Here is a 57,671-nt window from a genome sequence, read left to right as displayed (position 1 = left end):
TTGTGGCTGTAGTGACCAGTTATTCTCAAGCATTGCGTTATTCTTCCTTTGTATTAATAAAGTTCATCGATGGCATTAGTACAACGCGCACCAGTTTCTGGACTACTTAGATTTGAACGTAGCGCACTAAATAACTCGCGGCCCATGCCATAACGTGAGCGATGTAAATCCACTATTCCCGCTGCTCTGGTGGCAAGTTCAGCTTCAGATACAAGCAGGCTCAGTTCGCCTGTTAACGCATCGACACGGATCAAGTCGCCATCTTGGACTTTGGCAATTAAACCGCCATCTAAGGCTTCTGGCGTCAAGTGAATGGCCGCAGGGACTTTACCCGACGCGCCAGACATACGACCGTCGGTCAGCAGCGCGACTTTAAAGCCTTTGTCCTGAAGCGTTCCCAATAGTGGGGTTAACTTGTGCAGTTCTGGCATACCGTTGGCTTTCGGGCCTTGACCTTTAACCACCACAACACAATCTCTATCCAGAGCACCAGCTTGGAACAAGGCATCGAGTTTGTTTTGATCGTCAATCACCACTGCGGGCGCTTCAACGACACGATGTTGTTCTTGTACTGCTGACACTTTGATCACAGCGCGGCCTAAGTTACCTTTGAGTAATTTTAAGCCACCGTTGCCTTGGAAAGGTGATGCGACTGACGTTAACACTTCAGTATCTAAGCTAGTCGTTGGACCATCGACCCAGCGCAGTTCACCGTCGAGCAGCCTTGGCTCTTGGGTATAACGGCGTAAACCAAAACCCGCAACGGTATTCACATCTTCATGCAATAGACCCGCATCGAGCAATTCTTTGATTAAGTACGCCATGCCACCGGCTGCATGGAAATGATTAATATCGGCATGACCGTTTGGATACACGCGCGCCACTAATGGTACAGCATCGGATAATTCAGAAAAATCATCCCAGTTCACAATAATACCGGCAGCACGAGCCGCGGCGACAATGTGCATCGTCAAGTTAGTAGAACCGCCAGTAGCCAAAAGTGCCACAATGCCGTTAACCACAGACTTTTCGCTGACCACTTCACCGATTGGGGTATATTGGGTGCCCATTTCAGTTAAACGGCACACTTGCTTAGCCGCCATCTTATTTAACGCTTCGCGCAGTGGATCATCAGGATTCACAAAAGATGAGCCAGGTAACTGCAGACCCATCACTTCAAGCATCAACTGATTCGAGTTTGCCGTGCCGTAGAAAGTACAGGTTCCTGCACTGTGGTAAGACTGGGCTTCAGCTTCTAATAGCTGTGCACGGTCTACTTTACCTTGGGCAAATTGTTGACGAATACGGGCTTTTTCTTTGTTCGGGATACCTGATTTCATCGGCCCTGCCGGCACGAATAACATAGGTAAGTGACCAAAACTTAAGGCGCCGATAAGTAAACCTGGAACGATTTTATCGCAAATGCCGAGCAGTAAAGCGCCATCGAACATGTTGTGAGACAAACCCACAGCCGTTGCCATCGCAATCACTTCACGACTCAGTAAGCTCAATTCCATACCGGGTTGACCTTGAGTCACACCATCACACATGGCCGGAACACCGCCTGCCACTTGTGCAACACTGCCGACTTCCTGACAGGCTTTTTTCAGCAATTCAGGATAGCTTTCATAGGGTTGGTGCGCAGATAACATATCGTTAAATGCCGTCACTATGCCGATGTTCGCCTTATTCAATTGACGCAATGCATTTTTGTCGTCTGGATTACAGGCGGCAAAACCATGGGCTAAGTTGCCACAGCTCAATGAGCTACGGTGTACACCATGGTTACGAGCATCATTCAATGCGGCGAGATAACCTTCACGTGACGCTTTGCTACGGGCAATAATTCTGTCGGTAACAGCTTGAACTACTGAGTGTATTTCTACTGAGTGCATAGTGACTCCTTAAGCGCTCCAGAACACATCAACGGGCGTTTTACGCTGCGCTAATACGGCTCTGATAGGCATAGCATGGACATCATCACTTTCTAACGCTTGACGATATACGGATAATTTCTGTTCCCCGACCAAGTGCAGATAAATTTGTCTGCTGTTCAGAATCGCACTCTTAGAGAGCGTAATTCTACCATGGGGCGCTGTGGTGGGGTTCGTCGCCACACACAGGGCTTGGGTTGTGAGCGCATTTTCAAGCTCAGCACTGCAGGGAAACCAAGAGCAGGTATGACCATCGTTACCCATGCCTAACACCACCACATCAAAAGGACGTGGGAAGTTAGACAAGGACTCGGCGGCCATATCGGCGCCCGCTTCTGCAGTCGAAAACATGTTTTTTAAACCGCGGAATTTGGCATTCGCCGCACGGTTTTGTAATAAATGTTCACGCACGAGACGCTCATTAGAAGCATCGGCGTCGGCTTCAACCCAGCGCTCATCGGCAAGCGTGATATAAACATCACTCCAATCGATGGATTTCATGCTCAATAGTTGAAATAACTTAAGCGGCGTCGAACCACCGGAAACGACTAAGCTCGCTTTTCCGCGGGCATCGACGGCTTCCTGCAACTGGCTCGCAATTCTATTCGCAAGCTGTTGTTCTAACGCACTTTGCGTATCGAAAGATTTGAATACGGTTTCTTTAATCATCAAAGTCTCCTACTCGTCCCACGAACGGCCATCTTTGGTGATCAAAGCAACTGACGCAACTGGACCCCAAGTACCCGCAGGATAAGGTTTTGGTTTTTCGTTGCTTTGTTCCCACGATTGGATAATGCCATCCACCCAAGTCCATGCCTGCTCGACTTCGTCGCGGCGCACGAACAGCGCTTGATTACCGAGCATAGCTTCGAGTAATAGACGCTCGTAGGCATCGGCGATACGTTCATTTTTAAAGGTATCAGAGAAGCTCAAATCGAGTTTAGTGGTTTGTAGACGTTGTTTTTGCTCCAAACCTGGCACTTTGTTCATCATCTGGATTTCAACCCCTTCATGGGGCTGCAGACGGATCGTCAGCTTGTTCGGTGGCAGATTACGGTAGCTTGAGCGATATAAGTTATGCGGTGGGTTTTTGAAATACACCACAATTTCAGAGCTCTTAAACGGCATACGTTTACCGCTACGTAAATAGAAAGGCACGCCCGCCCAACGCCAGTTGTCGATATCCACACGAATAGCCACGAAGGTTTCTGTGTGTGATTGAAGGTTGGCGCCTTCTTCTTCTAAATAACCCGGGACTGGGCTGCCCTTTAAGAAGCCTGCGCTGTACTGACCGCGTACGGTATTTTCATACACATTGTCTGAATTAATCGGACGCAGTGATTTAAGCACTTTAACTTTTTCATCACGGATGCTGTCAGCGTCTAAGTTAACAGGTGGGTCCATGGCAACGAGCGTTAACACTTGCAGCAAATGGTTCTGGATCATGTCACGCATCTGACCCGCTTTGTCGAAGTAACCCCAACGGCCTTCGATACCCACTTCTTCTGCGACTGTGATCTGGACGTGGTCAATCGTACGGTTGTCCCACTTAGAGGCAAATAAAGAGTTCGCAAAACGCAGGGCAATCAAGTTCTGTACGGTTTCTTTACCTAAGTAATGGTCGATACGGTAAACCTGACGTTCTTTGAAGTAAGCGGAAACTTGGTCATTGATGACGCGAGAAGAGTCTAAATCTGAGCCGATGGGCTTTTCGAGCACCACTCGTGAATCTGGGTGGATAAGATCTTGTTCATGCAAACAACGGCAAATGTCGCCGAATATTGCAGGTGGCGTAGCAAAGTAACTGACCATAACGCGCTCTTCTGGTTTGAGCAGATCATGGAAGGCACTGTAGCCCGCTGAATCGGTAAAGTTAGTGCCTATATAGTGGCAGCGGGACAGGAAACGTTGGAGAGTCTCTTCGCACAAAGGCTCTTTCACGAAGGTGTTTAATGCAAGCGTGACTAATTCGATAAACTCATCTTGAGTAAACTCGTCTTTCGCGACACCGATCACTTTCGTATCTTTATCGAGAAGTTCAGCTTTATCTAGCTGGTATAAAGAAGGTAACAACTTGCGTCGTGCCAAATCGCCTTTAGTACCAAAGAGTACGAAGTCACAAGCTTTGGCGCCTGATGTTGTTTTGCCCATTGCGTTACGATCTCCTTTGTATGTCGTGTCCCTTCATGTCGATGAAGAAATCCACACTTTTGTTGTAATATAACAACAGAATTTGTTAAATGCATCTATTTTTATAAATATTAACATTCTTGCTAACTAGTCACTTGCTGCATAAATCTGATATGCTTTTTGTGCTTAAATTACTGAAGGTAGTAAAGTCTTATTTCAAAATTGTACTGAAAAGTTACTACATAGAGTCTATTAGTGGGCTGCCAGTCTTGATCTGCTCCCACGAAATAAAAATAAATAAAATTACATTCTCAATTTAGCGGACATACGCGTATGAATACCCTAGAAAAGGTTCAAAAAAGCCTCACCCATTTTAGTAAATCAGAACGCAAAGTTGCAGAGGTGATCTTAGCATCACCACAGACAGCTATACATTCTAGCATCGCCACACTGGCTAAGATGGCAGATGTCAGTGAACCTACTGTGAATCGTTTCTGCCGCCGCTTAGATACTAAAGGTTTCCCTGATTTTAAGTTACATCTAGCGCAAAGTCTTGCGAACGGTACACCTTATGTGAGCCGCCACGTTGAAGAAGATGATTCAACTGAGTCTTACACGACAAAAATATTCGAATCTTCAATGGCTTCGCTCGATACCGCACGTCAAAGCCTAGACATTTCAGCCATTAATAAAGCCGTTGATATTCTCACTCAAGCTAAGACTATTTCCTTTTTTGGCCTAGGCGCATCCGCTTCAGTTGCCCATGACGCGCAAAATAAATTCTTCCGCTTTAATGTCCCTGTCATCTGTTTTGACGATGTTCTAATGCAACGCATGAGCTGTATCAACAGTAATGAGGGCGATGTGGTGGTATTGATTTCCCACACTGGCCGTACTAAGTCATTGATTGAAATAGCGCGTTTAGCGAGAGAAAATGGTGCAGCTGTGATTGGTATTACCGCCCGCAACTCGCCTTTGTCAATGGAATGTACACTGCCCGTGACAATGGAAGTGCCAGAAGATACTGACATGTATTTACCTATGGCCTCGCGTTTAGCCCAATTAGTCACTATAGATGTATTGGCAACGGGTTTTACCTTACGTAGAGGCCCACGTTTCCGCGATAATTTGAAACGAGTGAAAGAAGTGTTAAAAGAGTCTCGCATCAATAAAGATCCGATACTGTAACTCACTTCCTTTTCTAAAAATGGCTAGTGTTGATCCTTAACCTAGCCATTTATCGTGCAAATATCAGCGATACCTCACAATTTTCATACATAACTTTAGATCAATTTGATTGTAACTTTACTACAAAATTTGGAATTGCATGGTAATATAGTCCCAAGATTTTTTTTAACTTTAACGGAGTATCCTTATGTTCCGCAGAACCAAAATCGTCACCACTCTAGGTCCCGCTACCGATCGTGATGATAATCTACGCCGCATCATCGCGGCAGGTGCAAACGTTGTACGTCTTAATTTCTCCCACGGTTCCCCAGAAGATCACTTAAAACGAGCAACTCAAGCGCGCGAAATCGCTAAAGAGTTAGGCGTTCATGTGGCCATTCTTGGTGACTTACAAGGCCCTAAAATCCGCGTTTCTACTTTCAAAGACAATAAGAAAGTACAACTCGTATTAGGTCAAGCCTATGTACTTGATGCCGAGTTAGCCAAAGGTGAAGGCGACGAGACCCAAGTGGGTATCGATTACAAGCAATTGCCAGACGATGTGACTGTTGGCGATATCCTGATGTTAGATGATGGCCGTGTTCAATTACGCGTTGAGCGTGTTGAAGGCCGTAAAGTGCATACCACAGTGACTGTGGCAGGCCCTTTATCTAACAACAAAGGTATTAACAAACAAGGCGGCGGACTTTCTGCTGCTGCGCTGACCGAAAAAGACAAGGCTGACATTCTCACTGCAGCAATGATCCAAGTGGATTATTTAGCCGTGTCTTTCCCGCGCAGTGGTGCTGACTTGGACTATGCTCGCGATCTTGCTCGTCAAGCAGGTTGTAATGCATTGATCGTTGCTAAAGTTGAACGTGCTGAAGCGGTTGCGACCGATGCCGCTATGGATGATGTTATCTTAGCGTCTGACGTTGTTATGGTTGCCCGTGGTGACTTAGGTGTTGAAATTGGTGATGCTGCACTCGTTGCAGTACAAAAGAAGTTAATCGCCCGTTCACGCCAACTGAATAAAGTCGTCATCACTGCCACTCAGATGATGGAATCGATGATTTCAAGCCCAATGCCAACCCGCGCCGAAGTAATGGACGTGGCGAACGCTGTGCTTGATGGTACCGATGCTGTGATGTTATCTGCTGAAACTGCTGCCGGTGACTTCCCAGAAGAAACCGTTAAGGCAATGGCAAACGTGTGTGTTGGCGCTGAATCTCACCCAAGTGTGATTGTGTCTAAGCATAGATTAGATGTACGTTTCACTTCAGTTGAAGAAACCATTGCACTATCAACTATGTATGCGGCTAACCACCTTGAAGGCGTTAAGGCGATTATCGCTCTGACTGAATCGGGTGCAACACCACAGTTGATGTCTCGTATCAGTTCTTCACTGCCAATCCTGAGTTTATCACGTCACGCAACAACCTTAGCCAAAATGGCCTTGTACCGCGGCGTGTTACCAATCTACTTCGATTCAACTATCCACCCAGCCGATGAGCTAGCGCAAAAAGCGTTAGAAGCATTAACAGCGGCTGGTTATTTGAATAGCGGTGATATGGTATTAATGACCAAAGGCGATGCAATGGAAACCATCGGCGGCACTAACACCTGTAAAGTGTTGATCGTAGCTTAAGCTTCTTCTAACAACTCAAGCTCGTTAGAAAAAAGCCAATAAAAAACCACCTCATGAAGGTGGTTTTTTTATATTGACTGTTATCTGTAAGTGCAGATTTCTGTTGGTGAAAATTTATTGGTCTCTCATTGCAGAGCTAAATCCAAGCGGCGTAGCCATCGAACTTAACACCGCTTAGACCAAACTGCACTAACATTAAACGCTAACATCAAACACTAACAATCACTATAACGCTTCGAAATCATTCACATTAATTGCCGCTAAGCGCAGCTTATCAGCATGCTGTAACTTTTGATCTTCGTCGGCAGTAATAACGCCAGTCTCGAGTGCTTTTGCAAACAAAACTATATTCGGCACTTTTGCAGGCAAATCACCGGCACGCTGCGCTTTCTTCAGTTTTTTATAGATATCTTTACAGGCATATTGCGCGATAAATGCTTGCTCAACTTCAGCAATACCGCCCTTATCCCCTTCAAATTCAGGGCATAAGAAAGTAATACGTTCACGAGCAGGGCCAGGCTTCAACATGCCGCTAACTAAATCGGTCGCCATTTTGTCGCTCGGTGCAGTGAAGTGATTACCCAGCGGGAAAATTAAGCCACGCAGTAACCAGGCCACAGGACGGCTCGGGAAGTTACGAATCGTGTCTTCCAACGCTTTAGCCGCCAAGTGCAAACGATTGGCCATTACATAACGTACCGCAGGCAAATCGTCCTGTTGACGGCCATTATCTTCAAATAACTTCAAGGTCGCTGAGCCTAAATACAACTGGCTGAGCACATCACCCATACGTGCAGACAGCATTTCTTTGCGTTTTAAATCGCCGCCCATGATCAGCATTGATAAATCTGTCATTAAGGCTAATGCAGACGAAATACGCGACATATCTTTATAGTACTGCTTAGTTTCACCGCTCACTGGCGCACTGCCAAAACGGCTACCGCTTAACGCGCTAAACAACGCACTGAAAGCATTACGCGTGGCATAACCCATGTGACCCATTAATAGCGCATCAAAACGCTCTAAGGCTTCATGTTGGTTTTCCATCGCTGCGGCTTCCATTTCGGCAAGTACGTAAGGATGGCAGCGAGTCGCACCTTGACCAAAAATCATCAATGAGCGGGTTAGAATATTCGCGCCTTCCACAGTGATCGAAATTGGATTCGACATATAAGGGTGGCCTAAATAGTTTTTAGGTCCTAATTGAATGCCCTTACCCGATTGAATATCCATGGCATCGTTCATCACAGAACGGCCTAATTCAGTCATGTGGTACTTAGCTATCGCGGTCACGACCGAAGGTTTGACTTTAAGATCGATACCCGTGGTTGTTAAACGGCGTGCGGCTTCTAACTGATAAGTGTTGGCAATAATACGCGCCAGCGCTTCTTGCACCCCTTCAAACTGACCAATTGCCATTCCAAACTGGTGACGCACATAGCTGTAAGCCGTTGTCGTCTTAGTCGCCATGTGACCAGAAGCCGTTGCCAATGCTGGCAATGAAATACCGCGGCCCGCTGACAAACACTCAACCAGCATACGCCAGCCTTTACCAGCAAACTCAGGGCCACCGATAATCCAATCGAGCGGAATAAACACTTCTTTACCTTGAGTAGTACCGTTCATAAACGCCATACTCAGCGGATTATGACGACGACCAATAACCACACCAGGATGATCCGTTGGGATCAACGCACAGGTAATGCCTAAGTTTTTCTTATCGCCAAGCAGACCTTCAGGATCGCGCATTTGGAACGCTAAACCCAGAACTGTTGCTACAGGAGCCAGCGTGATATAACGCTTATCCCATGTAAGTTTAAGCCCAAGCATTTCTTCGCCGTTGAAAATATCACGACACACAATACCTACATCGGGGATAGCGCCGGCATCACTGCCCGCTTCTGGACCAGTTAATGCAAAACAAGGAATTTCATCGCCTTTAGCTAAAGCAGGTAACCAACGTTCTTTCTGCTCGCTCGTACCATAGTGGGTTAGCAACTCACCAGGGCCTAAAGAGTTCGGCACCATCACAGTCACAGCGGCACTGACGCTACGGCTGGCTAATTTGCTGACAATGGTCGAGTTTGCATAGGCAGAGAAAGCTTTACCACCAAATTTCTTCGGAATGATCAGTGCGAAGAAACCTTCTTTCTTAAAGTATTCCCACAGCTCTGGCGGTAAATCCTTGCGGTTATGCACTATGTCGAAATCATCGATCATCGTCAGTGCTGTCATTACTTGATTATCAATAAAGTCTTTTTCTTCTGCAGTTAGCGTGGGTTTGCCATAGCTATGCAAGGTATTCCAGTTAGGATTTCCGCGAAATAACTCCCCTTCCCACCATACATCACCCGCTTCCATCGCTTCACGCTCGGTATCGGAAAGTGGCGGCAAGACCTTCTTGAAAAAACTAAAAACTGGGCGGGTAATAAACTGCATCCGGATATTTTTCACCGCAAACAACACGACAATGGCTATCAGGGCAAGAATTATAATCGTCAACATTATCAAGACCTTTTAATTAAGAAGAAACGGGGACTGATACGCCAGCCGCCATGTAGGGGATCACTTTACGGATCACGGCTTCGATGTCGTTATGCTCACCAAACTCAGCAGCAGCAATGTCATTTAGGGCATCAGCGGACGCCATAGTGAACACGATAGTGCCTAAGGTAAAGTGTAAGCGCCAAAACATTTCAGCGGGTGGAATATGTGGTGCACTGGCCGAAACGGCTTTAACAAAAGCATCGAGATGCTGGCCGTAATGGGTAGTAATAAACCAACGTAAATGCCCTTGGCTTTCGATATAGCCACGGCCTAAAAGCTGCAGGAAGATCGTGGTGCCTTCGGTACGTAGCGCGTTTAAATCCAATAAAGGATCGACCAAAGAAGACAGGATCTCTTCGAGTGTTGCTTGTGCTGGAGCGGCATTTAAACGATGAATTTGGCTTGAAGCGGCAGGCATAAACACGTCTAAATAGCGGGCTAACACTGCACGGATCAGCTCTTTTTTAGAACCAAAGTGATAATTGACCGATGCTAAATTCACCTCAGCTTTGCTGGTAATGAGTCGCAAGGAGGTCTCAGAAAAGCCCCGTTCGGCGAACAGTTTTTCTGCGGCATCAAGTATTCTAGTTTTTGTATCGGATCGACTTGCCATTCCGTGACCTTGAATTAATTTAAAACACTCGTTTAAATTAAACATTGGCACCACGGATGTCAAACTAAAATTGGACAAATTCACCGCTTTCTAGTCTGTGATACAAGCGGTATGTCGTACATGTCCGAATAAGTGTTAAAAACAAGTCAATTAACCCTTGTGCAATAACCCTGTGGTTTAGGTAAACTGTGTAACACAAAAACAACAAGGACAACTAGACATGGTTATTTCATTGAATCGTCGCAGTAAGATCGCGCTCACAGTGGCACTCTCGCTGGGATTAACGGCCTGTAATGATGCTCAAAGTAAAACAGACAAGACAGATACAGCAGAAGCAGCTGTCATCAATACCGCCCCAGATAAAGCACAAGCCATTGCTTTTATTAATGATGCTGAAGCCAAGATGGCCGAATTATCGATTGAATCTAATCGCGCCGAGTGGATTTACAGCAACTTTATTACTGATGATACCGCGGCCCTGTCTGCCGCAGTCGGCGAAAAGGTCAGTGCCGCGTCGGTAAAATTTGCAACCGAGGCGGCTAAGTATGCCAATGTCCAACTCGATCCCGTAAATGCCCGCAAGCTCAATATCCTGCGCAGTGCGTTAGTGTTACCCGCGCCGCTCGATCCTGCGAAGAATACCGAGCTGGCGCAAATTAGTTCAGAATTAAATGGCTTGTACGGCAAAGGAAAATACTGCTTTGCCGACGGCAAGTGTATGACTCAGCCTGAGCTATCGAGCTTAATGGCCGAATCACGTGATCCCGTAAAATTACTGGAAGCGTGGAAAGGCTGGCGTGAAATAGCTAAACCCATGCGTCCCTTGTTTCAACGCGAAGTTGAACTGGCCAATGAAGGCGCAAAGGATCTCGGTTATGCCAACCTGTCGGAACTATGGCGCAGTCAATACGATATGAAGCCCGATGACTTTTCACAGGAACTCGACCGTCTTTGGGGCCAAGTTAAGCCACTTTATGAGTCCTTGCACTGCTACGTACGGGGAGAATTGAATAAAGAGTACGGCGATACCGTCGCACCGACCACTGGACCCATCCCGGCACACTTACTTGGCAACATGTGGGCCCAGCAATGGGGTAATGTGTATGATCTCGTCGCCCCTGACAATGCCGATCCGGGTTACGATGTCACTGAGTTACTCGCAAAGAAAGGCTATGACGAGCATAAAATGGTGAAACAAGCCGAAGGCTTCTTCACATCATTAGGGTTCGCACCATTGCCAGAAAGTTTTTGGGCGCGTTCTCTATTCGTACAACCAAAGGACCGTGATGTGGTTTGTCACGCTTCGGCATGGGATCTCGATAACCTCGACGATATTCGCATTAAAATGTGTATCCAAAAAACTGCCGAAGATTTTAGCGTTATCCACCACGAACTTGGGCATAACTTCTATCAACGCGCTTATAAGCAACAACCCTTCCTGTTTAAAAACAGCGCTAACGATGGTTTCCATGAAGCAATTGGTGACACGATTGCACTGTCGATCACGCCAAGCTATTTAAAGCAAATCGGCTTATTAGAAGAAGTACCTGATGCATCTAAGGATATCGGCCTCTTACTAAAACAAGCCTTAGACAAAATTGCTTTCTTGCCCTTTGGCCTGATGATAGATCAGTGGCGCTGGAAAGTGTTTAGTGGCGAAATCACGCCCGCCCAATATAACCAAGCTTGGTGGGATCTGAGGGAAAAATACCAAGGCGTAAAAGCACCGACTGAACGTAGTGAAGCAGATTTTGATCCGGGTGCTAAATACCATGTACCAGGCAATGTACCCTACACCCGTTACTTCCTAGCGCATATTTTGCAATTCCAATTCCATCAAGCGCTGTGTGAAACTGCAGGCGATAAAGGTCCGGTACACAGATGCAGTATTTATGGCAATCAAGCCGCGGGAGAGAAACTCAATAAGATGCTCGAGTTAGGCTTAAGTAAACCTTGGCCAGAAGCATTGAAAGAAGTCACCGGCAAAGAAACCATGGATGCAAAAGCTGTGCTCGATTACTTCGCCCCACTTAAAACATGGTTAGATGAGCAAAATACCACCGCAAACCGCCAGTGTGGTTGGTAAGGGTTCATAAAATCATCACCCAATAACATAAAACAAAATGCCCAATAAAATTGGGCATTTTTATTCAATCCTTATCTGTTTAATCTAACGCCATCCCATACCTTTACGATTGGCTTCACGGTTTTCAAGCTTGAGCTGTTCTGACTTAGTTAACATCACATAAAGTGCCCCAGCACCGCCCAGCTCGGTTTTCGCCGAATGATAGGCAAGCACCATGTCGAGTTGTGATAACCAATAGCATACAGCTGATTTGAGCAATCCCGCAAAGGGTTGACTCTGATAGCCTTTACCGTGGATCAACATGACACAGCGTTCACCATGTGCCTGCGCTGCCAGTAAATAGTTAAGGACGGCATCACGAGCTTGGTTTAACCGATAAGCATGCACATCAAGCTCCATCTTGATGCTGTATTGCCCCATTCGGAGTCGTTTAAAAACGCCGCCTTGTACCCCCTCACGCTTAAAGCTCACAATGTCATCTGGCGCTTGCTGTGGAAACGCTTTTAAATCCAGTGGCATACACGCTAGGAAGGCTTCCCGTTGTAAAGCATCGCGTCTGTGTATTTGCTCAGCCGTCAACGCTTTCGGTGCTAAATTTACCACTGGCATATCGCCTTTTAGTGGCACGACTCCAGCCATTTCCTCAAAAAACAGTGCTGATTCATCATCCAGCATGGCAAGCTCCTTTACTTCACACTCTTGTACAGAAACACACTTTGTAAACATTCAAGGCTTTAGTTCAGCGGGCGCCTCCATTATAGTGACGCCATGATTGCCAGATTAGAATAAAGTAATGAAATTTTTGCCGCTAGTCCTGATGTGCTTATTGTCACTGCCAAGCTTAGCCAATCCAGCTAAAACTCATACAAAATCCACTGATGATCAATTGATCAATGCTAATTACCCTTTGTTTATTAGCGCTTTTAATCAATTGTCTCCTGAGGTGACCCGTGAGATTTACGCTGATGACGCTAGCTACTTATCTGAGAGTCAAAGTAAAGAAATTTACTATGGACGAGACAATATTGTCGCCATTTACAAAAAGTTTTTCGATAAAATCCGCGCCAAAAAAGCCACTATTGACGTGGATTTCCGCATTACTAAACGCAAAATTATCGGTAATGGTGCCATAGATACTGGCTATTATTTGGTTCGATTTTACCCAGCACAAGAAACCGGCGAACCTGTGAGTGAATTTGCGGGCAAATTTGCTATTGGTACAGAAAAAGTCTCATCCACCCAATGGAAAGTGAGCTTAGATACTAATAACCGCGCAGAACCTAGCTATTATCTGAATGCGAAACCAGTGCCTAACTTGTATTATGGTCGCCAATTTCCGCCTTTACCTGCGGGTAAAAAATTACCCTAATGTTAATGCCGATTACGTTTAAATGGGCTGTCTAACATCTAACGCATTTAGATAGAAATCTAATAAATTTAAACAAATACAATTAAATTAAAGATTTAGCCAATATGACTACAACTAAACAAGCCTGCCCCTGTGGCAGTGGGATAAGCTATCAAGATTGCTGTGGTCCACTGCATACGCATGTAGACTCTGGGCAAGTGATTGCCCGTACACCTGAACAACTTATGCGCTCACGCTACTGCGCATTTGTATTGAAAAATTTTGATTACATTTTAAAAACACATCATCCAAACTATCTAAATGGCCTTACTCTCACGAGCCTCAATGCTGGTCCTCACCCACATTGGTTAGGATTAGATGTACAGAGCAGCACTGAAACACCAATCCACAATGCTCAAGCGGCGATAGCTGAACAACGACATGGCACTGTTACTTTTAAAGCTTGGTATAAGCTCGATGGTGAAATTGATGCTATCTATGAGCGATCCGAATTTATCTACCAAGCAAGTCGCTGGTATTACAGCCAAGGCCAGCAAATGACGGCTAAATTACCCGGTAGAAATGATCTCTGTATTTGCCATAGTGGCAAAAAATTCAAACAATGCTGCTTAAAATCTTAATAGGTATACAGTGCTAAACTGCACTGGAGAATGACGGTGAAGGTTTATAGTGCTGATTGAACAAGCACAGAGATGAATAATAAAGGCAACCTAGATTACAAACCTAGGTTGCCTTTTTTTTTATCGTGAGCAGCACATTTGAAATAATTGTGACTTAGTGGATTATGTGTAACTTTAATGGGTTATGACCGAAGCGCTTTTAGCCGACAAGATAAATTGTGCAAACTCAGGCTCCCGTAATGCAGGGCTATAGAGATAACCCTGTGCCTGATGGCAAAAACTTTTCGCTAAAAATGCTTCTTGCTCAAGGGTTTCAACCCCTTCTGCCGTCAGAGATATATTCAATGCATTCGCCATAGCAATAATGGCTGACACAATTTCGCGACTTTCGCGGCTGACGGTAAGATCTGAAATAAACGAACGATCAATCTTAAGTTTACTTATCGGAAACTGCTTCAAATAACGCATAGAGCAGTAACCCGTCCCAAAATCGTCAATCGCGAGCCCTACGCCTAATTCTGCTAATTCTTGGCATAACAAGGTCGCGTGGCGAATATCACCCATCAATTCAGTCTCAGTGATCTCTAAGATTAAAGTCTTAGGTTTCAAACGATAACGCGTCAACAACTGCCACACTTGCTCAAATAAATTACCACTGAAGAACTGGCGGGCCGACACATTCACATGCATTGTCATATCTGCATTATGATGCTGCCATAGGTTCAACTGTCGACAAGCGGCCTCTAAAACCCAACTGCCGATGGAATTAATCATCCCCGACTGCTCAGCAATATCAATAAAGGAGGCTGGAAATAACACGCCTCTTTTAGGGTGGTGCCAACGGATTAAGGCTTCGGCGCCAATATAGGTATTATGCTCAAGATCCCTCAGTGGCTGATAATAAAGCTCAAACTGACGGCCACGGATCGCACTGTGTAAATCACGTTCTATCTGCGCATCCTCTTTAAATGCGCTCAATAACGTGCTGTTAAATACTTGGATTGCAGTGCCTTTTTTCTTTTTAGCATACTGCACTGCAATATCGGCACAGGTTAATGGGGCAAACAAACTCGCCACAGAGGCAATATCAACCACAGCTAAAGCAGGCTTTGGTTCGACTTGCTCGCGGCCGATTAAAATAGGCATAGCAAGATGTTGATACAGGCGAGTACTAAAATAATCGAGATCGTAAACCGCATTATCATCGGTCAACAGCACGGCAAATTCATCGCTGCCGACGCGGGCAATTTCGGTGGCCTTATTAATCTCAGAAAAATGTTTCAAACGGCGGGCAATTTCTATCAACAAGCTATCGCCATTTTCATGACCATAGGTATCGTTAAAACGCTTAAATCCCACTAAATCAACTAATAACAACAGTCCCTTCGTGGTACGTTCAAGGACTCGATTAAAATGAGTACGGTTATGTAGTCCCGTTAATCCACAACGCCAAGCAAGCCGTTCAAGCTCTGACTTATAGTTATGCTCGTCGGTATTTTCTTCACACGAGACCAAGGCATAATGATTGCCGCGATCGGTAATGAACTGACTCAGCACGTATGTCAGCCAATAATGACTGCCATCGGCACGACTAAACTGCACTTCGCCTTTGGCAATTTCGCCCCTAAAGATTTGCGCTAGGGTTTGCTCGGCTAATTGGGCATGCTGCTTGAAAAAAGCCAACTCACGAATATTCGCGCCGATAATCTGCTCACGGGGCATGCCGGTGATTTCACTGTGCGCCTGATTCACATACTCGACTTTTTCAGTATGCAGATTAATTAACATACTGATTTGTCGCGATTGTTCAGTGGCACAGCGAAATAAACTCAAGCTTTCTTCTTTATCGTAGCTGTGTTTTGTCGCTAAGGTCAGGGCTAATTGGTCAGCCATCTGGCACGCGAGGTGAATTTCACTGTCATGCCAGTGGGGAGTCAATTGTGCCCGCTCGATGCAGAGCACACCTTCGAGATGACCATTGATGCGAATGGCGATGTCGAGACTCGAGTTGATTTGCCGCGGGATAAAATAGCACTCAGCCAATTCACTTAAACGTGGATCGGTCAGGGCATTGCCTGCATCGATATGGCGCAGAGTTTTGAGCTCGTGTACATACCGGGGACAATCTTGTAATAACTTAGGTCTATGAATGTCTTGCAACATCATAGAACCAAATTGTGCGACGAGTGATTGGGTTTGTTGATCAGATGAAAAAGTCCACACTGATACCAAAGAAACCGCTAAATTCTGGCACAACAACTCTGTGGTTAATTCTGCTGTCTTTGTGAAATCGCCCTGCTGTTTTGCAGTTGACTGTACCAAAGACTCCAATAAATGCTGATGCTGACGTCGCTTCACGCTGGTTCCCTACAAAACTTCGTGTTGGGCTAAAGGTCTTTGCTGTTAGCAAACTTACCTTGAAATTTAGAATTAAGCTGATTGAATTATTCTTATTTGGAGGCAGATTACACTAACTGTTGTAAGCACAGCAACATGTGGCACAATTTATTACAATTTGGTTAACAATAGCAGCATTTTTAGGCAATTGGCGCGATTTCCGTGATATCCATAACCAACTAAAAACTAAAGTGCTGCTCTAAAAATTACAGGCCGTTTTCCAATTGAAAAATCATTTTTTCCGCGCTGACATTGAAAGTCAGCAGTAAGTCGACGCCTTCAGTCTTAGTCACAAATTCAGTTTGCACTTCAGCAAATCGAGTTTGAGCGCGTGTTGCCATGCTTTCGGCATCCGCTTGAGCGCTATCGCCAACAAAATTTAACGTCAATAACGTATCGTGTTCATCAATAACGGCGCCGATATCGACAAAGCTGCCGCAATCGGTGCAAGTGTCATTCACTGTCGGGCTCTGTGCTTCTATTATGCCTTTCATCTGTATTCCTTAATGTATAGAGCGACTGATTAACGGCATCACTAAAATATGCTCGGTAAATTTTAACTCGATAGGTTAATACGAATTATAGGTAATTAAGCTTCAAGATAACTGGCTTTAGCTCACGCTTATTTATAGAAATGGATCAGATTGACCCGATGGGTATTGAAGATCACTTGCGGGAAGACTGCCTTAGGCTGAGGCGAGCAAAGGCACAAGATTACGTTGGATTGCCAATTGATCAGCAAAGTGCATGATCTCGACTTTGGGTGCGGTTAATTGGCCCCTTTGTCTCAGCTGAGTGACATGGTCACAGTTACTTAACGCTTCTGCCATTGCGACTGGCTCGCCGCCACGGATGACTAAGGCTTCCGGTCGCAATGCTTGTTGTAATTGAAACGCACGTGGACCTTGAGACATAAAAATACTGCTGTTATCAACCACAGGCTCAGCAGACGATAAATCCGCCATTAAACTTTGCTGCGGTGGCAATTCGAACTGACGTTGTAATTTTTGCGCCATATCAAGTTCATTTTGCCATTGGAATTGTGCCATATCCCGAGCGTCAACCGACAGTAACGACAGCAACAGGGCGAATTCACCCCGTCTGTCGTTTTCTATCGCCGCGTTTAAGCGGGTGCCAATTTGGGCTTCGTTGACTAAAGGAACATCAATTTGCATAAAAAAACATCGTCAAAACAATTCGTTGTTAGTTAATCGACCATTTGATACATAACTTTAGGAATATTTTTAAATTGGGTATTTACATGGAAAAGGTTTCTGACTACTATGGCGGCCGCAATTGAGGAGGGGTTCCCGAGTGGCCAAAGGGATCAGACTGTAAATCTGACGGCTCAGCCTTCGAAGGTTCGAATCCTTCTCCCTCCACCATTTGCACTGCAAGTTTTATCGTGTTGTTCGAAAATGATGTAGAGTTTTACAAAAGCGTTAAAGGTATTCGTGGAGGGGTTCCCGAGTGGCCAAAGGGATCAGACTGTAAATCTGACGGCTCAGCCTTCGAAGGTTCGAATCCTTCTCCCTCCACCATCTTTATCTCTAACGCAGATAATCATTTTCAAAGACTAAACATGGCCAATGTTTAGTTTTGTCTTGATAAACAAGTCCGTTATTGATGATGTTTTGAAAGACAATTTTAAAAGTTAGTTGTAAAGCTAAAATGAAAGTTTGTGGAGGGGTTCCCGAGTGGCCAAAGGGATCAGACTGTAAATCTGACGGCTCAGCCTTCGAAGGTTCGAATCCTTCTCCCTCCACCATTTCTTTCACTCTCGCATATCCTTCTTGTTCCACTTCCGCTTAGTCTGTTCCAACTTAATCTGACTGTTCCAGCTTAAATCTGATTAAATTCTTAGTATTTCTATGTTAAGTAAACCTCTTGGTTAACGACATTTGTTTTTGATTTCAATTACGTCGTGCTCTACTTTAAGCGAATGACTTCAAGCTCATCCAATAAAACCGCTTTGCCCGTCCCTGTGATATGCTCTGAAAATGATCTCTTTCGATGTGACTACTATGATTTCTAACACGATTCAACCACCAGTGGATTCTCACAGCGCTCACAGACTCTGCCCAACATGGGAAGCCCACGCGATAGGCAAGATTGAAGCGGATTTTCAGCGCAGCGCCGATACCCACTTGATTAAGCTTGAATTACCTATGCTCGATGGCATAGATATTTATCTTAAAGATGAAAGTACCCACCCGACAGGGAGTTTGAAGCATCGCCTCGCCCGCTCACTCTTCCTCTATGCCCTGTGTAACGGCTGGATTAAGCAAGGCACGCCAATTATCGAATCCTCATCGGGCAGTACGGCGATTTCTGAAGCCTACTTTGCCCGCTTACTCGGTTTACCTTTTATTGCCGTAATGCCCAAAAGCACAGCTAAAAAGAAGATTGAGCAGATCACTTTCTATGGCGGTCAATGTCATTTTGTCGATCATTCCAGTGAGATTTACGCAGAATCGGCGCGCCTTGCCACAGAGCTTGGCGGCCATTATATGGATCAATTCACCTACGCCGAGCGTGCAACCGACTGGCGCGGTAATAACAATATCGCTAACTCGATTTTCAATCAGATGGAGCGCGAGCCACACACTATCCCGCGGTGGATAGTGATGAGCCCAGGCACTGGCGGCACATCGGCGACCATAGGCCGCTACATTCGCTATCAGAGGTTGGCAACACAACTTTGCGTGGTCGACCCGCAAAACTCCGTTTTTTTTGATTTCTATCAGAGCGGCGATGCCAGCTTAACCTGTTGCAATGGCAGTAAGATTGAAGGCATAGGTCGACCGAGAGTCGAGCCATCGTTTATTCCTGGAGTTGTCGATACTATGCTGCAAATTCCCGACGCCGCATCAGTGGCGACGATTCATTGGTTAGAACAATTGATTGGCCGTAAAACCGGCGCATCCACAGGAACCAACCTGTACGGCGCATTGCAACTTGCAGTACAAATGCAAGCGCGTGGAGAGCAAGGCTCAATAGTGACCCTCATTTGTGACTCAGGTGAGCGTTACCTTGATACTTATTACGATACAGATTGGATTACAGCTAACATCGGCGATATTGCGCCCTATCAGCGCCAACTTGCAGCATTTAATCATTTCGGCCAGTTAAGTGAGCTTGATTAAGCAACTGTATTAAGTCGTTAGGTTTAGAATCCACAAAACATCCACCATAAAAAACGCCCCACAACTGTGAGGCGTTTTTTATGCTTTGCAGATTAGCATTAATCAATATTCAAATACTTATGGGTCTGGATCGATAAGCGCCAATTACGGGCGATACACACTTTCATCGCCAGTTCTGTCGCTCTAGGCTTTTGACTAATCGGCTGCAGGCAAATCGTTTTCGCTGAAATATCGATGTCTTGCAGTAACTCATCAAGTTCATCGATGTGATTTTCAGTGGCGATAGGATGCTTAATCTCATTGGCACGGTTCAGCGCCTGTGCTAATACCTGATAGCCCCCTTTCATGTTCACCTTGGGTGATACTGTCACCCAAGTGTCATCAGCACAGTTGATTTCGAAGGTGCCACTGGTTTCGATTTGAGTCGCAAAGCCTTGACTGTGCAAGGTCTCGGTTAATTCGCGTAAATCGTACATACAAGGCTCACCGCCGGTGATCACGATATGCCGCGCAGTAAAACCTTTAGCGTGAAAGGCAGCGATAAGACTTTGCGCCGAATGATCAGCCCAGCGACCAATGGTGCCGTCTACGGTAATCACTTGCTCTGGCGACACCTTATTGGCTTCAAGCACATCCCATGTCTGTTTCGTATCGCACCAAGCACATCCCACGGGACAACCTTGTAGGCGGACAAATATGGCGGGCACTCCGGTAAAGACACCTTCACCTTGAATGGTTTCAAATACTTCGTTGACAGGGTAATTCATACTGACGTTCCACTTTTCTGGGGCGGCATTTATAGTGGATTTTAGCTTGAGCTGCAAGTCTTTGCGCCGAGAAAGCCTATTTCGGCCCTATAGTCAGAGTTTGCAAGCCCTATGGCCTGAGTTACACTAACGCCCTATTTATACCTGTTCTACGGTGAAGTGAAATCCTTTATGTCAACGAGCTTAGTGTCAAAAACAGTCGCGTCCAAAGCAGTGGTAGTATTCAGTGGCGGACAAGACTCAACAACTTGCCTTATTCAAGCCCTAACCCAGTACGATGAAGTACATGGGATCACTTTTGACTACGGTCAACGCCACCGCGAAGAAATTGAAGTTGCCAAATCCTTAGCAAAACGCTTGAAGATCACCAGTCATAAAGTCATGGATGTCACCTTACTCAATGAGTTAGCTATTTCAGCCCTCACCCGTGATGCGATACCCGTTTCACACGAGTTGATGGAAAATGGCTTACCCAATACCTTCGTGCCCGGCCGTAATATTTTATTTTTAACGCTTGCAGGTATTTATGCCTATCAATTAGGGGCGCAGGCGATTATCACAGGCGTGTGTGAAACCGATTTTTCAGGCTACCCTGATTGTCGTAACGATTTTGTCAAAGCGATGGAATCCGCCTTAGTTCAAGGCATGGATAAGCAACTAAAAATCATCACGCCTTTAATGTGGCTCAATAAGGCACAAACCTGGGCACTGGCGGATAAATATCGGCAACTTGATCTGGTTCGCCACCATACTCTCACCTGCTATAACGGCGTGATTGGCGATGGCTGTGGTGATTGCCCTGCCTGTCATCTTCGCAAACGTGGATTAGATGACTATCTACAGAATAAAGCAGCGATCATGGCTGAGCTTGACGCCAGCGAGCCTAAAGCATGACACGCAGTCCCTATTGGGTCGCGCTGATGGTGAGTCTGATCTGTGCGGGTTTGTATGCAGCAGGCTTAGCAAGCCCCACTGTCGATAACCTACTCGCCTATCGCCGCAGTGCAATTAGTGAGGGTGAATGGTGGCGATTAATCACAGGAAATTTACTGCACACGAATCAATGGCATCTATTGATGAACCTTGCAGGGCTGTGGGTGGTGCTATTTTTGCACCATTTTCATTATCATCTCAAAGGCTTAAGTGCACTATTTTTCGTGTTATGTTTACTTGAAGGTATAGGCTTGTATTTAGGCTATCCGCAATTGCTCGGTTATGTCGGCTTAAGCGGTATGTTGCATGGCTTGTTCGCCTACGGCGCAGTGCAGGATATTGTCCGTAAGCTGCGCTCAGGCTATCTGCTGCTCGTTGGCGTTATCATCAAGGTCGGTTACGAACAGCTTTATGGTGCCAGCAGTGATGTCACCGCCATGATAGGTGCGCGCGTAGCAACTGAGGCGCATTTGGTCGGCTTAATCTGCGGGTTGATTTGCGCTTTAGCGGTGTTTATCAAGCTAAAAATGAGCCCATCAAAAGTCCCAGCTTAACCCAAGTCAAGATATTAAAAAGCCGTCGCAGCATGATTGCTGGACGGCTTTTTTTAATGCAGAGCGCAAGAATAAATCTAGGCTTTGATTAACAGGTCCCGCAGGTGCTTGACTTCATCACGCATTGCCGCCGCTTGTTCAAACTCTAAGTTGCGCGCATGTGCATGCATCTTCTTCTCAAGCTGATCGATTTGATGGCTCAACTCTGCCGCATCGGCTTTATGGTAATGGGACTTAGGCTCAGCCACTTTGCCATACACAGCTTTACTGTCGCGGCCATCATCCACATCCATCACATCGGTGATCCGTTTAACGACGCCCTTAGGCGTGATACCGTGTTTTAAGTTGTGCGCCCGCTGACGTTCACGACGTCGGTCAGTTTCACCTATCGCTTTCTCCATCGAATTGGTGATGCGATCGGCATAGAGAATCACTTTACCATTGACGTTACGCGCCGCGCGGCCAATTGTTTGGATGAGCGAGCGTTCAGAGCGCAAGAAGCCCTCTTTATCGGCATCTAAAATACACACCAATGACACTTCAGGCATATCTAAGCCTTCGCGCAATAAGTTGATCCCAACCAACACATCAAACTTACCTAAACGCAGATCGCGGATGATCTCAACCCGTTCGACAGTGTCAATGTCCGAATGCAGATAACGCACTTTTACGCCATGTTCGTCGAGGTATTCGGTCAAATCCTCTGACATGCGCTTGGTCAGCGTCGTCACTAACACCCGCTCGTTAACAGCGACGCGCTTAGCGATTTCAGACAATAAATCGTCCACTTGAGTCCCAACAGGACGCACTTCTAATTCAGGATCGAGTAATCCCGTTGGCCGCACGACCTGCTCAGCAATCTCGCCTTCGCTCTTTTCCAGCTCGTAGGCACTCGGTGTTGCCGACACATAGATAGTTTGCGGCATCAATTGCTCAAACTCTTCAAACTTGAGCGGCCGGTTATCCAAGGCGGACGGTAAGCGGAAACCATATTCCACAAGTGTGGTTTTACGGGAACGGTCACCTTTGTACATAGCGCCGATTTGCGGCACAGTCACATGGGATTCATCGATAATTAATAAGCCGTCGGCAGGCAAATAGTCGAGCAAGGTTGGTGGCCCTTCCCCCGGTGCGCGGCCAGACAAATAGCGCGAGTAGTTTTCGATGCCAGAGCAATAACCCAACTCCACCATCATTTCCACATCGTATTGCACCCGCTCATGGATACGCTGGGCTTCAATTAACTTGTTGTTATCGAGTAGATATTGCTTACGCTCACGCAGTTCTTCTTTAATAAACTCAGTGGCAGCAATGATTTTTTCCCGCGGCGTGACATAGTGAGTCTTAGGATAAACCGTCGTACGGGCGATACGTTTAATAATATGGCCCGTTAACGGGTCAAACTCACTTAAACGTTCAATCTCATCGTCGAACAACTCGACTCGAATGGCATTACGCTCAGAATCGGCGGGGAAAATATCAATCACTTCACCGCGCACACGATAAGTACCACGTTGTAGCTCAATATCATTGCGCTTGTACTGCAATTCACTGAGACGAATTAAGATGTCACGCTGCCCCATCACATCGCCTTGGCGTAGATGCAGCAACATTTTTAAATAGGAATCGGGATCGCCCAAGCCATAAATGGCCGACACCGAAGCAATCAGCACCACATCTTTACGCTCTAACAGCGCCTTAGTGGCGGATAAACGCATCTGCTCAATGTGAGCATTAACCGAAGCGTCCTTTTCGATAAAGGTATTTGACGCAGGTACATAGGCTTCGGGCTGGTAGTAATCGTAGTAAGAAACGAAATACTCGACCGCATTATGGGGAAAGAACTCTTTCATCTCGCCATAAAGCTGCGCCGCCAAGGTTTTATTAGGCGCCATGATAATCGTGGGCCGACCTAACTTTTGGATCACATTGGCAATCGTGAAGGTTTTACCTGAGCCCGTCACCCCGAGTAAGGTTTGGCTGGCCAGACCCGCTTCGAGTCCATCGACTAATTTGGCAATCGCTGTAGGTTGGTCGCCTGCGGGGGCGAATTGCGATTCAAGCTGAAAAACAGATTCTGACACGCGCACATATCCTTTTAGTGAGTCGCCCCATTCTAATCAAGTCACCGACTAAGCTCCACAGTTATCCTTCCTGTCGTCATATCAATACGATCTAAAACCGCAAGATGACAATTTAAAGAAAGAAACATGAAACTTTTAAACTAAGGCGTTTTCAGCGTTTTTTGCTCACAAAACACCCGCAAACTAAGCAAAAATGCCAATTTAATACACAAGAAATCAATTTCGTTCGATTACAAAATTGCAACCTTGTTTTCACCCTCAACAAAAACCACTTGCTTTTAGTATGCAGTTGATAATGCTTAAATTTATTTTTGAACCCCAAAATAGTGCATTTTAAGTCCGCCGCCCATACCCCAAGGCTTTGGCGGCCATTTTTCAGGACAACTCACAGGGTTATCCACAGATTTTGTTGATAAGTCGAAATAACCTAGAAACCACGCGGGATTGGAGGCTGTCATGTGTCTTAACAACCGTCTCTCGGCATTTAGTAATTTAATTACATTTGATAAATGTTGCTACTTGTATCAATTTCACTAACTGTAATTAACACGCGCTGTAGTAGCGCATCTGGTGCCACAACTTATAGTGAAGTGCATCACTTCATTTGAAAAACAGCTCACGCTAATTCGATAAAGCCTCAATTAACACCTCCATCAACAACAGCAAACTTGTTAAAACAGAAAAACGGACTTTAACGACGAAAAGATAACCCACGTTTTCTATCGGCATAAAGAACTGAGTAAATTCACATTACCCCACCTGAGATCCTTTTTTGAGTGGTTTGAGTCTTAAGTACTCGACCAAGTACCGAAAACGGTGTCGATTATTTAGCGAATGATTTCAATTTCATAGAATCACCGCTTAAAAACGATGGACTCAATTATGGCTATATTGCGAATTGTTAAGTGGTTTTTCACGAAAAATGTCGAATTCTGCACCACGATGCACATTAGATGAGCACTTAACAGCATAATTACACTTTTTTTAGTAACTCGAGTTGACTCATCCAACAGAGCGTTTTACTATGCGCTCCGTTCTCAACGAGTCGCTACGATTGTGTGAAACGATTCCCCTGTAGTTCAGTCGGTAGAACGGCGGACTGTTAATCCGTATGTCACTGGTTCAAGTCCAGTCAGGGGAGCCACTTTAAGCACATGATAAAAATGAGTTAGAACAAGCAGTAAGATAAGTTGTAAACAATTCCCCTGTAGTTCAGTCGGTAGAACGGCGGACTGTTAATCCGTATGTCACTGGTTCAAGTCCAGTCAGGGGAGCCAATTACATTATCAAGCTGAAGCATTAAAATGATTCCCCTGTAGTTCAGTCGGTAGAACGGCGGACTGTTAATCCGTATGTCACTGGTTCAAGTCCAGTCAGGGGAGCCAATTTAAGCAAGCTAAAAAGTCGATAGTAATATCGCATCTAGATTCCCCTGTAGTTCAGTCGGTAGAACGGCGGACTGTTAATCCGTATGTCACTGGTTCAAGTCCAGTCAGGGGAGCCATTTAAAAAGTGTTATTTCTGTAAAGTCGATAGCAATATCGCACCCTCTACTCCCCTGTAGTTCAGTCGGTAGAACGGCGGACTGTTAATCCGTATGTCACTGGTTCAAGTCCAGTCAGGGGAGCCAATTATTCTTCGTTTTGTTCCCGTGTCTTTGCGTCTTCTGGCTTCTAGTTACCCTATTCTTTTCCGTTTTGTTTTTAAGCAAATGCAGTTACACTGTTATCAGCTTATTAATAAAAATTTATGAGTGTCATCACACAGATAGCTGCAGTTAAGTATTCTTGACTTAAACTTATCCTGTTTGAGCTCACCCAAAAAAATAGAGCGGATTTTTATGGCCATGTCAAAATCATATCCAATTTTTTTACTGCTTATTTTCTTAGGTCTTTTTGCTTGGGTTTATCAAAGCGAAAATAGCCAATTACAAATCCAACAACAGCAAGAACTGGATAGCTTTAAAACCAGTTTAACCCGCTACCAACAATGGCAAGGTGATGGCGCCGAACTCTTCAAAAAGCTTTCTGAAAATTACCCATTCCAATTTTTCCAATATATTGATGATACAGATGGCCAACGGAGTCATACAGAAGGTCGTTTAGACAGCCAACATCCTCATCCTTTAGCCCGTTTATTTTCTATTGAGCTCAGTCATACACAAAAATTGGCAACCGGTCGTTTACAAGTCAAACTCAGTGCAAACCAAGCGATTGAAACTTCGATTAGTCATACTCAAAAGCTCGGTGTCATGTTACTGGTGGCTTACCTTATCTTGCTGTTAGTGTTTATTCTGTTAATGTCAAAACATAGGGCGGCGATACGTTATGCTGCTGATTATATTTCAAAAATACCTGAGTTAGGGTTTTCTGCTGTCGCATCATCAAAACTCACAGGTGAGCTCAACCCCATTGGAATATCCCTTGAAGAGTGTCGTCTTCAACTTAAAGCCCAAATCGATAAACTCAATCAAGAGAATGAAAAGCTGCATAAAGCGGCCTATCAAGACACAGTGACGGGTTTTGGTAGTCGCCAGCGCTTTACCCAAAAATTAGAAACCATAAGCAATCCCGATATTCCTCAATTGGGGCTGATGGCAATGGTTAAGGCGACAGAGCTTGCGCAAATCAATCAAAAACAAGGGCGAACTGCGGGGGATGATTATCTTTCAAGGGTGGCAAATTGTATCCGCAAAGCCTGTAGTAAGTATTCAGATGCAGAATGTTTCAGGGTATCGAGCGCTGATTTTGCCATCTTTATTCCTGATGTCATGCTGAAGGATGCGCCAAAATTTTTAGATCAATTAAAAATTTATCTCGATGAATATTTGCAGATGACAAAAGCGGAATCTGTTGCCCATATCGGTTTAGTGCCCTATCACCAAGGTACCGATGCGGTTAATTTACTGACGATTGCGGATACCGCAGTCAGCATAGCGCAGACCCTTGGGCCTAATAGTTATCATATCCAAGAAAAACTCAATGGTGACGAGCAGTTTGGCGATGATCGCTGGAAAATGGCGATCAATGATTTAGTCACTCGCCAAGCATTAAAATTCTACCAACAGCCAATTCAGCCGTGTCGTACCGATGTAGAGGTTTACCGTGAGTTGTTGGCGCGCTTTTACAATAGCGAAGGCAAGTTCTTACCCACCACCACAGTGATCGCTATGGCCGAACGTCACGGTATGAGTTCTGAATTAGATAAACTGGTGGTGATCAGTGCATTAAGAATGCTTAAGGAAAACCCGACCATTTCGGGTAACTTTGGCATCAATATCAGCGCATTTTCTGCGCATCAAGATATGTTTCTCGCTTGGCTAAAGGACATTTTAGGCAAGCAAAAATACATCGCTTCACGCTTAGTATTTGAGATCAATGAGTCCGGTATGCAGTCTAACTTAGGGGCAAGCTATAAGTTCGTTCGCGAAATACATAGCGTTGGATCACGGGTGTCGATAGAGCGTTTTGGCATGAGCTTTACGTCCTTCAAATTCTTCAGTGAAGTGCGCCCAGACTACATAAAGCTTGATGGCAGCTACACATCGAACATTGATGAAGACAGCAATAATAAGTTCTTCGTCCGTATGATAGTGGATGTTGCAAGACGGATAGGCATTCGGGTTATTGCGACCAGCGTCGAACGCCAAGAAGAAAAACTCACCCTCGAAAAACTCTTAGTTGATGGATTGCAAGGCTATTACATAGCACAGCCCCAAGCCATGGCGATTACAGATCAAATTTAATACTTTAACGGGTTAATTCGTCGCCAAAATTTACAGTAAAGATGGTTAACCCTGCATTCTATATGTTGTTTATGCAAACGGAAAAGTCGATAATACGGCCAAGATCCGTTTAGAAAAGTATTGAGATGACTGAATATCTCCTCTTGTTGATCAGTACAGTACTGGTCAACAATTTCGTTTTAGTGAAATTCTTAGGTTTGTGTCCTTTCATGGGGGTCTCCAGTAAACTGGAGTCCGCTATTGGCATGTCTATGGCGACCACTTTTGTACTGACGTTAGCCTCTATTCTCAGTTACCTCGTCAACCAGTATCTACTATTGCCCTTTGATCTGAGCTACCTGCGAACCATGAGCTTCATTTTAGTGATTGCGGTTGTGGTGCAATTTACTGAAATGGTGGTGCAAAAAACCAGTGCTGCACTGCATCGCGCTTTAGGGATTTACCTGCCGCTGATCACAACTAACTGTGCTGTGTTGGGTGTTGCCCTATTGAACGTTAACGAGAAGCACGATTTTATCCAATCGGCTATCTATGGCTTTGGTGCTGCGTTAGGCTTCTCATTAGTGTTAATTCTCTTCTCGGCGATGCGCGAACGTTTAGCAGCCGCAGATGTCCCCTTACCTTTCAAAGGCGGCGCCATAGCGATGATCACCGCAGGTCTTATGTCCCTCGCCTTTATGGGATTCACAGGATTGGTTAAGTAAGATGTCCGGAATTTTAATTGCAGTCATATTGTTGACCCTATTGGCATTAGTCTTTGGACTATTACTCGGTTTTGCCGCCGTTAAATTTAAGGTTGAAGGCAATCCGATTGTCGATGAACTCGAAGCGATTCTGCCACAAACCCAATGTGGTCAATGTGGTTACCCTGGCTGTCGCCCTTACGCTGAAGCGATTGCCAACGGTGATAAAGTCAACAAATGCCCTCCCGGCGGCACTGCCACCATGGAAAAACTGGCGACCCTGATGGGCGTCGAGCCCGAGCCGCTGAATGCCGAGGCACAATCTCAAGTGAAAAAGGTCGCCTACATACGTGAAGACGAATGTATTGGCTGCACTAAGTGTATTCAAGCCTGCCCCGTGGATGCGATTATCGGTGCAGGTAAGCTTATGCATACTGTGCTGACAACCGATTGCACGGGTTGCGATCTCTGTGTTGAGCCTTGTCCCGTCGATTGTATTGATATGATCCCAGTCACCCAGAATCTTAAAAATTGGAACTGGCGCTTAAATGCCATCCCAGTGACTCTCATCAAAGAGATTCAGAACCAAGACCCACAGTTAGAAGAGGAAAAGCGGTGTTAACTTTATTAGATCAATTAGATAAAGGAACCCTTTGGCGCTCACCCGGTGGTATACATCCACCCGAAGTCAAATTCCTCTCGAACGCGACGCCGATTAGCCAACTGCCCTTAGCAGCTACGTATTTAGTGCCCATCCCTCAAGTCGGTGAAAACTGCACACTTGCGGTAAACATCGGCGATAGCGTATTAAAAGGCACACCGTTAACTCAAGGTACCTCCATTTGGCATTTACCTGTGCATGCGCCGACATCAGGCACTATCGTTGCCATTGAGCCAAGGGCAAGTAACCATGCTTCAGCATTGCCAGTTAACACTTGCGTTATCCAAGCCGATGGCAAAGACACTTGGTGTGAGCTGGTGCAAAATGAGCTTGATGACTTAAGCCATCAACAGATGATCGATAAGATCCGTGCTGCTGGCATTGCAGGCATGGGCGGGGCGGCGTTTCCAACTCATATTAAGCTTAATCCGGTCAGTGAAATTGATTTAGTCATCATCAACGGCGTCGAGTGCGAACCTTATATCAGCGCCGATGACAGATTAATGCGCGAATACAGCCAAGATATCCTCGCCGGTATTGGCATTATTCATCGGTTATTAACGCCAAAACGCATTGTTATCGCCATTGAAGATAATAAGCCAGAAGCGGCCAAAGCCATGCAAGCTGCAGTCGTCCAATGTGGGCTCCCAGCGGATAGTATTCGGGTAACGGTCATTCCGACAAAATATCCTTCTGGTGGTGAAAAGCAGTTAATTCAAATCATTACTGGCCGCGAAGTACCCTCGGGCGCGATTCCCGCCAAACTTGGTATCGTCGTGCATAACGTCGGCACTGCCTTTGCGATTCATCAAGCGGTTACCCAAGGTAAACCGCTGATTGAGCGTGTTGTGACTGTGACGGGCAAAAATGTCGGTAAACCGGGGAACTACTGGTTACCGATAGGCACACCTGTTGAGCATGTGCTGGCTGCGACGGAGTTCACGCCAGAGCCTGAACAAAAGGTGATTATTGGCGGGCCTATGATGGGCCATGCATTGGCAAATATCCAAGTGCCTATTTTAAAAGGTACTAACTGTATTCTGGTGCCAAGCAGCCAAGAAATAGGAACTACGCCAGAAGAAAAAGCCTGTATCCGCTGCGGCGAATGCGCCAATGCCTGCCCTGCACTCTTATTGCCACAGCAACTCTTTTGGCACGCCAAGGCCGAAGAATATGACAAAGCTGCCAGCTACAATCTAAAGGATTGTATTGAATGCGGTTGTTGTAGTTACGTCTGCCCGAGTGATATTCCCTTAGTCGAGTATTACCGCATTGCCAAATCTGCACTTAAACAAGCCGCCGATGAAAAGCAGCAAGCGGAGCGCGCTAAACAGCGTTTCGATGCCCGTTTAGCGCGTCTTGAAGAAGAAAAACTTGCCCGTGAAGCTAAGGCCAAAGAAGCCGCAGAGCGCCGACAAGCGACTATGACTGGCACGGATAAAAATGCCGTCGCTGAAGCCATGGCACGGATCGCCGCGAAAAAAGCCGCAGCGGCACAATCAGCAACTGAAGAGTTGTCGAATGAAGAATCATCAAACGTAACAAGCACTGATACGACAGACGCGCCCAAGGGTAAAGCTGCCGTTGCAGCAGCCATCGCCCGCGCTAAGGCGAAGAAAGCCGCCCAAGTGAATGCCAATGGTGCTGATACAAACGATGTGGTGAATGTTACTGCAAGTGATGAATCCTTCTTAGCAACAGATGCAATCGCGCAAGAAGCGCCATTATCTCAGAAGGACAAAGTCGCCGCGGCCATTGCTCGCGCCAAAGCTAAAAAGGCGGCTCAGCAAGCCGATACCGCGCCGCTTGAAACGACTGAAACGGCTGACAGCACATCAGAGCTCAGCGCTGCCGATGATAAAAAGGCCAAAGTGGCTGCCGCAGTCGCGCGGGCAAAGGCCAAGAAAGCGGCGCAGCAAGTAGAAACCGCCGCTAGTGATATTGAAGTTAGCAATACTGAAATTATCGTTAGTGACGCTAATGATTCAGAAGCGATTAAGAAAGCCAAAGTAGCCGCCGCGGTTGCCCGTGCTAAAGCGAAAAAAGCCGCGCAGCAAGCTGAGACAAATGCTGACAATGATTTAACTCAGACCGCGACTCCAGCAGTTGATTCCGCAGCTAGCGTTCAAGCAGATGTGAATGATGATACAGAAGCCGCCGCTACTGACGTTAACGACGTTGAAGCGATTAAAAAGGCCAAAGTGGCCGCCGCTGTTACTCGTGCTAAAGCGAAGAAAATAGCTGCGGCATCAGCAGCTGAGTCTAAAACTGAGTCTGAAATAGAGTCCGTTGACGACATTCAAACTAAAGCTAACGTGGCATCGCCGTCGATAGCAGCACTTGACGCCGTCGCAGCTAAACCCGAAGCCGTTTTACCATCCGCAGAAAAAATTGCAGAACCCATTGAAACGGCAGCCTTATCAGGCGATGAGCTTAAAAAAGCACGGATTGCTGCGACCATCGCCAAGGCAAAAGCCAAAAAAGCGGCACTCGCTCAACAAACCGAAGCTTCGAGCGATTCAAGTGTTGCTAATGATTAAGAACAGAATGATAAAAAGGGAACACAATGGCGTTTAAAATAGCCTCATCACCCCATGTCACACGTAATTTGCAAACCTCAACTGTGATGCAAAGGGTGATTTTATGTTTACTGCCGGGCCTTGTGGTGCAATGCGCCTTTTTTGGCTGGGGCACGCTTGTTCAAGTGCTGCTTGCGATTCTTGTTGCCCTAAGCTGTGAGGCTGCGGTGATGAAACTTCGCAAGCGTAATATCAAAGCCAGCCTTAGCGATAACAGCGCCATGCTGACCGCAATCTTGATTGGTGTCGCCATTCCTCCCCTAGCACCTTGGTGGATGATAGTGATGGGCACCGCCTTTGCGATCGTTATCGTTAAGCACCTTTACGGCGGTTTAGGCCATAACCTGTTTAACCCTGCAATGGCGGCGTATGTATTGCTGTTAATCTCATTCCCAGTGCAAATGACCACTTGGATAGCACCGAGTACCGTTGCGCTGCATTCGCCTAGCCTAGCTGAGAGCTTGCAACTTATCTTCAACATTGGCGCCCACGTTAACTTGGAACAGTTTCGTTTAGGGATAGATGGCATCGCAATGGCGACGCCACTCGATACCCTTAAAACCGATTTATCCCTAGGATTAACCACCACAGAAAGCCTGACTAAAGCCATTTTTGATGGCAGCACAGGCGTAGGTTGGTTCTGGGTGAATTTAGCTTATCTGGCTGGCGGTTTAGTGTTACTTAAACTGAAAGCCATTCGTTGGCACATCAGTACTGGCGTGTTATTGGGGCTCTTTGTTGCATCGAGTATCGGTTTCTTACTGTCGCCCGATACCCAAGGCAGTCCCCTATTACATTTGTTTTCTGGCGCGACCATGTTAGCGGCATTTTTTATCGCAACCGATCCCGTCACAGCTGCAACCAGCCCCCGTGGTCGCATTATCTTCGGCGCGTTAATTGGTGTGTTGGTGTATATCATCCGCATTAAAGGCGGTTACCCTGACGCCTTTGCTTTTGCCGTGTTATTGGCTAACCTCTGCGCCCCCTTTATTGACTACTATGTGCGGCCACGCACCTATGGTCATTCAGCTAGCTAAGGCCATTGGGCGGACTAGTCATGCTACAAGATAATGTCATTCTGCTGGTTACGAGAGCTTAAGGAAAAAGAGTTGAAAAATCCGATGATTAAAAATGGTTTTTTATTGGCACTGTTTGCCTTGATTTGCACGGGTCTCGTCGCCGCGGTCAATCAACAAACCTTTGACAAGATTAAGCAGCAAGAACAACAGGAATTGATGCGAGTATTGCAACAATTAATCCCTGATGAAATTCATGATAACGAGCTTACCGCTCAGTGTACCTTGCTATTAAACAAAGAAGCATTAGGCACGGATAGTCCAATGCCGGCCTATATTGCTACCCATGCAGGCAAGCCTGTCGCTATCGCCATGGAAGCCATCGCACCCGATGGCTATAGCGGTAATATTAAATTAATTGTTGGGATTAATATCCAAGGTGAAGTCTTAGGCGTACGTACCTTGTCCCACCAAGAAACCCCTGGGCTGGGTGACAAAATTGAACTACGTAAATCGAATTGGGTCACTCAGTTTGTTGGTAAAGTGCTGGGCTCTGCAGATGATAAGCAATGGTTAGTTAAAAAAGATGGCGGTGATTTTGACCAATTTACCGGTGCAACCATCACCCCGCGCGCTTATGTTAAAGCAGTCAAAAACGCGGTATGGTATTTCAGCACTAACCAAGCACAAATTTTCAGCCAGCCGCTAAATTGTGAGGCCAACCATGACTAATTATCGCGAAATTGCGTGGCAAGGACTGTGGAAAAACAACCCAGGCCTAGTGCAACTGTTAGGTTTATGTCCGCTACTCGCGGTTACTGCAACGATCACTAACGCCCTTGGCCTTGGTCTAGCCACTATGCTGGTGCTAATTGGCTCTAACATTTTGGTGTCACTGGTGCGCGACTATGTACCCAAAGAAATTCGTATTCCTGTGTTTGTGATGATCATCGCCGCGCTAGTCACCACAGTGCAACTGCTCATCAATGCCTATGCCTACGGCCTGTATTTATCCCTTGGGATCTTCCTGCCATTAATTGTGACGAACTGCATCATCATCGGCCGCGCCGAAGCCTTTGCCTCGCGTAATAATGCGTTTAGTGCCGCCTTCGATGGTCTAATGATGGGCCTTGGTTTTACTTTAGTGCTTACAGTGCTGGGCGCAACGCGGGAAATCTTAGGTCAAGGCACACTGTTTGATGGTGCGGATCAACTGCTCGGCCCATGGGCTAAATCGTTAACCATGCATCTATGGCAAGTCGATACCCCATTTCTCCTTGCTATGCTGCCACCCGGTGCATTTATTGTGATGGGATTATTGATCGCATTGAAAAATGTGATTGATAAAAAAGTCAAAGAACGCCAACCTCAAGTCGCCGCAGAACCGAGCGTTACCCGCGCACGGATCACTAAGGTAGGTTAGGCTTTCAAGTAACGACAGGCATTATGGCGCTCGTGTTAACGCGTTTAATGTGTGCCTAGCACATGATGAGCGGCAAAACTCAAAGCATAAGAAAATCAGCGAACGTGGGTTGTAAACTCATCAATCATCATTAATAGGATATTAATAATGAACGGTTGAGAGTTGAACCCCACCACAGCGCAGGAATCGTACATGAATCAAGAAAAACGTATCCAGATCCTCACTCGTCTTCGCGATAACAATCCCAAACCTGAAACCGAACTCAATTTTTCAAGTCCCTTCGAACTACTAGTGGCTGTGACGTTATCGGCCCAAGCAACAGATGTGAGTGTCAACAAGGCAACAGACAAGCTCTTTCCTGTGGCAAACACAGCCCACAGCATTTATGCCCTTGGCGTAGAAGGTTTAAAGCAATACATAAAAACCATAGGCTTATATAACAACAAAGCCATCAATGTGATCAAAGCCTGTGAGATCTTGATTGAAAAGTACAATGGCGAAGTACCAGAAAACCGCGAAGCCCTAGAGTCTCTGCCCGGCGTTGGCCGCAAGACGGCTAACGTGGTACTAAACACTGCGTTTGGTTGGCCAACCATCGCCGTCGACACCCATATTTTTCGCCTCGCCAATCGCACTAAATTCGCGCCCGGCAAGAACGTAGTCGAAGTGGAAGAGAAAATGCTAAAAGTCGTGCCAGCTGAATTTAAAGTCGATGTACACCACTGGTTTATCTTGCACGGACGCTACACTTGCCTTGCGCGCAAACCCCGCTGTGGCAGCTGTATCATTGAAGACTTGTGTGATTTTAAAGAAAAAATTTATCCTGAAGAATAAGCTTCGAATCAACTGAGTGGAGCAAATTGACGTTTCAGTGTTGTTTTCACCTTGATTAGACTTGATTTCAGACAAACAAAAAGCCGCAATTGCGGCTTTTTGCTTAACTTGGAACTGGGTTAACTCAAACTTGTATTAGTCGTTAAAACATTGAAACAAAGAACGCACTGAAAAATAAAGCAATAACAACTGTGGTGCCTAAAGCCATTTTAAGTTCGGTGTTCATCATTCGCTCTCCTAGTTGGTATGGCTACATTATTATCAACCCAGTGATAAAAACCCATGTTTGTCTCTGTGTTTTGTGAGCGATAGCCAATTTATCGGCAATTTTCTCTTCTAAATCCTGAAAATTCCTCTTACAGACAATCATTTCCCTATCCTAAGCGTTAATCTGGGTCAAGCGCTGTAAAAAACAATGGCTGACATTTATCGAGGTCCATTTACGGATTTTTGGTATACTCCACCCCGTAATCTATTTAGAGAGAGGACCTATGTCGCAACTATTACATACTATGATCCGCGTCGGTAACTTAGAACGCAGTATTGCTTTTTATACTGAAGTGCTCGGCATGAAACTACTTCGCACCTCTGAAAATCCAGAGTACAAATATTCTTTAGCTTTCGTGGGTTACGGTGAAGAATCCACAGGCCAAGCCGTGGTTGAACTGACCTATAATTGGGGCACTGACAAATATGATTTAGGCACAGGCTTTGGCCACTTAGCGATTGGTGATGAAGATATCTACGCCCGTTGCGCTGCTATTGCCGCAGCCGGTGGCAAAGTGACTCGCGCCCCAGGTCCTGTCGCAGGTGGTACCACTGAGATTGCGTTTGTTGAAGATCCAGACGGTTATAAAATTGAGTTCATTCAAATGAAATCAGCAACCCAAGGTTTAGGTTAAGTCCTGTCAACTGAACCCGAAAAATAGCTGAGCAAGACTATTTATTCAGCGAAAAATGCCGGATCTTCATTCGGCATTTTTGTTTTTATACTTTAGATATCACGTTATCCACAAAGAAAAACAAATAAAACCAGTGATTTACTGCTCGCGCCATACGTCTAAACCGACTTTATCGAAGCTTTATCTTGTGTCAGCTTTCGCTCGGTTTTGTTCGCCACTTTACGGCTGAAATGACGTTTAAACCAAGGCGTGCGCCACAGCAGCAACACACTAAAACCTACGATATACAGACTTGGCTCGATGATTTCCGATTTTACCGACCAGTAAAAATGGATTGGCGCCAATATAGCGACTAAATACACCCCATAGTGCAAGGTTTGCCAACGACGTCCCATCTTACGCATCAAGGCTTTAAACGAAGTTATCGCCAAAGCGGAAACGATAAGATAAGCCACAGCGCCGACTAAAATATACGGCCGTTTTACCACTTCACTAAACAGTAATTCCCAAGCAAACAACAGATCTAAACTAAAAAAGGCCAAGATATGTAAAGTGGCATAGGCAAACACATATAACCCCACTAAACGGCGGGTCTGCATCAACAGCCCTTGCTTGGTCAACTTGGCAATCGGTGAGATCAGTAAGGTCGCCGCTAGCGCATTTAATGCGCCTATGCCTGTGTAGTGAATAATGTGCTGCACGGGATCGCCACCCGCACGGCCAAGCACCACAGTGAGCACAAGGTAGACGATGGGCACTAAACCCAACAAATGAAATAACGCCTTTAGCCAAAACAAGTGCTTAGCGGTTAATCTCAACATAGTTTGTCCCCGCTTAATAGCGAATCCCCAAACAACAAACCAATCATCAATAGTATTTCCTCAGATCCATGCCGTCATACAGTGAAGCCACAAACTCGCCGTAACCGTTGAACGGCTGGGTATCGATGCGGGTTGCTGAAAACAATCCCCCCTCGCCGATACGACGCTCTGTGGCCTGCGACCAGCGCGGATGATCCACCGCCGGATTAACGTTGGCATAAAATCCATACTCGTGTGAGGCAAGCTGATTCCAGCTGGTCGGCGGTTGTTTATCCATGACGCGAATTCGCACGATTGATTTAATGCTCTTAAAGCCATATTTCCACGGCACCACTAAGCGAATGGGCGCGCCGTTCTGCGGTGGCAGGGTTTTGCCGTACAAACCGACCGACATTAAGGTTAAATCGTTCATAGCTTCGGCTATCGTGAGGCCTTCAACATAGGGATAATGAATACCTCCCCCCATTAATCGGCTCTTCTGCCCCGGCATTTGTTCGGGATCGAAGGCGGTTTCAAAGGCGACATACTTGCCCTTACTGGTGACGCCAACTTTTTTCAATAATGCCGCCAGCGGGAACCCCACCCAAGGGATCACCATAGACCAAGCTTCAACGCAGCGCAGGCGATAGTTACGCTCCTCAAGCGGGAACATTTTAGTCAGATCATTAAAATCTAAAGTCATGGGCCGTTCAACTTCACCTTCGATACGCAGTTGCCAAGGATCGACTTTAAAGTCTTGGGCATTATTGAAGGGATCTTGTTTGTCCGTACCAAATTCGTAGAAATTATTATGCTGCGTCACTTTATCAAACGGGGTTAACACATCGGCGTCACCGTACTGCTTATTGGATTGAAACGTCAGTGGCGTAGTGATAAATGAGGACTTAGGTTGATCGCCAAATAGATCGAATAATCCAGCCTGCACATAACCGGGCACGCTGGCACCGATAGCACCGAGTCCCATGGTTTTTACAATTTGCCGACGCGAGCGAAATACCGCTTCTGGCGTCACTTGGTTGTCTTGCATGTGCCACTGCGCTTTTTTAAGAATACCTGGGGTAAAACGGGAATGTTTAGCCAATTGACACCTCTACCATCCAATGATTAAAGCCACCGAGTCGCGATAAAAACCTTCTCTGGCGCTCGTCTGTATCGCTCACTCTTATATAGACAGGTAAAAGCCAGAAAAACTTTCCACCCGTGAATAAATTCACCTTAAACGTATAAGACTTGCTCATTCAAGCATTAAGCGCAGATATAGTTGATTAAAGGGCTTGAAGCCTGTTGGGGGGCATGCGAACCTAAGCGCCAAAGCTAAAGGAGTGCTATTGATCATGCCATTTTCTCAATCTTTTTCTGTCGCCGAAATCATCGGCCTTCTCGCCATTGCCTTCTTAGGCCTGTTGATCGGTGCTCTGCTCAATCAAAAACTCACCCGCCAACGCTGGCAACTACACAAAGACCAACTTGAGCAAGAAATGCGTCAAGTAAATGAAGATGCAGAATTATCCTTAGCACAACAGCAAATTTTGGTCGATGACAAAGAAGCGCAATTACGTCAATACCAGCAACGCCTTGAGCTCAAAATTGAACAACTGGGCAAAGCCGAGGCCTTAGCCGAACGCGTGCCCACCTTAGAGCAGCAATTAAATGATAGCCAGCGCCGTCAGTTAGAGATCCAATTAGCCCTGTCGAAATCCAATGCCATGCAGCAAACCATTCAAGCCAAGGCCGATGCCCAGCAAGAATCGCTGCAGGATAAAATTGCCAGCTTAGAATCGGCCGAAGTGCGTTTACAAACCCAATTTGAAAACCTCGCAAACCGTATTTTTGAAGAACGTAGCGAAAACTTTAAGCACCAAAATGCCAGCCAACTCGAAGGCGTACTTGGGCCATTAAAACAACAGCTTGAAGGATTCAGACAGCAAATTCGTGAATCCTACACCCACGAACAATCCGAGCGCAGCGCCCTTAAACATCAACTTGAGCACCTGCGGGAGCTCAATCTGAAGATGAGCCAAGATGCCATCAACCTGACCAAAGCGCTCAAGGGCGATAACAAACAGCAAGGTAACTGGGGTGAAGTGATCCTCGATCGCGTTCTGCAGGAAAGCGGCCTACGTGAGGGCCATGAGTACCATACTCAGCAAGATCTCAAGGATGATAGCGGTAAACGCTTTAAGCCGGATGTGATTGTGCATCTGCCAGAAAATAAAGATGTGGTCATCGATGCTAAGATGTCGCTGGTTAGTTATGAGCGCTATTTCAACAGTGAAGATCCAGCACTGCGCCAACAGGCCATTAACGAGCATGTCATTTCAATTCGCAGTCACATTAAAGGCTTAAGTCAAAAAGATTATCAACATCTGCACGGGCTTAAGAGTCTCGATTATGTATTGATGTTTATTCCTATCGAACCGGCATTTTTACTGGCATTGGAGCATGATCCTAGCCTAGTCAATTTTGCCCTTGAGCAAAATATCATGCTCGTTAGTCCAACGAATTTGTTGGTGGCCCTGCGCACAATTAACAATATTTGGCGCTACGAATATCAAAATCAACACGCACAAACCATTGCAAAACAAGCGGGTCGAATTTACGACAAGTTATGTGGTTATATTGAAGATATGGAAAAACTCGGCCGCGCCTTAGATAATGCAGAAAAAACCTATCACAGTGCAATGAACAAGCTGTCATCGGGCAAAGGCAACCTAGTGCGTCAAGCCCATTTAATGCAGCAGCTCGGGGTCGATACCAGCAAACAACTGGATAAAATGCTGCTAGAAAAAGCACTCAATGAAGCCCAGGACGATAACGACACTCAGGATGACGACTCTGAACTTAATCTATCGCATACCCGCGATCCTAAGGACACAGAACTCGAGCCTGTCGAGTGCGATGATAGATAACAAGAATTGAACACCCATTAATTACCTCAAATCGATACGGACATGTCGATTGATACCTTGATGCCCGGAGGCAAACGCTCCATGTGCAAAGCAGTTATAAATGTGGTTATATCCAGTGCAATATTGCTCGCAGGCGTTTTGAATGCCCCTGCTGCACTTGCGTTAACGTCAACGCAGAAAACCTTTCTTGAGGCCGAAAAAGCCCTGAAGAAGCAAGATTATGCAACCTACAAACCCCTACGGGCAAAACTAGGTAATTATCCGCTCGCGATTTATTTAGATCATGATATCGACATCGGTGCTCTTAATGCCTTACAGGGTTATGCAGCTAAAGCCTTGATTGAAAAATATGAAACCACCCCCATGTACAATAGGCTAAGGTCTAAATATTTAAACAATGCTGGTAGCCAAAAACGCTGGAATGATTATCTTGCGATCACCCCTGAAGCGCCTACCGACATCCGCCTGCAGTGTTATTACTATGAGGCGAAACTCGCCAAGGGCGATCTAAAAACGGCTTATGCGGCCGCACAATCACTTTGGGTATTTGGGGGTTCGCGACCAAAGGAATGTGATCCTCTTTTCAACACATGGACCAAAGCGGGCAAACGCACACAAGATGTCGTATGGGCGCGAATGATGCTGAGTTTCGAGGCTGGTGAAACGAGTTTACTGAGTTTTTTATCCCAAAAAATCACCACCCATAGTAACGAAGCTAAGCGTTTAGTCGCCGTCTATAAAGATCCCAATAGCCTGCGCCATACCGAAAAGTTTAAAGATAAAAATCCCATTGTCGGTGACATTGTTGCCGCAGGATTAAAACGCCTTGCCCGTAAGGATCTCGACCAAGCCATTAATTTGTATGAACGGTATCAAAAGGCCCATCGTTTTACCCCAGAACAAGCGCAGCAACTCGATAAATACCTTGTTCGCCGCATTTTAATTGAACAAGATGATAACTATAAAAACTATGTCGACAATGTGCTCACTGAGCTGAAAAATGACGACTTATTTGAGCGCCGTTTAAGATGGGCTATCCGCGATCACGACATGCGCAGTATTGCCCGTTACTTGAACCTACTCCAACCAGAAACCTTGGCAAAGGAACGTTGGCAATACTGGCTTTATCGCACCAATGCCAAAGAAGCGCCTGAAAGCGCCATAAAAGCGCTCGCGACAATCAGTAATGAACGTAATTTTTACGGTTTTGCTGCTGCGCAGTTCTTAAATAAACCGGTATCACTCAATCAAAGCCCTGAGCCTGTTGTTGATGCCAATAGCCAAAAGTTAACCGATGATCTCGGCTTTGTCAGAGTGCAAGAGTTAATGGCGCTCGACCGTTATTTCGATGCTCGCTATGAATGGATGTCACTACTAAAACGCAGTGACAATACGATGCGAGCACGTTATGGACGCTATGCCCATGAACAGGGCTGGTACGATTTTGGTGTTGAAGCCAGTATTCAAGGTAAGTTGTGGGATGATATTCCTCTACGCTTCCCTATGGCACACCAAGCCGGTTTTGAGCACGCCAGCAAAAAGCATAGGGTTAACATCGATGAGATCCGTGCGATTAGCCGCCGCGAAAGTGCATTCTATCTTTATGCGACCTCGGGTGTAGGTGCCCGTGGCCTAATGCAAATTATGCCCGCCACGGCCAAAGCTACCGCCAAAAAACACGGGGCCAGATATAGCGATCCAAAGGATCTCTACAGCGCAGAGCTTAACCTCAATCTTGGTAGCGCTTACTATGCCCAGTTGTTGAAAGAGTTTAACCAAAACCGCATCCTCGCCACGGCTGCCTATAACGCGGGTCCCTCTCGCGTGCGTCGCTGGTTATCAAACTCTGATGGCAAACTCGATGCCATGGGCTTTATCGAGGCGATTCCCTTTACTGAAACCCGTGAATATGTTCAAGCCGTCCTCAGCTATCGATTGATTTATGAGGCGCAAAAGCAAAAAGCACAGCCATTATTCAGCGAAGCTGAGCTTAAGTTTGCTTACTAACTCGCGACATGAAAAGGAACTCGATACTCAGCAGCATCGAGTTCCTACTTTTCAGCATACCCTAGGGTAAAGCTCATGCTTTAACCACCAAAAATTCTAAATGTTATTCTCTAAATTCAAATAATTAGCAAAGCGAATAATTATTCAGCAATCACGCCGTTTTATCGAAAACTTGTTTGCACTGAAGGGCGTTAAATGCGAATAATTAGTATTAAAGCATTAAGAATCCCATTACACCCATGATTAACCTTAGTTCGTTAACGCTTAGCTGCGAATACCAACCCTTTGTCAATCCTCATACTTTAGCCATCGACGGCTATGAAGCCTTAGCACGCTTTTACTTGCCTAATGGTGATGCGGTTGCACCTAATATTGTGTTCGAGCAATTGCATGAATCCACAGAAATACTCGCTGCAGTTGAATATCAAGCCAAGGCATTTCAACTCATCCATGCGCCGAGTCAGCAGCGAATTTTTATCAATGTTGATCCCCACGCCGTCGATGGACCACATACCGCCAAGCTCATTCGTTTGCTGTCCCACTATGAACGAGTCACGGTCGAGATCATCGAAAACACCTGCATTAACGATGCTCAGCTGGCCAGTCAATTATTCACTCAATTTAAACAAGCTAAGATACATGTGGCGCTGGATGATATTGGTGCGCCCCACTCCATGCTCAGTGTCGATCTGATGATGAACGTGGATTATCTTAAATTTGACCGTCATTGGTTAACGCACATAACACACCCAGAGGGAGCCCAATTATTAATTGCATTGGTCAACTTTGCCAAAAAGACTCACAAACAATGCATTTTAGAAGGCATAGAAACTGAAGCTCACTTAGCCTTTGCGCGGTATATCGGTGTCGACTTTGTCCAAGGCTTTTTGTTTAAATCCTGGTTTATTCGCCCCACCAGCAGCCAAGTACTGTGCCTTACGTAAGATCAGGCTAAAACGGTTTACATTCGCGCCACCAGCCCACTAAAGACCAAACCTAATGCTGTCGAGTAATTGATTTAGCACTAGAAATGCCACTGGATATACGGGCGATGATCCGCCATAGTGATAACGCACATCAGCTTGCAAATGCACCTTAAGCACACTTCCAAATGTATTAGGAGTCGCCCGTGGCACAATCTGGGATCAGCGAATTACTACAACAACTCGAACAAGTATTGCTGGGCAAGCCTAGGCAAATTCGTCTCGCTTTAGCCTGTATTCTCGCCCGTGGGCACCTGTTGATTGAAGACTTACCCGGTATGGGTAAAACCAGTATTTCCCATGGTATAGCCCAAAGCTTAGGTTTGAGCTATCAGCGGATCCAATTCACCAGTGACATGCTGCCTGCCGACATTCTCGGCGTATCGATTTTTGATAAACATCAAGCACAATTTATCTTTCATCCTGGACCGATTTTTAAGCAGATGATTTTGGCCGATGAAATTAATCGCGCCAGCCCTAAGACACAAAGTGCTTTACTCGAAGCGATGGCCGAACAACAAATTTCCGTCGATGGCATCACCCACAGATTGCCCAATCCTTTCTTTGTGATCGCGACTCAAAATCCCACCGATCAATCCGGTACATTTTCACTACCAGAATCGCAGCTCGACAGGTTTATGATGCGTCTGTCTATTGGTTATCCTAGCCACGATGCTGAACTCGCTATGCTTAAGAGCAATCATAACCACTTAACCTTAGATCAATTGCCCCAATGCCTGACACCGATGGCCTTAATGCAACTACAAGAGCAGTGCGACAAGGTCAGCGCTTCCGATGCCTTACTCAATTATATTCTAGCCTTAGTGAGTTTTTCCCGTAGCCAAAGTGACAGCGTGGGGTTATCACCGCGTGCCACCAAAGCGCTATTACAAGCGGCTAAGGCATGGGCCTTTTTAGAAGGTCGACATTATTTAGTCCCCGAAGATGTGCAAGCGGTATTTTGTTGTGTAGCGGAGCATAGACTCAGAACCAGTAGCCAATTACAGGGTGAAGCCCTATCAGAGCGAATTCTGGCGAGCGTTAACCCTATTATGTAGCAAGATACTGTAATGAGAAGATATCGCTAAAGTATGCAGTTAACGCATTAAACCAAGGAAATGACTGAGAAGTGAAACGACTGATACTCCCGACTTTCATTCCGACGTTAGTCCCGATTTGGCAACGTTGGTTAGCAAGACGCTTGCCACCGAGTCCCGAAATAACCTTAAGCCATCGCAGCATTTTTATTCTGCCGAGTGGTTTTGGGTTAGTTTGGCTCGGTCTGGTTTTACTTTTATATCTATTCGGCACTAACTATCAAAATAACTTAGTCATTGGCCTCAGCATCTTACTCCTAAGCCTTTTTAATACCTGCATTCTCTACAGTTACAAAAATCTGGCTGGCTTACATTTACGGGCCACGACGCCGCCCGAAGTCTATGCGGGCGAAACCTTAACCTTTCCCGTCCTCATCAGCACGCACCATAGTGGCCATAACATCCAGCTTAACTATCCGCATAATCGCACTTATACGGTGCAGAACCTTGGTACAGATGAACAACAAGCGCTCGTGCCCTTCGAGTATCATCAGCGGGGTCAAGTGTCACCGGGGCGGCTCAAAATTGAATCCTTCTATCCCTTAGGGCTTTGCCGCGCCTGGTCGCATGTGGATTTAGCCATTAGTCACTTAGTTTTTGCCCAGCCGATTGAAGCGCCGCTACAGCTTGAGGCTGATCATACTCAGTCGGAGCAAGATCCCCTGTTACTCGCGGGTAAACATGTATCGGGGATTGATGAGTTTAAAGGCCTTAAACCCCATGTGCTCGGCGAATCCCTCAAGCAAGTGGCATGGAAACAATGGGCACAGGGTCGCGGCATGTTGACTAAAGAATTCCAGCAGCCCCAAGGTGATCCCGTCTGGTTAAGGCTCAGACCCGATGCCAAACGCCTCGAAACCCAATTGAGTCAGTTAAGCTGGCAAGTCAATAAACTCACGCAACTTGAGCAGTATTTTGGCTTACATCTGCAAAACCCAATGGGAGACGATGTCTTGATCGCGCCCGCGATAGGCAATCACCACAGGATCGCCTGTCAAAAAGCCATTGCCTTATATCCACAATTAGCGCCTTCAGTGGCGAAGCCCCCATATCAGTCATCAGTCGCTAATCAGCCACAAAAAACGAATCAAGCTCCCCGCAAGCAGCATCATATCCCTACTTCGAGGGAGCAAGTATGAAGTTAGCGGCCAATAGCACAACACCGCAAATCGGCGACAATATTAGCCGCCAGACACTTTTTTGGTTATTGATCACCAATATTGCGGTATTAAGCCCACTATTTGATAAAACCACGCCTTGGACTTTGGGCATTTGCGCTATCTGTTTGCTGTGGCGTGTGGGGATTTATGTCGGCAAAGTGGCAAAGCCACCGCGTTTTTTGGTGACCAGTCTTGCGATCGGCGCCGCAACCACACTGGCACTCGTTTCAAAGGAAATAGGCTTACTCAATGCGCTAGTGAATCTGCTGCTGTTAGGTTATGCCTTAAAATACATTGAAATGCGTAATCAAAGGGATGTACGCGTTGTCGTCCTCGCGGGCTATTTTATTATCGCGCTGACCTTTATCGACCATCAATCCCTGCTTAATACCGCGCACTTGCTCGTGGTGACACTGATCAATACCTGCGTACTCGTGACTTTGTATCAAGATAAGCAATCCTTAAAACACACGGCTTGGATCGGTGGCAAATTTTTACTCCAGAGCCTTCCCCTCGCGCTGCTGTTATTTTTAGTGTTACCGCGTCTTGCACCGCTCTGGTTAGTGCCCAACATGAAAGAAGCCCAAACGGGCTTGTCCGATAGTCTGGCGATTGGTGATATAGGTAAGCTTACCCGTTCGACTGAACTTGCCTTTAGGGCGAGTTTTACCAATGCAAAGCCCATTAATGCCGAGTTATATTGGCGTGCCCTCGTGATGGAGAACTATGATGGTGTCACTTGGCGCCAAGAAGCGGGGATTAAACAGTTGCAAAAAGATGCGCTGCTGTTTCCGCCCTCACGGCCCAGCCCAGCATTGATGGTTAATAATCCTGATCCCATGAGTGATCCCATGAGTAATAGTCCTGCTTCGATAAGCAGTGAAGATCAAGAGATGGCATCAAGTGCGCAAGATAAGCATAGTATTCGTTATCAAGTGATTGCTGAGCCGAGCCACCAGCCGTGGTTATTTGGTCTCGATGTGGCCTATAGCCAAGATGATAACGTGGTCAATATGCCCGACTATCGGCTGTTGGCGCTGCGCAATATCGATCAGCGAATGAGTTATCAAGTAGAGTCTTGGCCTAAGGCGAAGATGGACCTCAAGCTATCGGCGCGGCAAAGGCAGATTAACCTCGAACTGCCGAGCCAAAGTAATCCACGCACTTTAACGTTAGCTGAGCAGTTTAAGACTCAGTATCCCGCGCCGAAGCCACGACTATGGGCCATGATGGGCCACTTTAATAGTGAGTCTTTCTTCTACACTCTCACGCCGCCTCCCCTTGGGCCACAGCAAGTGGATGATTTCTTATTTGAAAACAAAGCCGGTTTTTGTGTGCACTATACCGCTGCCTTCATTTTTATGGCGCGGGCCACAGGTTTACCCGCACGTATGGTCACAGGCTATCAGGGTGGGGAATATAATCCGCAAGCGGGTTACTACAGTGTGTATCAATATATGGCCCACGCATGGGCTGAGGTTTGGCTCGAAGATGAAGGTTGGGTGCGTTTCGACCCCACCGCTATGGTGGCGCCCGATCGTATCGAGCAAGGTTTCGACGCCCAATTTGATCCCGAGCAGAGTTACCTGCAGGAAAGCCCTTTTAGTAGCTTACGATTTAAATCAATGCCTTGGCTCAATGAGTTAAGACAACGTTTTGCCAGCATAGATTATTACTGGAGCGTGTGGGTACTGGGTTTTAACCAAGAGAAGCAAAATCAAGTGCTCAGTGGCATTTTAGGCGATGTGACTCACACTAAAATCGCGGTCTTTATGGGGCTCTGTATCAGCCTTATCGTGCTCTATATCGCCTACAGTGCGGGCTTATTACATTTTAGAGTTCAAGGCGATCCTATTAGCACTCGTTATCAACAGCTCTGTAATCGTCTCGCACACCATGGCATTAAGCGCAAAGACAGTGATGGACCAAATCAATTTGCGCAGCAGATTATTGAGCAATACCAACACAGTGCACCAAAGCTTTGCACGCTGTTCCAAACCTTGACACAAAGTTATGTGGCGCTGAAGTACCAAGATTTACCGGCTAAAGACTATCAAGCGCATTTAACCGCATTTAAAGCGGCGGCGAAGCAACTCAACTGGTTATTGCTCAGAGCCAAAGTGAAAGATAAGTTCAATCTAGCCTAGCATTCGTCAACTCAGCTTTAACTGACGATACATCATCGGAGCAAGCACCAATAAACACCTAAAATTGCGGGTTAATTCTACAGAAGCAGCAATAGTGTTGAATCTTATAAATCAAACACATAGAATTGTTTTATTGTCACCATGCCGAGTTGCACATGCTAAAGTTAATCCAGTCCAATCAGATGGAAGTGCTCTGCGCCCATTTAGCCGCTTACCTGACCCAACCCCTTGCTTTTGCACGTCTACTGAGTAACGAGCATATTCTGGTACAGAGTCCCGGCATGTCGACTTGGCTACGCCTCGAAATCGCCAAACAGAATGGAATTGCTGCCGCACTGGAATTCCCGCTGCCATCGAGCTTTACCTGGCAGTTGTGCCATGACTTATTGCCCGATGTGCCCAAGGACAACGCCTTCACTAAGGCAGCGATGACGTGGAAGCTGATGCAACTCTTGCCGCGCATGTTGCAAGATGACGCCTTTGGGCCATTACGACACTATCTAAGTCATCAGCAATCCACCACAAATGCCGCCGACACGAGTGAACAGCACAACACGAGTGATATGACGGCTGACGACATTAAGTTGTACCAACTCTGTGGTCGGATTGCCGATATCTTCGACCAATACTTAGTGTATCGCCCCGATTGGATTTTAGCCTGGGAGCAAAACGAGCATCCCGAATCACTCACCAAGCCGCTGAATGAAGACCAACGCTGGCAACCCATTTTATGGCGCGCACTGATTGCCTTTAACCGTGATGAGCTTAATCAAAGCCATTACCACAGGGCCAACCTGCACAGTGACTTAATTGCCGCGCTGAATCATCCCGACACGTCACTCGCCAAATTACCGCAACGCCTATTTGTGTTTGGCATTTCCTCGATGGCGCCGCAAACCCTAGAGGTGCTGTACCATCTGGCAGGCCGTATCGATGTGATAGTGCTTGGCTTAAGCCCGTGTCAGCACTATTGGGGTGACATTGTTGATCCCCGTAATCGAGCCCGCATGGCGGTGCAATATGCGGGTAAACGCCAATTAGCCGAACTGTGGGAAGATAAACTCGAAGTGGGTAATCCGCTGCTTGCCAATAACGGCAAGATGGGCCGTGAATTACTCGATATGCTGCTTGAACTTCCCGCCGAACACTGCGACTTTGGCGACGATGTGTATTGTGAACCCTGCGACGATCCCAACTCGCCGCACAGTCACGCCAGCATGCTCCACGGGGTGCAATACGATATTTTAGAGATGCAAACCTTAGACAGAGTGCTAGGGCCTGATGCCGAGCTGTATCAGAATGTCGAGAACAGACGCCTGCTTAAGCGCGACGATGAATCCATTCGAGTCAAGAGTTGTCACAGTCCACTGCGGGAAGTCGAAACCCTGCACGATCACTTGCTTGCGTTACTCAGCAACCATGCTGACCTGACACCCAAAGACATAGTGGTGATGATGCCCGATGTCGCCGCCTACGCCCCCTATATCGATGCCGTCTTCTCGGCGAAGCAAGGCCTGCATTACATTCCCTACGCCATTGCCGACCGCGGCGCAGCGCAGGAATCACCGCTCATCAATAGCTTTTTAAATTTACTTGGAATTAATCAAAGTCGTTTTGGTCTGACCGACATTTTGAGCATACTCGAAGTGCCCGCCATTTTGCGCCGTTTCCAGCTCGATGACGATGAATTGCAACTGATCCGCCGCTGGTTAGATGAAGCAGGCGTGCGCTGGGGCCGCGATGAACAAAGCCGCCTTAAACAAGGTGTGCCAGCGTTTGAGCAAAACTCCTGGGCCTTTGGTATTAAAAGGCTGATTTTAGGTTACGCCTTGAGTGACGATGCGCCGCTTTACCAAGACCATTTGATCGTGACTGGCATCGAAGGCCAATCGGCGCAGGCGTTAGGTAAGCTACTCAATTTTATTGAAGTGCTCGATGAAACGGCGCAAATACTCGCCCAGCCACAAGTGGGCGCACTGCGTTTAGCGGAATTAACTGAGCTACTAGATGCCTTCTACGACACCGATGAAGACGAGCGCGAACAATTACAGGAAATCCGCGATGCCATTGCCGCCCTAGAGCAAGAGTTACTGTCAGCGGGCAGGCCCTTGGATACAAGAACGTTGGATACAAACCCGTTAGCGCCGCTAGCCCAAGAGCGAATAAGCGGACTGAGCCTCAGTATTGAAGTGCTGCAACAGTGGTTTAATCAACGCTTAACCGAATCTCGGGTCGGCCAGCGTTATCTTGCGGGAAGCGTGAACTTTTGTACCTTAATGCCGATGCGCTCGATTCCTTTTAAGGTCGTGTGTTTACTCGGTATGAATGATGGGGTTTATCCTAGGGTTCAACATCCCGTTGGCTTTGATTTAATGGCGCATTTCGGCGCCCGTAAAGGCGATCGCTCCCGCCGCCTCGATGACAGATATTTGTTTTTAGAAGCCTTATTGTCGGCGCGGGAACAACTGTATATCAGCTATATTGGCCGCAGCGAACGGGATAACTCTGAACGTATCGCCTCTATGCTCGTCTCTGAGCTGATTGAATATTGTCAGCTGTGCTATTTGCCTGAAGCCCTATTGATTCAATCGCAAAACGCTTCAAGCCCCATAGACCCAGAGGATGCCGAAAAAGCCCTCTATAACGCAATTGTCAGCCACCAGCCACTGCAACCCTTCGATCCTAAGTTGTATCAAGCCGCAGTAAAAAGTGATGACAAAAATGGCTCAAACATAGATGGCTCAGGCAGAACCCAAAATAGCTCGGGCATAGGCCAAAGTTACAGCCTGCAATGGTGCCCGCCCACTGCGGCAGCAGGCACACATGCGGGCCGCTTTATCGGCGTGCAAACTCGCATCATGCTAGACGCGGATGAACAAGACTCAGTGCCAGATACAGAGGCACAGCCAGCTTCTGAGCACGAACAACAGCAAAGTAAGCAAGTGGATGTGTCAGCCCTGATCCGTTTCTTTCGAAATCCAGCGCAGTACTTCTTCAACCGTACGTTAAAAGTCGATCTCAGCCTTAATATTCAGGCCGATGATAATGACGAGCCCTTTAGCTTGAATGCCCTAGAGCGCTATATGTTACAGGCCAAGTTACTCGATGATGCCATAGGCCAAGGCCTAACTGAGCCCGATATCGAGCTGATTAAACGCCTCAAAGCCAGTGGCACTTTGCCCATGCAGCCCTTCGATGATTTGCTATTGCGCCAATATCAGCATGATATTAAACCTTTGATTGGCAGAACCTTGTTCCTCAAGGGAGAACAAGCCAGCAGCCATGCGGATATTAAACTCGTGTTTGACTTGCCCATCACGGCGGGTAAATCCCAGCAAGTGTTACTGCAAGGTCGTATCGATGACATCAGCCCTAAGGGGTTAGTCAATTACCGCCCTGGTAGCGCACACGGTCGCGATGTGCTGAGGTTGTACCTTCGCCACCTGTGTTTAATGGCAATGGGCCACACACATGCAAGCTATCTACTCGACATGGGGCACTTCCACGCCTTAGCGCCAATCACAGCTGAGCGCGCCCATGCGTTACTGGCCGATTTGTTGGTGTTGTTTTACCAAGGCCAACAACACCCACTGTGTTTTATGCCGCGCACGTCACTGGCCTACGTCAGCTGCGAGGGTGAGCACGATGAGCGTTTGCAGCAAGCGTTACCCGAATGGTTAGATGAGCAGAGTCAATTGGGTGAAGCTGCTTTTGGAGAAGGAAATGAACCCCATTACCAGCGATTATTCAGTTTCCCGCGGGATTTCTCTGAGGATAGCTTTGGCGCATTAGCCGAGCGTATCTATCGCCCTATGGTGAGTTTATATCTCAAAGACACGCTGGCTCAGCTTGAGGAATTTGCGCTCAACGATGGCATGAGCCAAGGCCCTGCTAATGAACACGCGACTGACACACAAGCTCTCGCACCACATTTGAACCGCAATAGCGCACAGGGAGAGCAAGCATGAGTGAACAGATGCCGTTGAACACGCAAGCCTTACATTCAGCACCACAAGCGCTTGATCCTCTCACTCTGCCCTTTGGCGGTAGTCGTCTTATTGAGGCCAGCGCTGGCACAGGTAAAACCTACACGATTTCAGGTCTTTACTTACGCTTATTGCTTGGTAATGGCATTCCTGCACCGCTCACCTGCGAACAAATTCTCGTAGTCACCTTCACCAATGCGGCCACCGAAGAGTTAAGGGATCGTATTCGTCGCCGTATTCAAGTCGCCTTTAAGTGCTTCTTAGGGCTAACGATTGCCGATCCCTTTGTGCAGGCGCTGTATGACAACATCCCAGAGAGTGAACGCGCCATTGCCTTGAGACGGTTCGATCTCGCCCTTAAATCCCTCGACGAAGCAGCAATTTTTACCATTCACGGTTTCTGTCAGCGAATTTTATCGGATCTCGCCTTTGAGTCTTCCTTGCTGTTCGAATCGGACTTTACCTTGGACGACAGCGAATTTTTGCACCATGCCGTGCGGGATTTTTGGCGTGAGGCCTGTTATCCGCTGCCCGATTACTTAGCGCAAATCATTGCCAAGGAATTTGGCGAGCCCGATGGTTTAGTCAAACAGTTGCGACCGCTCCTTGGCGCCAGTCAAGCAAAGCCTTTGAAACCCGCGCTTAAGTTTGATGCCTTAGCCCTGTCACTACGCCAAAGTTTAGAGCGCTTTAAATTAGCTTGGCCAAGGGGACGCGATGGCTTATTGGCATTGCTGCACAGTTTGCCACTCAACGGTACCCGCTTTGGCAAAGCAACGGATAAGTACCCCAAGCTCGCCGCCATGTTCGATGCGCTGGATAACTGGCTCGCCTTCGGTCATGGGTTACCGCCGCTGAAAGAGTTAGAAGCCTTATCGTTGTCTGAGTTAAAACTCAACAAGGGCGGCGTGATCCCAAGTGTGAGTGAAGCACCGCTGATGGATCATATGGAGCAACTCGCCACATTGATTGCCGCCATTAAACCAGCATTTTTATATAGCGCGAAACTCGGCATAAGCGAGCGATTTGCCCAGCAAAAACAACAAAAAAATGTGCTGACCCCAGATGACTTACTCACGACATTAGCGAGCGCGTTAAACGCCAATAATGAAACCTTGCCCAAAGCCGTGGCAACACGTTTCCCCATCGCGCTTATTGATGAATTCCAAGATACCGATCCGCTGCAATTTGCGATCTTCTCTGGCATCTACCAAGACCGTTACTCGTTTGAACAAAGCAAAAACGATACAGAAAATAAGCTTAGCCTGTTGATGATTGGCGATCCTAAGCAAGCCATTTATGCCTTCCGTGGTGCCGATATCCATACCTACATTGAGGCCCGTCATCATACGCAGGCGCACTATCATCTGGATACCAACTACCGCTCAAGCGCAAACATGGTCGCTGGGGTCAACTATCTGTTTAGTCAGCATAATGATCCTTTTATCAGTCAATCGATCCCCTTTGATAGCGTGAAAACGCCCAGCAGTGCTAAAGGGAAAATCCTCACTGAAAAAACCGCAAACCCCGCCGCCTTAAGATTAAGACTCTTAAGCGAAAGCGCAGAAAACGGCCTCAACAAAACCACGGCAAGACACTTGCTCGCCGAAGACGCGGCGGCACAAATTACCCGTTTACTGACAGATGCGGCCAATGGCAAATGCCACAGCCCGAAAGGGCCTTTGATCGCTAAAGACATCGCTATCCTAGTGCGGGATCGCAACGAAGCGGCAGTGATGAAAACCGCATTAAGTAAACGCCACATAGGCGCGGTGTTTTTAAGTCGCGACAGTGTGTTCGATACCCTTGAAGCGCGGGAAATGGCGTTAATTTTGCGATCTCTGGCGAACCCTAAAGATGAACGGGCACTGCGCAGCGCCCTAGCCACGGCATTATTAGGTTATAGCGCCGAGCAAATTCATGCCTTTAACCAAGATGAAGAGCACAGACAGCTGTTATTAGAGCAGTTTTTTAACTTACACCAAGTGTGGCAAAAACGCGGCATCATGCCCGCGCTATTAAGCCTTGCCAATAGCACTAAGTTGATTGACCGTTTACTGCACACCGCCAGTGCTGAGGTAGATGCTCAAGAGCAAGATGCCACAAACGGTGAGCGCCGCCTGACGGATTTTCGCCACCTTGCCGAGCTATTACAGCAAAAGGCCACCGAACTTGATGGTATTAGCGCCCTGCTCAATTGGTATGAACAGCAACTGATTGATAACACAGGCACAGATGAACAGCAGCTGCGTCTTGAAAGCGAGCAGAATCTGGTGCAAATTGTGACTATCCATAAGAGTAAGGGCCTTGAGTATCCCGTATGTTTTGTGCCCTTTGTCAGCCTAGCCCGTGACAATCGCCGCCGCCCGACGCCTATGCTGTACCACAGAACTAACGATGCAGGTGAGCAAGAGCTAGTATGGGATATCGAAGGCACGGATGAGGGTTGGGAGCGCGCAAAACAAGAAACCTTGGCCGAAGACTTGCGCCTTTTGTATGTGGCGCTCACTCGCCCTGTGTATTTGTGTTACTTGTATATCGCCAACCACAGTCGTCAGCTTAAAAATGGTCTTAAAAGTCAGCTGCATGAAACCGCTATCGGCTATCTATTGGGCATAGGCGACTCAGAATGTGACTTTGCCCGTATCTGCAATGCAGCGCAGCTACTCGCCCAAGATGTGGAAGCCATAAGTATTGATAAGGTGCCCGATGACATAGACGAGCGGCCATTGCCCTCAAGCCAAGACATAGCGCAAATACTGAGCGCGAAAACCTTAACCCGCCAATACAACACGCCGTGGCGAGTCGGCAGTTATTCAGGTCTCGTTAAAAATACCAGCCATGGTAAAGCCGCTCCGGGCGCCGATGATGAAGCATTAGGTACGCTTGAATATATGGCTGCGCAAACACTCTCTATTCCTAATGAGGCAAGCCATGATCTGCAGGATGACATGCTCAATCGCTTTAACTTTGAGCGCGGCGCCAATGCCGGTAGCTTTATGCATTTAGTGTTAGAAGAGATTGATTTTACGCAGGCAGAAATCGACTTACCGCTGCAATTGCCTAAAGCCATGCTGCAATATGGTATCGCGCCCGAATGGCAAACAGTATTACATACTTGGTATTTGGATGTGCTGCATGCACCGCTCTGCGCAATACCACACGCCTTAGAGTCACAAGTCACGGGGCATGTAAGCGCCGTCAAACCTGCTCATCCAGATCTGTGTTTAGCCAAGTTATCACCGCAGAATACCTTAGTCGAAATGGAGTTTTATTTACCCTTAAGCGAACTTAAAGATATTGAGCTCAATGCGTTACTGCAGCAATTTGGCTATGAGTCGACACTTAAGTTTGATGATCTCAAGGGCATGCTCAAGGGCTTTATCGATTTAACCTTTGAATACCAAGGTCAATATTATATCGCCGACTATAAGTCGAATCATTTAGGCGACAACATCAATGCTTATCATCAGAGCGCGCTGCAAAGTGCAATAACCGATCATAGGTACGATTTGCAGTACATTCTCTATTCATTGGCGCTACACAGGTATTTGAGTTTACGCCTGCCAAGTTATGACTACGACAGCCATATCGGCGGTTGTTATTACTTGTTCTTACGGGGAATGTCGGCTCAATATCCCGGCTATGGTATTTATTACGACAAGCCGCCGAAGGCACTTATTCTCGCGCTAGATTCACTTTTTAATGACAATTTATTTCACAGCAAATTGGCTGGTGCAATCGATACAGGAGTCACGGCATGATGCGCTCAACCCAAGGGCTAAATGCACATTCACTCACAGCGGCGAAATGGATAGACCATGGCGCAATTCAGCTTACAGCGCCGCTGCCAGAGCTGTTAAAACAGTGGGAGCAAGAACGACTGCTCACACCGCTCGATCGGCATTTCGCACTCGAAATGAGTCTCTTACATCCAAGCGACAGCCAACAACCCTTATTTATTTTGCTATGTGCGCTATTAAGCCAGCAATTATCTTCACAGCACAGTTGCCTAGTGCTCGCCCATATTGTGCCACTTAATCCCATGGCCGAACAAAATAGCCATTGTAAAATCACCTTAAGCCTCGAAGCGCTCACTGAGACCTTACAAACCTTTGATGCCGTCGGCCAAGCGGGCAGTAACAAACCGCTTATTTTTGATAATGGCAGACTCTATTTACAACGTTATCATCAATTTGAAACCTCTGTCGCCGCCTCATTAATCCGCTTGTCCGGAAGCGTATCTAGACAATTATCTGAAGAAGCAAACCACCAAGAGCAACCGCAAATCGCTAAGTTGAGGTCACTGTTAGATCAACTGTTCCCTGCCAATGTGAGCGCGACCCATGCACTCACTACCAATGTACTCACTAACAGTGAAGACACAGCACCCATTGATTGGCAAAAGGTCGCAACGGCCACAGCGCTGGGTAAAAAACTGTCAGTGATCACTGGCGGCCCAGGTACGGGTAAAACCACCACTGTAACTAAACTTTTGTTATTGCTACAAATGGAATCACAGCAGGAAATCCGTTTAGTCGCGCCAACGGGAAAAGCGGCGGCTCGCTTAAGCGAATCAATCAAAGCCTCAAAAGCGCGTCTGGCGAAGGAACTCAGCGCCCATGCTAATGTTATTGATGAAGTTCGCAATAGAAATAGCCAAGACTTTTTAACGGCTCTGGGCCGCATTCCAGAGGAAGCTTCAACCTTACACAGACTGCTTGGGGTGATCCCAAATTCGCCGCACTTTCGCCACCATCAAGGTAATCCGCTTAGGCTCGACTTATTGATTGTCGACGAAGCCTCTATGGTCGATTTGCCCATGATGTATAAATTGCTGAGCGCATTGCCTGAGCACGCCAGTTTGATTTTACTCGGCGATCAAGACCAACTCGCCTCGGTTGAGGCTGGCGCTGTGCTCGCCGATATTTGTGCGGGCCTTAAAATACCAGTAGATCCCAATAACCTTGCTCAGAACAACATAGCTTCAAGCAACTCAACTTCACACAAGATAGCGTCAAACAGCCCTGCTCTGTGGCAAATGCGCTATTCCAAGGAACAAGCCGAGCGTCTGAGTGCTTTAACGGGTTTTGAGTTAACGCCCTATATCAGCAATGCCCCTAAACTTGGCGATAGCTTATGTATGCTAATGCACAGCCACAGATTTAAAGGCGATGCAGGGATTGGACTGCTCGCCAGTGCCGTCAATCGTGCTGATCTTCAAGGTATTTTGCAGGTATGGCAACAGGGACCTGCAGAATTGAGCTGGTTAGAACACAGTATGATCGTAAGCCAAACCCAAGCCAAAGTAAGCGAGCCTGCTAATAATGTGGGACTCAATTTACTGCTGGAGCAAGCCTGCCAGCAATATGGCGCTTATCTCGGTGCCTTGAATAGCCATGCAAGTAACAATGATGCAAGTAATAGTGATGTAGGCACACGTCCAAGCACAGCTGACATCATTGAACGCTTTAACCAGTACCGTATTCTATGTGCTATGCGCTCGGGCGATTATGGGGTTGAAGGCATTAATCAGTATGTGACTCAAGCACTGGCCAATGCCAAGCTGATTAAACCGCTACAGGAGTTTTATCTGGGTCGGCCCATTATCATCCAAAGCAATGACTATAACTTAGGCCTGTTTAACGGTGATATCGGATTGATTTTGCAGGATGAAGATAAACCCGAACGTTTAATGGCGCACTTTATCAAGGCCGATGGCAGCCTGTTAAAAGTCTTGCCAGCCCGTTTGCCCAGCCATGAAACCTGTTATGCCATGACAGTACACAAAAGCCAAGGCAGCGAATTTAGCCGTGTGGCCTTAGTATTGCCGCCGAGCCCCAGCCTAGCCCAATGGCAACTGCTGACCAAAGAATTGGTCTACACCGCCATCACCCGCGCTAAAGTCCACTTTACCTGCTTAGGCACCCAGCACGTATTCGAGCGGGCCAGTAGCCAAGCAACCCAACGCGCATCGGGTCTTGCCGACCGCCTTTGGGGGTGAATGAAGCTTTGTGGTCAATGGGGAACACTTTAGGAACTACATTTTAAGATATGACTTTTAGATTTACTCTAACCATGAAACTAAGGATTTAAACATTGATTAAAAAGGACATTATTACACTTAAGGATCTACAAGCCGTTATTGCCTTGTTTGACGCCATAGCACCAGATGCCGCTTTACCTAAGCGTTATTATGAAAAAACCCGCTATATCAAGTGGTCAGAATTTAAAGACATGCAGGTATATGCACTAGACTTTGAGCCCTATTTAACGATTAGCCAGCGTTGTAATATGACGTATTTTGGCATACATCAAAGTACGCGACGTTTATACCTAGCACACTGTAATGATGCTGGCCACGCACCGCGCTGGGAAGCGAGACCAGTGACCTTAGCGCAACTGATGGATGTCGAGTTAATGGTGAATTTACATAAAAATCATGCCTATAACTTAGGGCTAAACATCTGTTTTGATCTGAACTATTTACTCTGATCTTTTGTATTAATGTACAAATTTGGATGACTAAATATCGGTGGTGGGCCAAGCAATATCAGTTGCTAAAATCAATCAATTTGAAATTATCAATGTCACCCGCAACGTTTTTCCAGTACCCGAATGCACAAGGACAACGGATCTGATTATGCTCGCTCGAGCCAAGAATTAGCCGTTTGGTTCGCTCAAAACTAAGCTGTAGCGAAAGGATGTTTTGGTAAACCCTAT

43 protein-coding genes and 8 tRNA genes (2 of these 51 cut by a window edge) are annotated in these 57,671 nt (G+C 46.6%); 35 read left to right on the top strand and 16 right to left on the bottom strand.

Annotated features, from left to right (window positions below):
- The 4 genes in view from L5L77_RS08465 to zwf are tightly spaced (at most 24 nt apart) and all read right to left on the bottom strand, a layout consistent with a single transcriptional unit that may run on beyond the window.
- A protein-coding gene (locus tag L5L77_RS08465; protein WP_028759995.1) for a bifunctional 4-hydroxy-2-oxoglutarate aldolase/2-dehydro-3-deoxy-phosphogluconate aldolase crosses the window boundary here: on the bottom strand, positions 1 to 33 show its start. 609 nt of this gene lie to the left of the window's left edge; only the first 33 of its 642 coding nucleotides appear in the window; it begins with the start codon at positions 31 to 33; the stop codon falls past the left edge of the window.
- Between the two features lie 20 nt (positions 34 to 53).
- Positions 54 to 1,880 carry a phosphogluconate dehydratase gene (gene edd, locus L5L77_RS08460; protein ID WP_028759996.1) on the bottom strand — a complete coding sequence of 609 codons (1,827 nt, stop codon included), beginning with the start codon at positions 1,878 to 1,880 and terminating at the stop codon, positions 54 to 56.
- A gap of 24 nt (positions 1,881 to 1,904) precedes the next feature.
- Complete coding sequence (pgl, locus tag L5L77_RS08455; protein WP_263222564.1) at positions 1,905 to 2,603, bottom strand: 6-phosphogluconolactonase; 699 nt, start codon at positions 2,601 to 2,603, stop codon at positions 1,905 to 1,907.
- A gap of 9 nt (positions 2,604 to 2,612) precedes the next feature.
- Complete coding sequence (zwf, locus tag L5L77_RS08450) at positions 2,613 to 4,085, bottom strand: glucose-6-phosphate dehydrogenase (protein WP_028759998.1); 1,473 nt, start codon at positions 4,083 to 4,085, stop codon at positions 2,613 to 2,615.
- 312 nt (positions 4,086 to 4,397) lie between these two features.
- On the opposite strand from zwf, the gene L5L77_RS08445 reads away from it, so the two are divergent.
- Together L5L77_RS08445 and pyk are read left to right on the top strand one after the other, a co-directional pair.
- The gene (locus L5L77_RS08445; protein ID WP_006081563.1) at positions 4,398 to 5,252 is read left to right on the top strand and encodes a MurR/RpiR family transcriptional regulator; all 855 of its coding nucleotides are present in this window, start codon (positions 4,398 to 4,400) and stop codon (positions 5,250 to 5,252) included.
- A gap of 187 nt (positions 5,253 to 5,439) precedes the next feature.
- On the top strand, positions 5,440 to 6,879 hold the full coding sequence (gene pyk / locus L5L77_RS08440) for a pyruvate kinase (protein WP_263222562.1): 1,440 nt from the start codon (positions 5,440 to 5,442) through the stop codon (positions 6,877 to 6,879).
- A 225-nt stretch (positions 6,880 to 7,104) separates the two neighbouring features.
- Here the strand turns inward: pyk and L5L77_RS08435 are convergent, their stop codons facing one another.
- Positions 7,105 to 9,384, bottom strand: coding sequence for an acyl-CoA dehydrogenase (locus L5L77_RS08435; protein ID WP_263222560.1), 2,280 nt, complete (start codon positions 9,382 to 9,384; stop codon positions 7,105 to 7,107).
- A gap of 16 nt (positions 9,385 to 9,400) precedes the next feature.
- Positions 9,401 to 10,039, bottom strand: coding sequence for a TetR/AcrR family transcriptional regulator (locus L5L77_RS08430; protein ID WP_028760001.1), 639 nt, complete (start codon positions 10,037 to 10,039; stop codon positions 9,401 to 9,403).
- Between the two features lie 220 nt (positions 10,040 to 10,259).
- On the opposite strand from L5L77_RS08430, the gene L5L77_RS08425 reads away from it, so the two are divergent.
- Complete coding sequence (locus L5L77_RS08425; RefSeq protein WP_263212433.1) at positions 10,260 to 12,125, top strand: M2 family metallopeptidase; 1,866 nt, start codon at positions 10,260 to 10,262, stop codon at positions 12,123 to 12,125.
- Between the two features lie 84 nt (positions 12,126 to 12,209).
- On the opposite strand, the gene smrA is transcribed toward L5L77_RS08425, so the two are convergent.
- Positions 12,210 to 12,800 (bottom strand): DNA endonuclease SmrA, encoded by a 591-nt coding sequence (gene smrA, locus L5L77_RS08420; RefSeq protein WP_263166253.1) that lies wholly within the window; start codon positions 12,798 to 12,800, stop codon positions 12,210 to 12,212.
- 118 nt (positions 12,801 to 12,918) lie between these two features.
- Here smrA and L5L77_RS08415 point away from each other — a divergent pair, with 118 nt between their 5' ends.
- Positions 12,919 to 13,494 (top strand): DUF4440 domain-containing protein, encoded by a 576-nt coding sequence (locus tag L5L77_RS08415; RefSeq protein WP_028760004.1) that lies wholly within the window; start codon positions 12,919 to 12,921, stop codon positions 13,492 to 13,494.
- A gap of 104 nt (positions 13,495 to 13,598) precedes the next feature.
- Entirely contained in the window at positions 13,599 to 14,114 is a 516-nt protein-coding gene (locus L5L77_RS08410; RefSeq protein WP_263222559.1) for a YchJ family protein, read from the top strand.
- A 174-nt stretch (positions 14,115 to 14,288) separates the two neighbouring features.
- Here the strand turns inward: L5L77_RS08410 and L5L77_RS08405 are convergent, their stop codons facing one another.
- The 3 genes from L5L77_RS08405 to L5L77_RS08395 all read right to left on the bottom strand — a co-directional run bounded on the left by L5L77_RS08405 (position 14,289) and on the right by L5L77_RS08395 (position 17,686).
- Positions 14,289 to 16,472: a putative bifunctional diguanylate cyclase/phosphodiesterase gene (locus L5L77_RS08405; protein WP_263222557.1), complete on the bottom strand. Its 2,184-nt coding sequence runs from the start codon at positions 16,470 to 16,472 to the stop codon at positions 14,289 to 14,291.
- A gap of 245 nt (positions 16,473 to 16,717) precedes the next feature.
- The gene (locus tag L5L77_RS08400) at positions 16,718 to 17,005 is read right to left on the bottom strand and encodes a DUF406 family protein (RefSeq protein WP_113939682.1); all 288 of its coding nucleotides are present in this window, start codon (positions 17,003 to 17,005) and stop codon (positions 16,718 to 16,720) included.
- 192 nt (positions 17,006 to 17,197) lie between these two features.
- Complete coding sequence (locus tag L5L77_RS08395; protein ID WP_173496689.1) at positions 17,198 to 17,686, bottom strand: VC2046/SO_2500 family protein; 489 nt, start codon at positions 17,684 to 17,686, stop codon at positions 17,198 to 17,200.
- A gap of 125 nt (positions 17,687 to 17,811) precedes the next feature.
- On the opposite strand from L5L77_RS08395, the gene L5L77_RS08390 reads away from it, so the two are divergent.
- The 4 genes from L5L77_RS08390 to L5L77_RS08375 all read left to right on the top strand — a co-directional run bounded on the left by L5L77_RS08390 (position 17,812) and on the right by L5L77_RS08375 (position 19,657).
- Positions 17,812 to 17,896 (top strand) — tRNA-Tyr (locus L5L77_RS08390).
- 71 nt (positions 17,897 to 17,967) lie between these two features.
- Positions 17,968 to 18,052, top strand: a tRNA-Tyr gene (locus L5L77_RS08385).
- 142 nt (positions 18,053 to 18,194) lie between these two features.
- Positions 18,195 to 18,279: transfer RNA gene (locus L5L77_RS08380), tRNA-Tyr, on the top strand.
- 232 nt (positions 18,280 to 18,511) lie between these two features.
- Complete coding sequence (locus L5L77_RS08375) at positions 18,512 to 19,657, top strand: PLP-dependent cysteine synthase family protein (RefSeq protein WP_263209383.1); 1,146 nt, start codon at positions 18,512 to 18,514, stop codon at positions 19,655 to 19,657.
- A 98-nt stretch (positions 19,658 to 19,755) separates the two neighbouring features.
- On the opposite strand, the gene queE is transcribed toward L5L77_RS08375, so the two are convergent.
- On the bottom strand, positions 19,756 to 20,424 hold the full coding sequence (gene queE, locus L5L77_RS08370) for a 7-carboxy-7-deazaguanine synthase QueE (protein ID WP_028760010.1): 669 nt from the start codon (positions 20,422 to 20,424) through the stop codon (positions 19,756 to 19,758).
- Between the two features lie 171 nt (positions 20,425 to 20,595).
- Here queE and queC point away from each other — a divergent pair, with 171 nt between their 5' ends.
- Positions 20,596 to 21,318: a 7-cyano-7-deazaguanine synthase QueC gene (queC, locus tag L5L77_RS08365; RefSeq protein WP_263222554.1), complete on the top strand. Its 723-nt coding sequence runs from the start codon at positions 20,596 to 20,598 to the stop codon at positions 21,316 to 21,318.
- Positions 21,315 to 21,911: a rhombosortase gene (gene rrtA / locus L5L77_RS08360; RefSeq protein ID WP_105252448.1), complete on the top strand. Its 597-nt coding sequence runs from the start codon at positions 21,315 to 21,317 to the stop codon at positions 21,909 to 21,911. Before queC ends, rrtA begins: the two co-directional genes overlap by 4 nt.
- A 77-nt stretch (positions 21,912 to 21,988) precedes the next feature.
- Here rrtA and uvrB read toward each other — a convergent pair whose 3' ends face one another.
- Together uvrB and L5L77_RS08350 are read right to left on the bottom strand one after the other, a co-directional pair.
- Complete coding sequence (uvrB, locus tag L5L77_RS08355; protein WP_263222552.1) at positions 21,989 to 23,995, bottom strand: excinuclease ABC subunit UvrB; 2,007 nt, start codon at positions 23,993 to 23,995, stop codon at positions 21,989 to 21,991.
- Positions 23,996 to 24,300: 305 nt separating this feature from the next.
- Positions 24,301 to 24,453: a hypothetical protein gene (locus L5L77_RS08350; RefSeq protein ID WP_158497640.1), complete on the bottom strand. Its 153-nt coding sequence runs from the start codon at positions 24,451 to 24,453 to the stop codon at positions 24,301 to 24,303.
- A 610-nt stretch (positions 24,454 to 25,063) separates the two neighbouring features.
- Between L5L77_RS08350 and L5L77_RS08345 the strand changes: the two genes are divergently transcribed.
- The 14 genes from L5L77_RS08345 (at position 25,064) to gloA (ending at position 35,838) form a co-directional block, all read left to right on the top strand.
- A tRNA-Asn gene (locus L5L77_RS08345) sits at positions 25,064 to 25,139 on the top strand.
- Positions 25,140 to 25,196: 57 nt separating this feature from the next.
- A tRNA-Asn gene (locus L5L77_RS08340) sits at positions 25,197 to 25,272 on the top strand.
- A 32-nt stretch (positions 25,273 to 25,304) separates the two neighbouring features.
- A tRNA-Asn gene (locus L5L77_RS08335) sits at positions 25,305 to 25,380 on the top strand.
- A gap of 43 nt (positions 25,381 to 25,423) precedes the next feature.
- Positions 25,424 to 25,499: transfer RNA gene (locus L5L77_RS08330), tRNA-Asn, on the top strand.
- A 50-nt stretch (positions 25,500 to 25,549) separates the two neighbouring features.
- Positions 25,550 to 25,625 (top strand) — tRNA-Asn (locus L5L77_RS08325).
- 210 nt (positions 25,626 to 25,835) lie between these two features.
- Positions 25,836 to 27,740 carry a GGDEF domain-containing protein gene (locus L5L77_RS08320; protein ID WP_263222550.1) on the top strand — a complete coding sequence of 635 codons (1,905 nt, stop codon included), beginning with the start codon at positions 25,836 to 25,838 and terminating at the stop codon, positions 27,738 to 27,740.
- 125 nt (positions 27,741 to 27,865) lie between these two features.
- A complete protein-coding gene (gene rsxA, locus L5L77_RS08315) occupies positions 27,866 to 28,444 on the top strand; it encodes an electron transport complex subunit RsxA (RefSeq protein WP_006081543.1) in 579 nt (192 codons plus the stop codon).
- Between the two features lies 1 nt (position 28,445).
- On the top strand, positions 28,446 to 29,045 hold the full coding sequence (rsxB, locus tag L5L77_RS08310) for an electron transport complex subunit RsxB (protein ID WP_263212429.1): 600 nt from the start codon (positions 28,446 to 28,448) through the stop codon (positions 29,043 to 29,045).
- Positions 29,039 to 31,624, top strand: a complete 2,586-nt coding sequence (gene rsxC, locus L5L77_RS08305; protein ID WP_263222548.1) for an electron transport complex subunit RsxC — start codon at positions 29,039 to 29,041, stop codon at positions 31,622 to 31,624. The genes rsxB and rsxC overlap by 7 nt, the downstream gene beginning before the upstream one ends.
- A 26-nt stretch (positions 31,625 to 31,650) precedes the next feature.
- Positions 31,651 to 32,700, top strand: a complete 1,050-nt coding sequence (gene rsxD, locus L5L77_RS08300; RefSeq protein ID WP_263222545.1) for an electron transport complex subunit RsxD — start codon at positions 31,651 to 31,653, stop codon at positions 32,698 to 32,700.
- Positions 32,701 to 32,772: 72 nt separating this feature from the next.
- Positions 32,773 to 33,411, top strand: coding sequence for an electron transport complex subunit RsxG (gene rsxG / locus L5L77_RS08295; RefSeq protein ID WP_105252444.1), 639 nt, complete (start codon positions 32,773 to 32,775; stop codon positions 33,409 to 33,411).
- Positions 33,404 to 34,102, top strand: coding sequence for an electron transport complex subunit E (locus L5L77_RS08290; protein WP_028760019.1), 699 nt, complete (start codon positions 33,404 to 33,406; stop codon positions 34,100 to 34,102). Before rsxG ends, L5L77_RS08290 begins: the two co-directional genes overlap by 8 nt.
- Before the next feature lie 192 nt (positions 34,103 to 34,294).
- Complete coding sequence (gene nth, locus L5L77_RS08285) at positions 34,295 to 34,936, top strand: endonuclease III (RefSeq protein WP_113939645.1); 642 nt, start codon at positions 34,295 to 34,297, stop codon at positions 34,934 to 34,936.
- 491 nt (positions 34,937 to 35,427) lie between these two features.
- The gene (gene gloA / locus L5L77_RS08280) at positions 35,428 to 35,838 is read left to right on the top strand and encodes a lactoylglutathione lyase (RefSeq protein ID WP_006087315.1); all 411 of its coding nucleotides are present in this window, start codon (positions 35,428 to 35,430) and stop codon (positions 35,836 to 35,838) included.
- A gap of 158 nt (positions 35,839 to 35,996) precedes the next feature.
- Here gloA and msrQ read toward each other — a convergent pair whose 3' ends face one another.
- Together msrQ and msrP are read right to left on the bottom strand one after the other, a co-directional pair.
- A complete protein-coding gene (gene msrQ, locus L5L77_RS08275; protein WP_113939639.1) occupies positions 35,997 to 36,659 on the bottom strand; it encodes a protein-methionine-sulfoxide reductase heme-binding subunit MsrQ in 663 nt (220 codons plus the stop codon).
- Positions 36,660 to 36,705: 46 nt separating this feature from the next.
- Complete coding sequence (gene msrP, locus L5L77_RS08270) at positions 36,706 to 37,740, bottom strand: protein-methionine-sulfoxide reductase catalytic subunit MsrP (protein ID WP_263222543.1); 1,035 nt, start codon at positions 37,738 to 37,740, stop codon at positions 36,706 to 36,708.
- A gap of 253 nt (positions 37,741 to 37,993) precedes the next feature.
- Between msrP and rmuC the strand changes: the two genes are divergently transcribed.
- From rmuC to L5L77_RS08220, 10 genes are all read left to right on the top strand, one after another.
- The gene (rmuC, locus tag L5L77_RS08265) at positions 37,994 to 39,568 is read left to right on the top strand and encodes a DNA recombination protein RmuC (protein WP_263185576.1); all 1,575 of its coding nucleotides are present in this window, start codon (positions 37,994 to 37,996) and stop codon (positions 39,566 to 39,568) included.
- 81 nt (positions 39,569 to 39,649) lie between these two features.
- Positions 39,650 to 41,575 (top strand): transglycosylase SLT domain-containing protein, encoded by a 1,926-nt coding sequence (locus L5L77_RS08260; protein ID WP_263185573.1) that lies wholly within the window; start codon positions 39,650 to 39,652, stop codon positions 41,573 to 41,575.
- A 239-nt stretch (positions 41,576 to 41,814) separates the two neighbouring features.
- On the top strand, positions 41,815 to 42,519 hold the full coding sequence (locus tag L5L77_RS08255; RefSeq protein ID WP_263191922.1) for an EAL domain-containing protein: 705 nt from the start codon (positions 41,815 to 41,817) through the stop codon (positions 42,517 to 42,519).
- A gap of 185 nt (positions 42,520 to 42,704) precedes the next feature.
- Positions 42,705 to 43,616, top strand: coding sequence for an AAA family ATPase (locus L5L77_RS08250; RefSeq protein ID WP_028760026.1), 912 nt, complete (start codon positions 42,705 to 42,707; stop codon positions 43,614 to 43,616).
- 71 nt (positions 43,617 to 43,687) lie between these two features.
- The gene (locus L5L77_RS08245; RefSeq protein ID WP_258547612.1) at positions 43,688 to 44,794 is read left to right on the top strand and encodes a DUF58 domain-containing protein; all 1,107 of its coding nucleotides are present in this window, start codon (positions 43,688 to 43,690) and stop codon (positions 44,792 to 44,794) included.
- On the top strand, positions 44,791 to 46,962 hold the full coding sequence (locus L5L77_RS08240; protein ID WP_263222540.1) for a DUF3488 and DUF4129 domain-containing transglutaminase family protein: 2,172 nt from the start codon (positions 44,791 to 44,793) through the stop codon (positions 46,960 to 46,962). The genes L5L77_RS08245 and L5L77_RS08240 overlap by 4 nt, the downstream gene beginning before the upstream one ends.
- Before the next feature lie 155 nt (positions 46,963 to 47,117).
- A complete protein-coding gene (gene recC / locus L5L77_RS08235; protein ID WP_263222539.1) occupies positions 47,118 to 50,930 on the top strand; it encodes an exodeoxyribonuclease V subunit gamma in 3,813 nt (1,270 codons plus the stop codon).
- Positions 50,927 to 54,712 (top strand): exodeoxyribonuclease V subunit beta, encoded by a 3,786-nt coding sequence (recB, locus tag L5L77_RS08230; protein ID WP_263222538.1) that lies wholly within the window; start codon positions 50,927 to 50,929, stop codon positions 54,710 to 54,712. Before recC ends, recB begins: the two co-directional genes overlap by 4 nt.
- The gene (recD, locus tag L5L77_RS08225; protein WP_263222537.1) at positions 54,709 to 56,952 is read left to right on the top strand and encodes an exodeoxyribonuclease V subunit alpha; all 2,244 of its coding nucleotides are present in this window, start codon (positions 54,709 to 54,711) and stop codon (positions 56,950 to 56,952) included. The genes recB and recD overlap by 4 nt, the downstream gene beginning before the upstream one ends.
- A gap of 95 nt (positions 56,953 to 57,047) precedes the next feature.
- Positions 57,048 to 57,443: a hypothetical protein gene (locus L5L77_RS08220; protein WP_263185565.1), complete on the top strand. Its 396-nt coding sequence runs from the start codon at positions 57,048 to 57,050 to the stop codon at positions 57,441 to 57,443.
- A 168-nt stretch (positions 57,444 to 57,611) separates the two neighbouring features.
- Here L5L77_RS08220 and L5L77_RS08215 read toward each other — a convergent pair whose 3' ends face one another.
- A protein-coding gene (locus tag L5L77_RS08215; RefSeq protein ID WP_105252433.1) for a GNAT family N-acetyltransferase crosses the window boundary here: on the bottom strand, positions 57,612 to 57,671 show its final stretch. It continues 411 nt past the right edge of the window; only the last 60 of its 471 coding nucleotides appear in the window; its start codon lies beyond the right edge, outside the window — the gene reads right to left on this strand; the stop codon is at positions 57,612 to 57,614.

It is taken from the genome of Shewanella sp. SM29 (genome assembly GCF_025654245.1).
GTDB classification, from domain to species: domain Bacteria; phylum Pseudomonadota; class Gammaproteobacteria; order Enterobacterales; family Shewanellaceae; genus Shewanella; species Shewanella oncorhynchi.
This window is presented reverse-complemented; position numbering and strand designations above follow the sequence as displayed.

Coding starts and splice junctions, on each gene's coding strand:
- pgl (WP_263222564.1), bottom strand. CDS start 2,603: ATGATTAAAGAAACCGTATTCAAATCTTTCGATACGCAAAGTGCGTTA.
- zwf (WP_028759998.1), bottom strand. CDS start 4,085: ATGGGCAAAACAACATCAGGCGCCAAAGCTTGTGACTTCGTACTCTTT.
- L5L77_RS08445 (WP_006081563.1), top strand. CDS start 4,398: ATGAATACCCTAGAAAAGGTTCAAAAAAGCCTCACCCATTTTAGTAAA.
- pyk (WP_263222562.1), top strand. CDS start 5,440: ATGTTCCGCAGAACCAAAATCGTCACCACTCTAGGTCCCGCTACCGAT.
- L5L77_RS08435 (WP_263222560.1), bottom strand. CDS start 9,384: ATGTTGACGATTATAATTCTTGCCCTGATAGCCATTGTCGTGTTGTTT.
- L5L77_RS08430 (WP_028760001.1), bottom strand. CDS start 10,039: ATGGCAAGTCGATCCGATACAAAAACTAGAATACTTGATGCCGCAGAA.
- L5L77_RS08425 (WP_263212433.1), top strand. CDS start 10,260: ATGGTTATTTCATTGAATCGTCGCAGTAAGATCGCGCTCACAGTGGCA.
- smrA (WP_263166253.1), bottom strand. CDS start 12,800: ATGCTGGATGATGAATCAGCACTGTTTTTTGAGGAAATGGCTGGAGTC.
- L5L77_RS08415 (WP_028760004.1), top strand. CDS start 12,919: ATGAAATTTTTGCCGCTAGTCCTGATGTGCTTATTGTCACTGCCAAGC.
- L5L77_RS08410 (WP_263222559.1), top strand. CDS start 13,599: ATGACTACAACTAAACAAGCCTGCCCCTGTGGCAGTGGGATAAGCTAT.
- L5L77_RS08400 (WP_113939682.1), bottom strand. CDS start 17,005: ATGAAAGGCATAATAGAAGCACAGAGCCCGACAGTGAATGACACTTGC.
- L5L77_RS08395 (WP_173496689.1), bottom strand. CDS start 17,686: ATGCAAATTGATGTTCCTTTAGTCAACGAAGCCCAAATTGGCACCCGC.
- L5L77_RS08375 (WP_263209383.1), top strand. CDS start 18,512: ATGATCTCTTTCGATGTGACTACTATGATTTCTAACACGATTCAACCA.
- queE (WP_028760010.1), bottom strand. CDS start 20,424: ATGAATTACCCTGTCAACGAAGTATTTGAAACCATTCAAGGTGAAGGT.
- queC (WP_263222554.1), top strand. CDS start 20,596: ATGTCAACGAGCTTAGTGTCAAAAACAGTCGCGTCCAAAGCAGTGGTA.
- rrtA (WP_105252448.1), top strand. CDS start 21,315: ATGACACGCAGTCCCTATTGGGTCGCGCTGATGGTGAGTCTGATCTGT.
- L5L77_RS08350 (WP_158497640.1), bottom strand. CDS start 24,453: ATGACAGCCTCCAATCCCGCGTGGTTTCTAGGTTATTTCGACTTATCA.
- L5L77_RS08320 (WP_263222550.1), top strand. CDS start 25,836: ATGGCCATGTCAAAATCATATCCAATTTTTTTACTGCTTATTTTCTTA.
- rsxA (WP_006081543.1), top strand. CDS start 27,866: ATGACTGAATATCTCCTCTTGTTGATCAGTACAGTACTGGTCAACAAT.
- rsxB (WP_263212429.1), top strand. CDS start 28,446: ATGTCCGGAATTTTAATTGCAGTCATATTGTTGACCCTATTGGCATTA.
- rsxD (WP_263222545.1), top strand. CDS start 31,651: ATGGCGTTTAAAATAGCCTCATCACCCCATGTCACACGTAATTTGCAA.
- L5L77_RS08290 (WP_028760019.1), top strand. CDS start 33,404: ATGACTAATTATCGCGAAATTGCGTGGCAAGGACTGTGGAAAAACAAC.
- nth (WP_113939645.1), top strand. CDS start 34,295: ATGAATCAAGAAAAACGTATCCAGATCCTCACTCGTCTTCGCGATAAC.
- gloA (WP_006087315.1), top strand. CDS start 35,428: ATGTCGCAACTATTACATACTATGATCCGCGTCGGTAACTTAGAACGC.
- msrQ (WP_113939639.1), bottom strand. CDS start 36,659: ATGTTGAGATTAACCGCTAAGCACTTGTTTTGGCTAAAGGCGTTATTT.
- rmuC (WP_263185576.1), top strand. CDS start 37,994: ATGCCATTTTCTCAATCTTTTTCTGTCGCCGAAATCATCGGCCTTCTC.
- L5L77_RS08260 (WP_263185573.1), top strand. CDS start 39,650: ATGTGCAAAGCAGTTATAAATGTGGTTATATCCAGTGCAATATTGCTC.
- L5L77_RS08255 (WP_263191922.1), top strand. CDS start 41,815: ATGATTAACCTTAGTTCGTTAACGCTTAGCTGCGAATACCAACCCTTT.
- L5L77_RS08240 (WP_263222540.1), top strand. CDS start 44,791: ATGAAGTTAGCGGCCAATAGCACAACACCGCAAATCGGCGACAATATT.
- recC (WP_263222539.1), top strand. CDS start 47,118: ATGCTAAAGTTAATCCAGTCCAATCAGATGGAAGTGCTCTGCGCCCAT.
- recB (WP_263222538.1), top strand. CDS start 50,927: ATGAGTGAACAGATGCCGTTGAACACGCAAGCCTTACATTCAGCACCA.
- recD (WP_263222537.1), top strand. CDS start 54,709: ATGATGCGCTCAACCCAAGGGCTAAATGCACATTCACTCACAGCGGCG.